Origin of the sequence: Leucobacter chromiisoli (genome assembly GCF_016522505.1) — a bacterium.
GTDB classification, from domain to species: Bacteria; Actinomycetota; Actinomycetes; order Actinomycetales; family Microbacteriaceae; genus Leucobacter; species Leucobacter chromiisoli.
In genome coordinates this window covers 55,992-108,071 of the sequence record NZ_JAEHOH010000019.1, presented here as the reverse complement: position 1 = coordinate 108,071, position 52,080 = coordinate 55,992, and the positions used below count along the sequence as shown (strand labels likewise).

Below are 52,080 nucleotides of genomic sequence, written 5' to 3'. Positions count from 1 at the left end.
GACAGTGATGCAGCCAGGGCCGAGACGTACGAGGCCTGGCTGCATCACTACAATCATCACCGACCCCATACCGGGATCGGAGGGCTGACCCCGTCAGATCGCGTTCACAACCTCACTGGGAACTACAGCTAGAGCAGGCGGCGCGAGAGCGCCCAGGCGGTGAGCTCGTGGCGATTGGAGAGCTGGAGCTTGCGCAGCACGTTCGACACGTGGGTCTCCACCGTCTTCACCGAGAGGAAGAGCTCCGCGGCGACCTCCTTGTAGGCATACCCCCGCGCGATCATGCGCATCACCTCCTGCTCGCGGGCCGAGAGGCGGTCGAGCTCGTCGTCGGCGGCGGCGGTCTCGCCGACGCCCGCCCCGAATGCGTCGAGCACGAACCCGGCGAGCCTGGGAGAGAACACCGCGTCGCCGCCGTGCACGCGCACGACCGCGGCGGTCACCTCGGCGCCGGAACTGGTCTTCGTGAGGTACCCGCGGGCGCCCGCACGGATCACGCTGACCACGTCGTCGGCCGCGTCGGACACGCTGAGCGCGAGGAAGCGCGTCGGCCCGGCAGCGCCCCCGATCCGACGCAGCACCTCGGCGCCGCCTCCCCCGCTGCCGCCGGGCAGGTGCACGTCGAGCAGCACCACGTCCGGACGGCAGCTCGGGATCACGGTCACCGCCTCGTCCACGGTCGCCGCCTCGGCCACCACCTCCAGTTCGGGGCCGAGCTCGGCGCGCAGCCCCGAGCGGAAGATCTGGTGGTCGTCCACGATCACCACCCGCACGGGATCTCCGCTCACCCTGTCTCCGCTCACACCGTCCTCCTCCGTGCTTCCGCTCATCCGCGCGCTCCCGCCTCTCCGCCGGCCGTCTCGGCACCGCTCCCGGTGCCGCCGGGCGCGTCCGGAGGCGCGTCGAGCGGCATGGAGAGGCGCACCGAGGTGCCGGAACCGCCGGGGCCGGCGACGATCCTGGCCGTGCCGCCGGCGCGCGCCATGCGGCCGAGGATCGACTCGCGGACGCCCATCCGCCCATCGGGCAGCGCGGCGGCGTCGAGCCCGGGCCCCCGGTCGGTGACGTCGACGGAGACCTTCCCCGGCGCCAGCTCGATGTAGACGGTCACGCTGCCTCCCGCGTGCCGCGCTGCGTTGAGCATCGCCTCGCGGGCGGCGGCGACGATCGCCTCGGGGACCGCCTGTCCCGCGCCGCGCCCCGATCCAGCCCCGCCGACGACGACGACCTCGAAGCGCACGGCGTGGTGCTCCTCGAGCGCCGCGGCGTGAGCGCGGAGCTCGACATCGATCGCCTCTCTCGCCTCCGGGGCGGCTCCGTCCGCCGTGCGGAACAGCCACTCCCGCAGCTCGCGCTCCTGGCCGCGCGCGAGCCTCGAGACGTCGCTGCCCGGCTCGGAGCGCTGCTGGATCAGGGCGAGCGTCTGCAGCACCGAGTCGTGGAGATGCGCGGCGATCTCCGCTCGCTCCGTCTCGCGGGCGCGCCCCGCCCGCTCGGCCATCAGCTCGCGGTTGATCCGCAGCAGCCAGGGAGCGATCGCGAACGCGACCCCCGCCAGCACCGCGAGCGCGGCGGCGATCACCGTCCAGGCGTTCGGCTGCCTGGCGGTGACGAAGAACATGAGCACGCCCACGGCGACGAGCGCGAGCGCGGCGAGCACTCGCGGGATCTGGTTGCGATCCGGCCTGTCGCGGTCGGCGATCTGCCACCAGGTGAGGCCCACGCCGACGAGCACCGCCATCGCGGGCAGGATCACCTCGAGGCGCAGCTGCACCCCGAGCTGGAAGAGCACGAGGGCGGCGCCCGCGATCAGCAGGCAGCCCCCGAGGAGCATCTCGGCGACGGGCCAGCTCGGCCTCGTTGCGACGCCGGCCCCGGAATCCCGACGTTCCGCCGGGCCGCCGGCCGCCCCTCCCGGATCGCCGGAGTCGGGATCCGTCCCGGAGGCGGGGCCGGGACCCGCGCCTCCCGGCTCGCCGGAGCCGAGGCCCCCGGCGCGCCTCTCCGTCACCGCCGACGCGGGCCTCGTCAGCGCGCGGCGCATCGGCAGAATCCCCTCGGACTCCCCCTCGAGCGGCACGGTCGCCCACAGCCAGAGGTAGAAGATCACCCCCGCGCCGCCGAACAGCGCGAAGACCAGCATCGCGATGCGCGCCGCGACGGGCTGGACGCCCAGGTGCTCGGCGAGCCCGGCGCACACCCCGGCGATCACGCGCTCGTCGCGCACTCGGCGGAGGGGTCCCGGTTCCATACCTCCATCCAAGCACCCGCTTCCGGCATCCGCGCGCTCAGGGGCGAGATTCAGGGGTCGGTCAGGGAGAACCCCCATGGCGGGCCCGCGGCCGACCGAGCAGACTCGAAGCATGAACGAGACGACCCCTCCTCAGGACCCGGCCGGTTCGCAGCCCTCGAGGCCCCCCGGCAGCGGATTCTTCGCCTGGCTGCGCGGCCTCGGCATCGTGCGCGGCGACGATCGCTGGTTCGCCGGCGTCGCCGGTGGCATCGCGAAGAGAGCCCGCATCGACCCGCTGATCGTGCGGGGCCTCTTCGTGGTGCTCGCGCTGCTCGGAGGTCCCGGGCTCCTGCTGTACCTCACCGGCTGGCTGCTGCTCCCCGACGGAACCGGCCGCATCCATGTGGAGGAGATCGTCCGGGGGCGAGCCCGGCCGGGAGTGACGGTGGCGGCGATCGTGATCGCCGCGGTCGTCCTCATCCCGGCGATCCTCGGAATCATCCTGCCCACGCTCTCACCCGCCCCGATGTTCGGGATCTGGGGCTGGGACCTGTGGGAGGCCGTCGGCATGCCGTCCTGGCTCAGCGCGACCCTCGCCTGGATGTGCTGGATCGCGATCCTGGTCCTCGGCTTCGTGTACGTGCGCCGGGTGATCCTGAAGCGCGGCCGCGACCAGGGGGGGCGCGCGGAGCGGGAGGCCCCCGCATCGGGCGGCGCCGAGCCGCCGCCCGTGAGCTTCACCGAGGAGACCCGCGCCTTCGCGGATCGCACCGAGGAGTTCGCCACCCGCGCGGGTGAGCGGGCGAGCGCCTGGGGCGAGCAGTTCGGCGAGCGCGCCGCCAAGTGGGGCGAGGACGTCGGCAGGCAGGCCGACGAGTGGAGCGCGCGGTACGCCGAGCATCACGACGCGCACCGGCTCGGCGCCGGCCAGACCATCCTCACCCTGGCGCTCGCGCTGCTCGCCGCCGGTCTCACCGCGATCTGGGCGCTGAACGGCGACTGGCTGCCGTCCGCGCTCCGGTGGGACGACGGGCACGCGGTGCTCGTGGCCGCGCTCGTCGCCGGTCTCGCGGTCTGCGCCGTCTCCCTCATCGTCGCCGGTGTGCGGGGGCGCCACACCGGGTGGATCGGCTTCGTCTCCGCCTGCGCGGTGGTGGCGCTGATCTTCACGGCGGTGCTCCCGTGGGGATCCCGGTTCCACCCCTTCGGGACGATGCACGTCGGCGGGAACCACGAGCCGGGCGCCGTGATGCTCGCGGGGAACGCCCACGTCGATCTGGGCTACCTCGACGATTCCGGGGCCTCCGTTGGCCGGGACGAGGATCTGGCCGTGTGGCTGCTCGCGGGCAACGCGAGCGTGCACCTCCCGGAGGAGGCCCCGGCCCTCGTCGACGTGCGGGTGCTCGCGGGCAACATCGGCGAGCAGGGCACCGGGTCGGACGGGTTCAGGATCTCGGGACCCTTCCTCAGCCGGACCATCGGCGCGAACCTCGAGGACACGGGCGACGCACGCGCCGACGCCTCCGTCGCGCGGGCGACCGTCTACGTGCTCGGAGGCAACGTGCGGGTGTACGGTGCGGAGGGCGCGGCGATCTCCTCATCGGAGGACGAGGAGTCGGGCACGGGCGATCGCCGGCAGATCGAGCAGGATCGCCGCGACCTCGAGGAACGGCTCGAGCGCGTGGAGTGGGAGCTCTCCGAGCCCGGCATCGACGGCCGGGATCGCAGGGACCTGAACGACGAGAAGCAGCAGATCACCGACGAGCTGGAGCAGCTGGAAGCGGAGATGGCGAGATGAGCACCGAACCGAACCGACCCGGCGAGGGCGCCCCCGAGGGCCCCGAGCCGCGAGACACGCCCGAGACCGCCCCGACGGTCCCGCTCACGCCTCCGGAGCGCGAGGCCCCGGGCTCCGAGCCCGAGAGGGATCCGGCCCGGGAGGGGGACGCTGCGAGTCGACCCGACGGCTGCGGGATCCCCGCGAGACGCCCCGAGAGGCCCGGACCCCGCACGGGGCCCATCGTCTGGGGCGCGCTGATCCTCGCGTTCTGCTGCTACGTGGCGCAGCGGGCGCTCGCTCCCGGGACGGTCAGCGCGGCGACCTGGATCACCGTGACGGTCATCGGACTCGGGGCGCTGCTGCTGCTCGTCGGCACCGCCGTCGTGCTGCGCAATGCCCGGAGCAGGAGAGCGTCCGAACGCTAGGGGGGCTCGCCGACCACGTCGGCCCCGCCCTCGGCGCCGGCTACTCGCCGACCCGCGGGATGGGACGGGTGTGGGCCGCGATCCAGTGCAGCGGGATCTCGATCACGACGCGCGTGCCGCCGCCCTCGTGCGCGGCCCAGGCGATACTGCCACCCAGCTCGCCCTCGATGAGGGTGCGGACGATCTGGGTGCCGAGGCCGTCGCCCACGGCGCCGCCGGGGAGCCCGGTGCCGTTGTCGATCACCTCGACCGCCAGGCGCTCCTCGGAGCGGTCGGCGCGGATGATGACCTCGCCCTCGCGCCCCGCGAGCCCGTGCTCGACGGCGTTCGTCACGACCTCGGTCAGCGCGAGCGCGAGCGGCGTCGCGTACTCCGAGGGCAGCTCGCCGAACACCCCCTCCTTGCGAGGGTGCACGATCGTGTTGTGCAGGCTCGCGACCTCGGCGGCGAGACCCAGCACCCGGTCGAAGACGACGTCGAAGTCGACGATCTGGGAGAGGCCGGTCGAGAGCGTGTCGTGCACGACCGCGATCGCGGCCACCCGGCGCATGGCCTGGCCGAGCACCTGCTTGGCCTCCTCGCTCCGGGCCCGGCGCGCCTGCACGCGGAGCAGCGAGGCGACCGTCTGCAGGTTGTTCTTGACCCGGTGGTGGATCTCGCGGATCGTCGCGTCCTTGGTGATGAGCTCCTGCTCCTGCTGACGCAGGTCGGTGACGTCGCGGGTGAGGATGATGCCGCCGGCGCGCTCGTCCTCGCGGATGACGGGGATCGAGCGCAGCGTCACGATGCGCCCGCGCTCCTCGATGTCGGCGCGCTTGGCGATCCTGCCCTGCGTGATGAGCGGCAGCGACTCGTTCGTGTCGAAGTGCCCCTTCACGACCTCGGCGACGACCTCGCTGAAGTTCTCGCCCTCGAGCTCGTCGCGGTAGCCGAGCAGCGAGAACGTGGTCTGCGTGTTGGGGCTGGCGAAGGTGACGACACCCTCGGGGTCCACCCTCACGAGCCCGTCCGCCGCGCGCGGCGCGCCCCGCTCGCGCCCGCGCGTAGTGCCGGGCGAGGGGAAGAGGCCCTGCTGGATCATCTCGAAGAGGTCGTCCGCGCACTCGCGGAAGGCCGCGCCGATGCGGGAGGCGCTGTGGTTGTCGGCCGCGCTCGTGTGCAGCGTGATCACGGCGAAGGGGCCGTGCACGGCGCCCGCCTCGTCCCGCCGGCTCACGGGGTAGGCCGAGAGCCGCATCGGGTTCTCCTCGTACCAGGCGGGCGCCGTCGACACGACGGACCGGCTGGTCTCCATCGCCTCGTCGACGATGCCGCGCCAGTCGGAGCGCAGGAAGTCCCCGAGCACGTCGCGGTAGAAGAGCGTCACCGACCCCGCCGGGCGGCTGTGCGAGATCGCCAGGTAGTTGCCGTCCTCGGTCGGGGCCCACAGCACGACGTCGCCGAGCGCGAGATCGGCGAGCAGCGGCCAGTCGAGCCTGAGCAGCTCGAGCCACTCGATCTCCTCGTCGCTCAGGGAGGAGTACTGGGTAGCGAGGTTGCGGAGCGTAGACACAGCATCAGCCTAGAGGAGGAAACCTCCGAGGCCCCGCAGTCACCGGCTCGAAGAACCCGCCCCCTGGGCTCCGTCGCCTCGGCTGCGCAGCCCCTGATCCTGCGCGCATCGGCGGCGGACGCGCGTTGACGCTGATTGACACCTGTTTCTTATGGTGGGGTTCCAGACACGCACCGTGCATCGATGGCGAGGGAGGGGGCGCCGCGAAGCGGCGACGTCGTGCCGGAATCCGCCGAGAGGAGCCCCCCGATGCCCACCGCAGCAGCCCCGAGCCCGAGACGTCGGGAGGAGATCGCCGCGCAGCCGCTCCGAGCGGCCGGGAGGGCGGGCGTCGGCCTCCCCGCCCAGCGGCCTCTGGCGGGCGCCGCCCGTCCCGCCCCGGCGACGCACGGCGCGATCACCTTACGCGGACCGGCCGCGGGCATCCCCGATCCGCACCCGGCGCTCGTCACCCGTCTGGCGGTGCAGGCGCTCGAGGTCGTGGACGGCACCCGGAGCATCGCCGGCCTGAGCGGCTGGATCTCCCAGGAGGTCGCCGAGCACCTCATCAGGATGCGGACGCTCCACGCGGAGCGCCGCACGGTCTACGGGGACGGCAGGCGCACCGCCCCGACCCCCGGACGGGTCGCCATGGGGCGCCCCCGCGTCACCGCCGTCGAGGCGGCCGTCGTGATGCACACCTCGGCCCGGTCGTTCGCCGTGGCGATCCGGATGGAGTACGTCCGGCGACGGTGGCGGGCGACGTGCATCGCCGTGCTCTAGGTGCGCGCCCGCGAGCGCTTCGCCACCGGGGCCGGCTACTCCGTGAGCGCGCGCCGCTTCGAGACCTCGTAGAGGGTCACGCTCGCCGCGATGCCCGCGTTCAGCGACTCGGTGGCCGCGCTGATCGGCACCGAGACGATCGCGTCGCAGGTCTCGGTGACGAGTCGCGACAGGCCCTTGCCCTCGCTGCCGACCACCAGCACGAGCGGCCGGTCGGAGAGCTCGAAATCGGGGAGCTGCACATCGCCGTCGCCGTCGAGGCCGACCACGAAGACGCCGCGCTTCTTGAACTCCTTGAGCGTCTGCGTCAGGTTCGAGGCCATCGCCACCGGGATGCGGGCGGCCGCGCCCGCGGAGGTCTTCCAGGCCGCGGAGTTGAGCCCGGCCGAGCGACGCTGCGGCACGACGACCGCCTGGCCGCCGAAGGCGGCGACCGATCGGATGATCGCGCCGAGGTTGCGGGGGTCGGTCACTCCGTCGAGCGCGACGAACAGCGGCGTCTCGCCGCGGTCCAGCACGTCGTCGAGCACCTCCTGCGGGTGCGCGTACTCCATCGGGGGCACCTTCAGCACCACACCCTGGTGCACGGTGTCGCGGCTCGTCATGCGGTCCAGCTCCGCGCGCATCACCTCGAGCACGGGAATGCCCCGGCCGACGGCGAGGCGCAGGATCTCCCGCATGCGGTCGTCCATCTCCACCTTCGCGGCGATGTGCAGCGAGGTCGCGGGCACCTTCGTCCTCAGCGCCTCGAGCACGGCGTTGCGGCCGGTCACGAGTTCGACGTCCTCCGACTTGCGCTGCCCTCTGGCCGGCCGCTCGGCCTGCCTGCCGACGCCGTGCCGCTCGCGCGCCGCCTGCAGGCGCTCGCGGGCGGCCTTCGCCTTGCCCGCGGGGTGGTAGGGCCGATCCTCGGCCTTCGGCGTCGGGCCGCGGCCCTCGAGCGCCTGCCGCCCCTGCCCGCCGGAGCCGACGGCCTTTCCGCGGCTCTTCTTGCGGACGGCGCCTGGGCGCCCCTTCTTGTTGCTCATGCGAGACTCCAGCGGGTTCCGTTCGGACTGTCTTCAATGGTGATCCCGACCGCCTGCAGGCGGTCCCGGATCGCGTCGCTCGTGGCGAAGTCTTTGGCCCTGCGCGCGTCGGCGCGCTGCTCGAGGAGCGCTTCGACCAGCTCTCCGAGCGCCGCAGCCGCCTCGTCCCCGCTTCCCCCGCTCGTCAGCCACGCGGGATCGCGGGGGTTCAGGCCCAGAACGTCCAGCATACCCGCGATCTGCTGCGCGAGCTCTCGGATCTCGGCGCGATCCCCGCCCGTCGGATCGTCCAGCTGCGTGTTCGCCGCACGCACGGCGCCGTGCAGCACGGCGAGCGCCTGCGGCACGGCGAAGTCGTCGAGCATCGCCTCGACGAACGCCCGAGGAAGGTTCCGCGGATCCGCGCCGGCCGCTCCCGCGGGCGGAAGCTCCAGGCCCGCCTCCTCGACGCGGTCGAGCAGGTTCTCGATGCGCCCGAAGGCCGCCGCGGCCTCCGCGAGCGACGACTCCGAGAACTCGAGCACGGAGCGGTAGTGGGCCGAGCCCAGGAAGTAGCGCAGCACGATGGGCCGGGCCGCCGCCAGCAGGTCCGCGGCGAAGAGCGAGTTGCCGAGCGACTTCGACATCTTCTGCCCGCCCGTGTTCACGAGGCCGTTGTGGATCCAGTGCCGCGCGAACGGGTGACCGGCCGCCGTCGACTGCGCCAGCTCGTTCTCGTGGTGCGGGAAGCGCAGGTCGAGGCCGCCTCCGTGGATGTCGAACTCCTCGCCGAGGTAGCGCGTGGCCATCGCCGAGCACTCGATGTGCCAGCCGGGCCGGCCGGCCCCCCAGGGCGAGGGCCAGGCGGCGGTCTCGGGCTCGGAGTCGCGGTGCGCCTTCCAGAGTGCGAAGTCGCGCGGATCCCGCTTGCCGGCCGCCGAGCTCGGGTCCCCGTCCGCCGCGTCCTCCATCTGATCCCGCTGCTGCCGCGTGAGCGCGCCGTAGGCCGGCCAGCTCGCCGTATCGAAGTAGACGCTCGCGGTGCCGTCCTCCGCGGGGTAGGCGTGCCCGCGCTCGATGAGCCGCTCGATCAGCGCGATCATCTCCCGGATGTTGGCCGTCGCCCGCGGCTCGTACGTCGGCGGCTGCACCCCGATCGCGTCGTAGGCCGCCGTGAACTCGCGCTCGACCCGGTAGGCCAGCGCCCACCACTCCTCGGACCCGCCGGCCTCCTGCGCGAGACGCGCGTTGTCGAGGATCTTGTCGTCGATGTCGGTGACGTTGCGGATCAGGGTGACGCGCTGCCCGCTCGCGGTGAGCCAGCGCCGGATGAGGTCGTAGGCGAGCGCGCTGCGCAGGTGCCCGATGTGCGGAGCCGACTGCACGGTCGGCCCGCAGACGTACATCCCGACCTCCCCGGGAACGCGCGGGTCGAGGTCGACCAGCTCCTGTCGCTGGGAGTCGTAGATCCGTTGTTTCACGTGTCCCAGCTTAGGGGCCGAGCGGATAGGTGCGCCGTTGTGCCGAGCGTACCGTCGTCAGCTCGTCAGCAGAGGTCCCGTTTTCGCGATTTTCGAGCGTCTACTGACGAGCCGCGAAGGACAGGCCCACGGGAACCGCCTAGCCCTAGTCCAGCTGGCCGCTGAGGAAGAACTGCACGTACTTCGCGATGTTCACCGCGTGGTCGCCGAAGCGCTCGTGGTAGCGGCTCGCGAGGGTCGCATCGACGACGGCGGTGGGGTTGTCGGCGAGGCGGTCGCCAAGCACCTTCTCGAAGACCTTCGCGTGCAGCTCGTCCAGGTCGTCGTCGAGGTTCCGGATCTCCGAGATCGTCGACGGGTCCATCGTGCGCAGCAGCGTGACCAGCTTCTCCGCCATCTGCACGTCGAGCCGGCCCATCCGCGCGAAGGTCTTCTTCAGCCCCTCGGGGATCGCGCTCTCCGGGTAGCGGTACCGGGCGAGCTGCGCGATGTGCTGGGCGAGGTCGCCCATCCGCTCGAGCGAGGCGCTCATCCGGAGCGCTCCCACCATGAGCCGCAGGTCGGACGCGACCGGCTGCTGGCGGGCGAGGATGTCGATCGTGAGCTCGTCGAGCGCCGAGGCGAGCGCCTCGATCTCCTCGCCACCGTCGATCACCTGCTCGGCGAGCGCGACGTCGGAGCTGCCGAACGCCGACGTGGCGCTCTGGATCGACGACTCGACGAGTTCGGCGATCTGCACCAGGCGATCCTGCACCTCGCGCAGCGACTGCTGGAAGACTTCCCGCATAACCGATGGTTCCCTTCTCGTTCTCGCGCTTCTCGCTGTCCAGTCAACCTATCGCGTCGACGGGGGCGCCTCCGGCCGGGCGAGCGCGCTTCCTCGAACGAGTCTCCCCCGCGGCGGTGAACAGCGCCGAGCCCGGAGGTGAACAGCAGTTGAACTCCGCGTCGCCGGCAGACGGCGACCCATACGATGAAGAGCATGACCCCGTCTGTGCTCGTGCTCGCCTCCGTGGGGCTCGGCGTCGTGATCGGCGCAGCGATCACCGCGGCGATCCTCGTGGCCCGCCGGGCCGGTCGCCGGCGCGCGGCCGAGCTCCGCCCCGAGCTGCCGGAGATCGCCGTCGAGATCCTCAACGAGATCGACACCTTCGCGGTGATCCTCGACGCTTCGCTCACGCCCGTGTACGTGAACCGGGCCGCCCGCGACGATCAGCGGATCAGCGGCGAGGAGCTGCGCGATCCCGAGTTCCTGAGGCGGGCCAGGGGCGTGATGTCGAGCGGTGTGCCCGACACCCGGGAGCCGGACCCCTCGGACCCGAGGCACACCGTCCGCGTGCACCTCGTGCGGCTGCAGCGCCGCTTCCTCGTGGTGCTCGCCGACGACCTCGGCGAGGAACAGCGGGTGAACGCGATGCGTCGCGACTTCATCGCGAACGTCAGTCACGAGCTGAAGACGCCGATCGCCGCGATCGGCCTGCTCTCGGAGGCCGTCCACGAGGCCGCCGCGGAGCCCGGCACGGTCCGCACCTTCGCGAAGAGCCTGATGAAGGAGTCGAAGCGCCTCAGCGAGCTCTCGCGCGACATCATCCAGTTGTCCGAGGCGCAGTCCACCCTGCGCCCCGAGGACCGGGAGCCGGTGTCGGTGCGCGACCTCGTCCGCACCGAGGTGGAGGCCCACCGCACATTCGCCGCCCAGCACGGCGTCGAGATGGTCGTCACCGACGCGCAGGACGCCGAGCGCTCCTCGTACGTGCTCGGCCGGCCGGCTGCGCTGGGGGTCGCCGTCGCCAACCTGCTCAGCAACGCCATCACCCACTCGCCGCCCGGCGGCCGGGTGGGCGTCGGCCTGGAGTTCGAGCAGCGCAGCGTCGTCGTGACGATCACCGACCAGGGAGAGGGCATCGCCCCCGAGCACCTGCCCCGCATCTTCGAGCGCTTCTACCGGGTGGACGACTCGCGCAGCCGCGACGGCGGCGGCACCGGCCTCGGCCTGAGCATCGCGCGCCACACGATGCGGGCGCACGGCGGCGACATCGACGTATGGTCGCAGCCCGGCGTCGGATCCAGCTTCTCGCTCACATTCCCCCTCGCCGAGGAGGCGCCGGCGGGTGCCGCGAAGAAGAAGAAAAAGAAGAAGCCGAAGAAGAAGCCGATCGAGAAAGGACCCCAGCAGTGAGCCAGCGCATCCTGCTCGTCGAGGACGAGGAGTCGATCTCCCAGCCACTCTCCTTCCTCCTCGAACGCGAGGGCTACCGCGTGCGGGTGGTCGACGACGGCGCGGAGGCGATCCGCGTCTTCCCCGAGGAGGCCTTCGACCTCGTGCTGCTCGACCTCATGCTGCCGAGCCTCCCGGGCACCGAGGTGTGCCGCTCGATCCGAGCCCGCTCCCAGGTGCCCGTCATCATGCTGACCGCGAAGGACAGCGAGATCGACATCGTCGTCGGGCTCGAGCTCGGCGCCGACGACTACATCACCAAGCCCTACTCGACCCGCGAGCTGCTCGCCCGGGTGCGCGCGGCGCTGCGCAGATCGGGCACGGGCGACGAGCTGGAACCCGAGCCCGAGGAGGGGGTGCTCGAGGAGAAGGGGATCCGGCTCGACTCCGAGCGGCACGCCGTCACCGTGCGCGGCGAGGAGGTCGCGATGCCCCTGCGGGAGTTCGAGCTGCTCGAACTGCTGATGCGGCACTCCGGCCGCGTGCTCACCCGGGGCCAGCTCATCGACCGCGTGTGGGGCAGCAACTACTACGGGGACACCAAGACCCTCGACGTGCACGTCAAGCGGATCCGCTCGCGCATCGAGGAGCAGCCCTCCGACCCGAAGCTCGTGACGACCGTCCGAGGCGTCGGCTACCGCTTCGGGTAGGCGCCGCCCGCGAGCGCGAGCGCGGACGCGGCGCGAGCGCGGACTCGGGCCGCTCCCGACCCCGGAGACGACGGAGGGGCGGCCGGGGCCGCCCCTCTCGCGCTCTCGGCGAGCGCCGTCGTCGTCTCCTCCGCGCTCGCCGTCGGCTACTCCGCGCTCTCGGAGCCCGCGCTCTCGGAGTCGGCGCCCTGCTCGGCGTCGCCGCCCGCCTCGGTGGATCCCTCGCCGTCGGCGTCCTCGCCCTGATCCGCCTCGACGTACTCGGGAAGCACGAAGCGCTCGTACTCGGCCAGCTCGCCGTCGAGCACGGGGATCTCGTACTCGACCTCGGCCGAACCGGGGGTGCTGAGGTAGGCGGTGACCGTGGCCCCGGGCTTCAGGTTCGGGATCGACACCAGCACCGGCGGGTTGTCGCCGTCGTCGGGGTCGCCGAACTGGCTGAGACCCGGTTCCACCCTGAACTCGGCGGCGGCCTGCTGCGAGCCCTCGCCGACGAAGCTGATCATCAGATCCTCCGCGCTCTCGCCCGCGTTCAGCCCGGTGAACACCACGTTGAAGTTCTCGCCCGTCTCATCCGCGATGAGCAGGATGTTGCGCACCTCGAGACCGTCCACGTCGATGTCGCGCCCGTCGCTCGGCGCGTACGGGTCCAGGGTCGCGATGGGAGCGATCAGGCTGCACCCCGAAGCGCCGAGAGCGAGGGCCGCCGCGAGAGCGATGGACGAGGCGATCCGAATCTTCAAGGTGGTCCTCCGAGCGTGGTAGAGACGTTCATCGCATAGCGCGCTGACAGTTTGACATCATCCTATCGCTCGCGCGGGAGTCGGCGCAGCTTAGGCTCGCCTAAGCAGACGACAGAAGTGTGGTATTCTATAGGTTGGACTGAAAAGGAGCCACTCGATGCAATTTGAGGTCGGAGAGACCGTCGTCTACCCCCACCACGGCGCTGCCAAGATCATTGAGACCAAGACGCGCAAGCTGGGAGGGGAGGAGAAACTCTTCCTCAAGCTGCAGGTGAACCAGGGCGACCTGACCATCGAGGTGCCCGCCGAGAACTGCGATCTCGTGGGCGTGCGCGACGTCATCGACAAGGAGGGCCTCGAGCAGGTCTTCGAGGTGCTGCGCGCTCCCTTCACCGAGGAGCCCACCAACTGGTCGCGCCGGTACAAGGCGAACCTCGAGAAGCTCGCCTCGGGCGACGTCATCAAGGTCTCCGAGGTCGTGCGCGACCTGTGGCGCCGCGACCAGGAGGTGCGGTCGCTCTCCGCGGGCGAGAAGCGGATGCTCGCGAAGGCCCGCCAGATCCTCGTCTCCGAGCTCGCGCTCGCCGAGAAGACCGACGAGGACAAGGCATCGGAGATGCTGGATCAGGTGCTCGCCTCCTGATCGGGGCTCTCCCCCGGTGCTCTGAGAAAGGGCCCGCTCGCCACGCCGCGAGCGGGCCCTGCTCCGTTCCCGCTCCCGGCGTCCCCTCCCTTCTCGGAGCCCGCCGTCCCTGCTCCTCGGAGCCCGGGCGGGTACGCTGATGCCATGAGCGGAACACGGACCTCGGACGCCGACCAGGAGCAGATCCAGACCCCGCACCCCCTCCCCTCGCTGGGAGTCGTGCTCGTCGCAGCCGGCAACGGCGAACGCCTCGGGGCCGGTGTGCCGAAGGCCTTCGTGGAGCTCGACGGCCGAAGTCTGCTCGAGCACGGGATCCGCACCATCCTCGCGCTCGAGCACCCCGGTCAGCTCGTGGTCGTGGTGCCCCGGGCCCGCGCCGCGGAGGCGCTGGCCGTCTCGCACGGCCTCGGTGCCGGGCAGACCCGGTGGCGGGTCTCGGTGGTCTCTGGCGGGCGGGAGCGGCACGAGTCGGTGCGGTTCGGGCTGGGCGCCCTGCACGACTCCGTCGACACGGTGCTCGTCCACGACGCCGCCCGACCTCTCGCGCCCGCCGAGCTCTTCGAGCGCGTCATCGCGGAGGTGCACCGCACGGGCGATTCCGTGATCCCGGCGCTCCCCGTCTCGGACACGCTGAAGCAGGTCGACGACGCGGGCGTCGTCCACGAGACCGTGGACCGCAGCTCGCTCGTGGCGGTCCAGACGCCGCAGGGGTTCCCCCGGGAGACGCTCGTCGCGGCGCACGAGACGGCCCAGCTGCAGGAGGACGAGCCGGGGGCGCAGGCGCCGCCCACCGATGACGGAGAGGTCGTGCAGCGCGCCGGCGGCACCGTGCGGACGGTTTCCGGCGAGATGCGCGCGCACAAGCTCACCGCCCCGCACGACCTGCTGCTGCTCGAGGCGCTGCTCGCCGCCGAGGCGGCCCGCGACGAGGACCGGCGGGGCGATGCCCGTCGCGGCTCCCCCGAGCGGGAGCCGGCGCCGGGGCGGAGAGCCGGCCGGCGCGGGCGACACGGCTCCGGCCCGTCGCACCGCGCCTCGGGCGGGGGCCAGCGGTGATCCGGGTCGGTACCGGCTTCGACGTCCACGCCTACGACCCGGCCGCTCCCCTGCGGCTCGCCGGCCTCGACTGGCCGGGCGAACCCGGGCTGGCCGGGCACAGCGACGGGGACGCCGTGTGCCACGCGGTGGTCGACGCCCTGCTCGCCGCCGCCGGCCTCGGAGACATCGGCGGCCTCGTGGGCGTCGACCGCGAGGACACGGCGGGGGCGCCCAGCACCGGCTTCGTGCGCGCCGCGCTCCGGAAGCTCGCCGCCGACGGCTGGGCGCCCGTCAACGTCTCGGTGCAGATCGTGGGCGAACGTCCGAAGTTCTCCCCCCGCAGGGCCGAGGCCCAGGCGGTCATGAGCGAACTCGTCGGCGCACCCGTCAGCCTCGCGGCCACCACGAGCGACGGGTTGGGCTTCACGGGGCGCGGCGAGGGGATCGCCGCCATCGCGACCGCGCTCATCGAGCGCCCCTGATCCCGAGCTGCATCGTCCGACTCGGAGCGGCATCGCCCGACTCGGCGCGGCGGCTCAGCCGATGCCGAACAGACCGAGCAGGCCTCGCCCCAGCACGATCAGGTTGTAGGCGACGAAGACCAGCTGCAGCGATGCGACGAAGCGCTGCGGGTGCCACCGGATGCTCTCGGCGTAGGCCACGAGCGGCGGGCCCGAGAGACCGCTCGTGACGTTGAGGAACCCGGCGAACCCGCCGGCGACGAGGCCGCCGGCCCGCCCGCGCAGCATCCTCGAGAGGCCCCGCGCCCCGGCCGTCACCAGCGCGAACACCGCCGCGAGCCCGACCAGGATCATCAGCACGGCCGGCGGCGAGACGTAGGCGGCGTACGCCGCGAGCGGGGCGGTGAGCATCGCGGGCCAGATCAGGCTCCAGGATCGCGCCCAGTCGATGAGCGAGACCATCGTCGCGCCCATGAGCGCGCAGGCCACGATGCCGAGCACCATCACGAGGCGCACGCCCTCCGTCGGGCCGAAGCCGAGCACCAGGGCGGGGGTCGCGGTCAGCGCGAACCCCAGCCCCGTGATCCGCTGCACCGCCCCCGCGAGCAGCACCACCGCGCAGGAGACCGCGAGCAGCGTCACCGACACCGTCGCACCCCCTTACCGCACGGCGGCCCGCACTGCGCGGGCCGAAGCGCGGGCGGGCAGCCCGCGCTCAGCGTCCCCTCGTCGACCGGTTCAGCGCCCCTGAGCCGCCACCGCGGCCGCGCCCGCGGCCGCGGCCTCGGGATCGAGGTACCGGCCCGGCCCGAGCGGCATGCCGTTGTCGCCGATCTCGTAGACGAGCGGCATGCCCGTCGGGATGTTCAGGCCCGCGATGTCCTCGTCGGAGATCCCCTCGAGGTGCTTCACGAGCGCTCGCAGGGAATTGCCGTGAGCCGTCACCAGCACGATCCTGCCCGCGTCGAGATCGGGGCGGATGTCGCTCTCCCAGTACGGGATCATCCGCTCGATGACGTCCTTCAGGCACTCGGTGCGGGGGCGCTCCCCGTCGATGTCGGCGTAGCGCGGGTCGTCCGCCTGCGACCACTCGCTCGAGTCGTCCAGCTCCGGCGGCGGCGTGTCGAACGAGCGGCGCCACAGCATGAACTGCTCCTCGCCGTACTCCGCCAGCGTCTCCGCCTTGTCCAGGCCCTGCAGCGCACCGTAGTGGCGCTCGTTGAGACGCCATGAGCGGCGCACCGGGATCCACATGCGGTCGGCCGCCTCCAGCGCGACGTTCGCCGTCTGGATCGCACGGCTCAGCACCGAGGTGTGCAGCACGTCGGGCAGCAGGCCCGACTCCGCCAGCAGTTCGCCGGCGCGCGCCGCCTCGCCGCGCCCCTTCTCGGTCAAGCGGACGTCCACCCATCCGGTGAAGAGGTTCTTCTCGTTCCACTCGCTCTGGCCGTGGCGCAGCAGGATCAGCGTCTTCGTCATGAGGTCAGTCTATTCGTACCGCGCGGCGGATGGAGCCTCGGCCGGCCGCCAAGGCAGGGGATCTCGGCGCTGGCGCCGGAGACGCTACAGGCGCTTGAGGCGGGGGATGTCACGCGCCGAGCCCGCGTCCGAGGGCACGACGACCTCCTGCGCGCAGGCGACGATCTCGCCCGCGGTGGAGGACGCGTCGGCCCCGGCTTCACCGGCGCGAGCCTCGAGCGCGGCGTCCTCCGGAACGGCCCGCTTCACGAGCGCGAGGGCGATCCCGCCCCACTCGTGGTGCAGCGCGACGCGAGCGATCCTTCCGACCGGTCTCGCATCCGGATCCGCGGCCTGCCCCGCCCGGTAGAGCAGCGCGCCGGGCACGGGCAGCTCTCCCCCCGAGCCGTCGAGGTGGAGCATGACGAGACGGCGGGGCGGGTGCCCCAGGTTGTGCACCTTCGCGACGGTCTCCTGGCCCCGGTAGCAGCCCTTCGTGAGGTGCACCGCGGTGCGCAGCCAGTCGAACTCGTGCGGGATCGACCGCTCGTCGACATCCCCGTGCCGGCTCGGCCGCCAGGCGCGCACCTCCAGGGCGTCGAGCGCGGTGAGACCGGCGGCGAACGGGGCGCCGTCCGAGGCGGCGAGGTCGGCGATCGCGGGCAGCGCGGCCCGCGGGAAGACCAGCTGGTGCGCCGACCAGCCCGCGGCGGGGTGCTCCCCCCTGGCGTACTGGACGCCGCCCGGGACGACATCGGCCCAGGGATCCCGCCACTCGGCGACGGCCAGGCCGAGCCCTTGCAGCGCCGGCAGCGCGGAGCCGCCGGCGAACGCGAGCACCGTCGCGTACTCGGCGCTCGCGTCCTCGACCTCCACGCGCAGCGCGAAGCGCATCCGGTGCAGGAAGGCGAAGAGCGGCTCGGCCGACCCCTCGTCGACCAGGAGCCACGCGCGCGTCCCGTCGTCGACCAGCCGGATCGCCTGCTCGATCCTGCCGTTCGCGTCGAGCAGCAGCGTCTCGGCGCCCTCGCCCGGCCGCAGCCCGGTGAGCTGCTGGCTGGTCATCGAGTTCAGCCAGGTCAGCCGATCCTCGCCCGAGACCGTGACGACTCCGCGGTGGCTCAGATCCACCACCGCGTCGCCCGACTCGAGCGCGCGCTGCTCGACGAGCGGGGAGCCGTAGTGGGCCGCGACCCCGAGGGATCCCGACTCGACCGCTCCGGGCAGCGCGAGGAACGACGGCGTCATACGGTGTCGCGTTTCGCGGGCGGCCCTAGCGCTGGCCCTTGAAGAGCTTGTAGATCACAGTGCCCGACACCCAGGCGATCGCCAGCGTCGCCAGGCCGAGCAGGCCGAGGAAGAAGAGTTCGAGTGCGAGCATGCGCCTATCCTATCAACAGGCTCACGACGTCGATCACGGCGATCACCACGACCGAGCCGGCGACGCTGAACGAGGTGCGGGTGATGAAGCCCTCGCGCTGGGCGGTGCCGAGCTGCAGGGCGAAGGTGACGAGCGTCGCCACCCCGACGGCGAGCGCCAGCCACGGGAAGCGGCCCTCCGGGGGCACCAGCACGGTCACGAGCACGCCGATGACCGCGGCGAGCGCCCACGCGATGATCAGCCTCGGCAGATGCCAGTAGTGCGCATCCGAGATGCCACGGGGGTCGGGTTCGACGGTTTCGCTCACGGCCCCATTGTCGCACGCGCGGCGTCCGCCGAACCGGCAGCGTTCCGCGGACGCCCTAATATGGAAACGGCCCGCGCGCCAGCGCGGCGGGAGGGATTCAGAACCGTGCTGCTGCTCTGCCTCACCGATCAGGATCCGGCCGACGCGCTCCCCGGCCTCGATCTGCTGCCCCACGAGATCCGCACCTCTCCGCTGTCCGTCCGGCTCACCGACACCATGGCGTCCCGCTTCGACGCGATACTCATCGACGCGACGCTCGATCCGCGCCGGGCCCGGAACGCCTGCCTGGAGCTGCGCGAGGGCTTCGAGACCCCTCGCCTCGCCGTCGTTCCCGAGACGATGCTGGCCGCCGTGACCGTCGACTGGGGCATCGCGGATCTGGTGCTGCCCACGGCGAGCCCCGCGGAGGTCGATCTCAGGCTGCGACTGCTCGACGGCCCGCCGCCCGAGCGATCCGGCCCCACGGCCGTGCGGGCCGCCGGCGTGGTGATCGACGAGGCGAACTTCACCGCCAAGGTGCACGAGCGCACGCTCGACCTCACCTACAAGGAGTTCGAGCTGCTGCACTTCCTCGCCGGCAACCCCGGGCGGGTGTTCACGCGCGAGCAGTTGCTGAGCGAGGTGTGGGGCACCGACTACTTCGGCGGCACGCGCACGGTGGACGTGCACGTGAGGCGGCTGCGCGCCAAGCTGGGCGAGTACGAGGCACTGATCAGCACGGTGCGAGGCGTGGGCTACGGCTTCGCGCGCTCGCGCGACGAGAGCGGCGAGGAGGGGTGATGACCGGGATCCGGATCACACACGCGAGCGGGGCGCCATCGGGCACGGAGAGCGGGGAGCCGGCCGACGCGGGAGCGCTCACCGGGGCTCGGGCCCTGATCGCCGAGGCCGAACGGGTCGACGGCACCCCGCCGGTCTCGGACCAGGCCGTCATCGCGGCGGAGCGCGGCGAGCGCGCGCTGCTCGCGTTCGCCGTCGACCCTGAGGAGGACCTTCCGTCGCCGGCGGCGGTCGGCATCCTCGGCGGAGGCGAGGTCGACCTCGTGGTCCACCCCGCGGCCCGGGGCCGGGGCGTCGGAACCGCTGCGCTGACGGAGCTCCTGCGCGGCTCGGACGGCGAGCTGCGAGCGTGGTCGCACGGGGAGAACCCCGCGGCCGACGCGCTCCTCGCCTCGGCCGGATTCTCGCCCGTGCGCGAGCTCCTGCGCATGGCGCTCGATCCCGCCCGCCTCTCGTCCGGCCGGGATCCGCTCGCCCTCCCGACCCCGCACGGCATGGAGCTGCGCGCCTTCGACCCGAGCCGCGAGGCGGACGCCGAGGCCTGGGTGCGCGTCAACGCCGCCTCCTTCGCCGCGCATCCCGAGCAGGGGCGGATCACCCTGGAGGACTTCGCGCTCATGCGCCGCGAGCCCTGGTTCGACCCCTCGGACCTGATCCTGCTCGCGGATACCTCGGGAACCGCCGCGGCGGGCGACGACCGGCTCGCGGGCTCGACCTGGATCAAGACCGTGCGCGGGGACCGCGTGGAGTGCGAGCTCTACGCCGTGGGCGTCCGCCCGGAGTACGCGGGCCGCGGCCTCGGGCGCCTGCTGCTGGACGTCACGCTGGCCCGCATGGCGCAGCACGCCCCCGACCGGGTGACGCTCTACGTGGACGGGGACAACGAGCCGGCCGTGCACCTGTACGAGGCGGCCGGGTTCGCCGTCGAGTCGCGCAGCCGGCAGTGGCGCCGGGGCGCTTCGGGAAGCGCGTGATTCACCCGCTGTTCGATTCCCTTTTCCCGGGCACGACTCGCGAACCTCCCGACGGTGCCAGAATGGTGTCATGAGCGAAGACACTCGCGTTCCCCGGTCGGCCCCCGAGGTCCCCGGCCCCGACACCGCGGCCATCCCCGTGGCGGCCACCTCGGAGCTGCAGCTGCCGCTCGGCGACGGCGGGGGGCTCCCGGCCGACCGCTACATCGATCGCGAGCTCAGCTGGCTCGCCTTCAACCAGCGTGTGCTCGAGCTGGCCGAGGATCCGACGGTGCCGCTGCTCGAACGCGCCAACTTCCTGGCGATCTTCGCGTCGAACCTCGACGAGTTCTTCATGGTGCGCGTCGCCGGTCTGAAGCGGCGCATCGTGACGGGGCTCGCCGTGCCCACCAACATCGGCCGTTCGCCCACCGACGTGCTCGCCGACATCAACCGCACCGCCTACGAACTGCAGCAGCGGCACGCGCGCTGCTTCGCCGAGCACGTGCAGCCCGGCCTCGCCGAGGCGGGCGTGCGCATCGTCGAGTGGGAGCAGCTCGACGATGCGGACCGGGAGATCCTCACCGACTACTACGAGCAGCACATCTACCCCGTGCTGATGCCCCTCGCGGTGGATCCGGCGCACCCCTTCCCCTACATCTCCGGTCGGGCGCTCAACCTCTCGATCCGCGTGTTCAACCCGCGCACCGACAAGGTCGAGTTCGCGAGGCTCAAGGTGCCGCAGATGATCCAGCGCTACGTGCGCGTGGATCGCCGCGAGTCGGTCGACGACGTGCGGTTCATCGCACTCGAGGAGCTGATCGCGAACCAGCTGGACGGGCTCTTCCCCGGTATGGAGGTCGTCGACCACCACGTGTTCCGCGTCACCCGCAACGAGGACGTGGAGATCGAGGAGGACGAGACCGAGAACCTCATCCAGGCCCTCGAGAAGGAGCTGCTCCGACGCCGCTTCGGCCCGCCGATCCGGCTCGAGATCTCGGACGACATGGACGAGACGACGCTCGACCTGCTCGTGCGCGAGTTCGACATCGACGAAGAGCAGGTGTACACGCTGCCGGCCCCGCTCGACCTGGGCGGCCTGTTCGCGCTCACCCGCATCGCGCGGCCCGACCTGAAGTTCAAGCCGCACATCCCGGTCACCCACCCCCAGTTCCGCCCGAACACCCCGAGCGACAAGCCCGACCTGTTCCGCACGATCGCGCGGCGCGAGGTGCTCGTGCACCACCCCTACGAGTCGTTCTCGACGAGCGTGCAGGCCTTCGTCGAGCAGGCCGCCGCCGATCCCGACGTGCTCGCGATCAAGCAGACCCTGTACCGCACCTCGGGAGACAGCCCGATCGTGGCGGCGCTCATCAAGGCCGCCGAGGCCGGCAAGCAGGTGCTCGCCCTCGTGGAGATCAAGGCGCGCTTCGACGAGGAGGCGAACATCACCTGGGCCCGCAAGCTCGAGCAGGCCGGGGTGCACGTGGTCTACGGCCTCGTGGGGCTGAAGACCCACTGCAAGCTGGTCCAGGTGATCCGCGAGGAGGGCGGCAAGCTCAAGCACTACTGCCACATCGGCACCGGCAACTACAACCCGAAGACGAGCCGCATCTACGAGGACTTCGGCCTGTTCACCTCCTCGCCCGAGGTCGGCCGCGACGTCACCAAGCTCTTCAACGTGCTCTCGGGCTACGCGATCGAGACCCAGTACGACCGTCTGCTCGTGGCGCCGCTGCAGCTGCGCGCGGGCCTGCTCGAGCGCATCGAGCGGGAGGCCGAGAACGCCCGGGCCGGGCGCCCCAGCGGCATCAAGCTCAAGGCCAACTCGATGGTCGACGAGGCCATCATCGACGCGCTCTACCGCGCGAGCCAGGCCGGCGTGCCCGTCGACGTCTGGGTGCGCGGCATCTGCTCGATCCGCGCCGGCGTGCCCGGCCTGTCGGACAACATCCGCGTGCGCTCGGTCCTCGGCCGCTACCTCGAGCACTCGCGCATCTACGCGTTCGAGAACGACGGCGACCGGGAGGTGTTCATCGGCAGCGCGGATCTCATGCACCGCAACCTCGACCGTCGCATCGAGGTGCTCGTCACCCTCGTCGATCGCGAGCACCTCGCCCGCATCGACCGGTTCTTCGCCTTCGCGTTCAGCGACGACGTGTCGTCGTGGCGCCTGCTCCCCGACGACAGCTGGGAGCGGCGCGTCGTGAACGACGAGGGCGAGGTGCTGCCGTCGCTGCAGGATCTGGTGATGGCCGACCGCACCGAGGCCCGGGCCAGAGGCTCGCGTTGAGCAGGGAGATCTTCGCCGCCGGCACGATCTGCTGGCGGAAGGTGCCGACCGAGCACGGCGAGCAGACGATGGTGCTGCTCATCCACCGCACGCGGCAGCGCGACGTCTCCTTCCCGAAGGGGAAGCTGGATCCGGGCGAGAGCATGCCGCAGGCCGCCGTCCGCGAGACCCGGGAGGAGACGGGGCTGTCGGTCGCGCTGGGGCTGCACCTCGGCACCATCCACTACGAGCTCGGCGGCGGCGGCCGGAAGACCGTGCAGTACTGGGCGGCGGAGGTGACGCCCGAGATGGCGCTCGCCTCGACCTTCACGCCCAACGGCGAGATACAGGCGCTCGAGTGGGTGCCCCTCGGCGACGTCAGGAAGCGGCTGAGCTACCGGGCCGACCGGGAGCTCTTCGACGTGTTCCTGCACCTCGCCGAGCACGAGCTGCTGGAGACCTTCTCCCTCACGCTGCTGCGCCACGCCAAGGCCGAGCCCCGCGGCAGCGGCCCGCCGGCCGATCACCTCCGCGAGCTCACCCGCGGCGGCGAGGAGCAGGCGGAGACGATCGTGCCGATGCTCGCCGCCTTCGGCCCGAGGCGCATCTACTCCTCGACCGCCCGGCGCTGCCTCGGCACCGTCGCGCCGCTGTCGGCCTTCCTCGGGAAGAAGGTGCGCGAGAAGGCGTGCCTGAGCCAGGACGACTGGGACGCCGGCGATCTCACGGAGCTGCGCCGCTTCATCGGCAAGCTCGTCACCAAGGGGCGCAGCGCCGTGCTGTGCAGCCACCGCCCCGTGCTGCCCGACCTCGGCCGGGAACTCGTGCTTGCCACCGGCAGCGTGCCGGGCGACTACCTGCAGGAGGCGACCGTGCTGCCCACCGCCGGCTTCTCGGTGTTCCATTTCTCTCGCAGGCGGCCGGGAGCCGGCATCCTCGGCGTCGAGGTGTACCCCGTCAAGCACTGAGAGGCCGCCGTCGCTACTCCTGGGTGATCAGCCACTCCCTGGCCCCGGCCTGCGCCGCGCCCATCGAGTCGACGGTGGCCCGGGTTCGCTCGCGCACGTCGGCGTCGAACTCCGGCGTCTGGCAGACCCCCTGCGGGGCGTCCGACGCCACGGAGCACCACTTGTAGCCGCCGTTCTGCTGGTTCGTCGCGGCCGTCCACGCGAGGTCGTTCGTGGTCCACGACCCGTCGGGCTGCTCGGCGAACTGGATGCGCGAGAGCAGGAACTCGTTGTTCACCCGCTGCGCGGGCGGGGCGGACTCGCTGATGAAGTTGCCCGTGCCGTAGAGGATCCACCTGCCGTCGTAGTGCTCGAAGGGCTGGATCGAGTGCGCATGGTGCTGGTAGACGAAGTCGAACTGCCCGCTGTCGTGCAGCTGGTGCGCGAGCTCGATCTGGCCCCCGGTCGGCTCGCTCCAGTACTCCTCGCCGATGTGCTGCACGCCGATCACCAGATCGGCGCCCATCTCGCGGGCCTTCGTCGCCTTGGCGATGGCCCGCTCCGGATCCACGCGGGGCTCCTCGTCCCGGTAGTCGACCTGCCAGTCGAACTCGTTGTAGTTGCCGTTGACCGAGAACGTGGAGGTGATGATGGCGACCTTCGCGCCGTTCGCCTCGACGATGAGCGGCACGTCGCGCTCGCCCTCCGCACGGTAGGTGCCGGTGTGGGCGATGCCCACCTCGTCGAGCGTGTCGAGCGTGCGCACGAGGCCCTCGTGCCCCATGTCGACGCTGTGGTTCGAAGCCGTGGTGCAGACGTCGAAGCCGATCGCCTTCGCAGCGTCGGCGACCTCGGGCGGAGTGCTGAAGTTCGGGTAGCCGAGATAGGGACCGCCGGGAGCCGCGAGCGGCGTCTCCATCTGGCAGATCGCGAGATCGCTCCGGTCGAGGTAGGGCTTCGCGCCCTCGAACAGGGGAGCGAAGTCGAAGTTCTTGCCGGCCTCGCTCGTCGGGATCGCGAACGGCGACCACAGCCCCTCGTGGAACAGCAGATCGCCGCCGAACGCCACGCTCACGCAGTGGTCGGTCGGGCAGGCGGGGCCGGCTCCGGGACTCGGTTCGGGATCCGGCTCCGGAGTGGGGGGCGGGGTGGTCTCCTCGACGGCGGGCTCGGGTTCGGGCACCGGCTCGGGCGCGCACCCGACGAGCGCCCCCACGACCACCGCGCACGCGATTCCTGCAATTCCCCCGGCACCAAGCCTCATCGCTCTCACAATCCCCCATGCTAGGCCACCGGCTCGCCCTCCGCGTTCGCGACGCCAGCCTCGGGTGCGCCGAATGGCGAAGCGCGGGTGAACACGGCGCCCCCATCAGTTCACCTCGCGTTCACCCTGCCGCCTGACACTGGTCACATCGGCTGCTTAGCGTGGTGACCGGAGCGCTTCCCAGCGGCACGAGCCGAGGGCGGGGCGCGACGCACATCGCAACCAGAACGGATAGGAACCTCACGTGAAGTTCTCACCAGTGATCAAGACCGCCGCGATCGGCGGCATCGCCGTACTCGCGCTCACCTCCTGCGCGGCGAACGAGCAGGGCGCCGGCGGCGACGGCGGCGCGGACTCGTCGCTCTCCGGCGAGCTGATCGGCGCGGGCGCATCGTCACAGGGCTCGGCCCAGGAGGCGTGGGTCGCGGGCTTCCAGACGAACCACGCCGACGTCACCGTGAACTACGACCCCACGGGCTCCGGCGCGGGCCGCGAGACCTTCCAGCAGGGCGCGAGCGCGTTCGCCGGCTCCGACCGCGCGTTCAAGGCCGAGGAGATCGAGGCCGGCCCGTTCGACGCCTGCGCGGCCGACAGCGGGATCGTCGAGTTCCCCGCCTACATCTCGCCGATCGCCCTCGTCTTCAACGTCGAGGGCGTCGACTCGCTGAAGCTCGACGCCTCGACCGTCGCGAAGATCTTCTCGGGCGAGATCACCAAGTGGAACGACCCCGCCATCGCCGGTCAGAACGAGGGCGCCTCGCTGCCGGATCAGAACATCGTCGCCGTGCACCGCTCCGACAAGTCGGGCACCACCGAGAACTTCACCGACTACCTCGCCGCGGCGGCCGCGGAGGACTGGACCGTCGGCGCCATCGAGGAGTGGCCGACCGAGTTCGGCGGCGAGGCGGCCCAGGGCACCTCGGGCGTCGTCGAGGCGGTCGCGAACGGCGTGGGCACCATCGGCTACGCCGACGCCTCGCGCGCGGGCGACCTCTCCACCGTCGAGATCAAGGTCGGCGAGGAGTACGTCGCGTACTCCCCCGAGGCGGCCGCCGCCATCGTCGACGCCTCGCCCCTCGAGGAGGGCCGCGGAGACCACGACCTGGCCGTGACCATCGATCGCACCACGAGTGCCGAGGGCGTCTACCCCATCGTGCTGGTGAGCTACCTCGTCGGCTGCGAGCAGTACGAGGACGCGGCGAACGCCGAGCTCGTCAAGGAGTACTTCAGCTACATCGTGAGCGAGGAGGGGCAGAGCACCGCCTCCGAGGCCGCCGGCAGCGCCCCGATCTCCGAGGATCTGCGCACCCGCGTGCAGACCGCGATCGACGCGATCCAGTAGCGCTCCCCCGGGCCGCCGAGGCGCTCCCTCGGCGGCCCGGGAAGCATCACCAGCCGGACCCGCGCCGGGGACACGACCAGAAGACCAGAAGGAGCCGCACGCCGTGACCGCCTCCGCCACGACGACCCCCAAGCCGATCCTGAGCCTGGGCGACCGCGTGTTCTCCCGCTCCGCCCTCTTCGCGGGCAGCATGATCCTCGTGACCCTCGCGGCCGTCGCGATCTTCCTCATCGCGCAGAGCGTGCCCGCGTTCTTCGCCACCGGGGAAACGGCGTCGCTGCTCACCACGGACTTCTGGTCGTACGTGGGCCCCCTCGTCTTCGGCACGGTCTGGGCGGCGATCCTGGCGCTCCTCATCGCGCTTCCGCTCGCCATCGGGATCGCCCTGTTCATCTCGCACTACGCCCCCCGGCAGCTCGCCCAGGTGCTCGGCTACGTCGTCGACCTGCTCGCCGCGGTGCCCAGCGTGGTCTTCGGCCTGTGGGGCATCGGAGTGCTCGCCCCCGCGGTGCAGCCCGTCTACGTCTGGCTGAACGACCACCTCGGCTGGATCCCGCTCTTCGGGGGCGTCGTCACCGGCACCGGGCGCACGATCCTGACCGCCGCGATCGTGCTCGCCGTGATGATCCTGCCCATCATGACGGCCATCTGCCGCGAGGTGTTCCTGCAGGCCCCCGTGCTGCACGAGGAGGCCGCGCTCGCCCTCGGCGCGACCCGCTGGGAGATGATCCGGCTCGCGGTGCTCCCCTTCGGGAGGGCCGGGATCGTCTCGGCCGCGATGCTCGGCCTCGGGCGGGCCCTCGGCGAGACGATGGCCGTCGCCATGGTGCTCTCGGCCACGGGCGTCGTCAGCCTGCGGCTGCTCACCTCGGAGAACCCCTCGACGATCGCCGCCAACATCGCGCTCACCTTCCCCGAGGCGTACGGGGAGAACGTCAACGTGCTCATCGCGACCGGCCTCATCCTCTTCATCGTCACCTTCCTCGTCAACGCCGTCGCGAGGTGGATCGTGAGCCGCCGGGCCGAGTTCTCGGGGGCGAACTGAGATGACCGATCTCCGCACCCGCGACGAGGGCCGCTCCTCCGATCCCCGCACCGAACCCCGCACAGATCGCCGCATCGAACAGAAGGGCACGCCCGTGACCATCGCCGTCCGCCCGGTCGCCCAGGGCTCCACGCTCGCCGGCAACCGACTGCCCCGCAGAACCGCCTGGGTCGTGCTCGCAGCGAGCCTCGCCGCCTCCTTCGCGCTCTTCGGGCTGCTCGCCGCCGCCGAGGGATCGGGGTTCTCGCTGGTCGGCGCGGCCGTCGTCGGGGCCCTGCTCTACCTCGCCGTCTCGACCGGCCTCTCCGCGGCGGTGGAGGGCCGGCGCCAGGCGGTCGACCGCTTCGTGACGGGGCTCGTCACGTGCGCGTTCCTGCTCGCGATGGTGCCGCTCGTGTCGCTCGCGATCACCGTGATCGGCAACGGCGTCGCCCGCTTCGACGCCGAGTTCTTCAACTCGTCGATGCGCAACATCACCGGCGAGGGCGGCGGAGCGCTGCACGCGATGATGGGCACCCTGCTCATCACCCTCGCGGCGGCCATCATCTCGGTGCCGCTGGGGCTCATGACCTCGATCTACCTCGTCGAGTACGGCCGAGGCCGCCTCGCGAAGATCATCACCTTCCTCGTCGACGTGATGACGGGCATCCCCTCGATCGTCGCGGGCCTCTTCGCCTACGCCCTGTTCGCGCTCTTCCTCGGCCCGGGGGTGCGCATGGGCATCATCGGCGCGGTGGCGCTGTCGGTGCTCATGATCCCCGTGGTGGTGCGGTCGAGCGAGGAGATGCTGCGACTCGTGCCGAACGAGCTGCGGGAGGCCTCCTACGCGCTCGGCGTCTCGAAGTGGCGCACGATCCTCAAGGTCGTGCTGCCCACGTCGATCGCCGGCATCACCACCGGCGTCATGCTCGCCATCGCCCGGGTCATCGGCGAGACCGCGCCCCTGCTCATCACGGCGGGCTTCACCGCCAACATGAACTACGACCTCTTCAGCGACCGCATGCAGTCGCTCCCGGTGTACGTCTACACGCAGTTCGCGAACCAGGGCAACCCGGCCTTCGCGTTCCTCGAGCGGGCCTGGGCCGCTGCGCTCGTGCTCATCCTGATCGTCATGCTGCTGAATCTCATCGCCCGCCTGGTCGCGAAGTTCTTCGCGCCGAAGACGGGACGCTAGCCCCGCTCCCCCGAGCTGTTCGCCGCTCCCGAGTCATCCCGGCCCCGGCCGATCCCGAACCCCGAAGGAAACCACCGCAATGTCGAAGCGCATCGAGGTCTCCGACCTCAACGTCTACTACTCGAAGTTCCTCGCGGTCGAGGGCGTCTCGATGAACATCGAGCCCCGCAGCGTGACGGCCTTCATCGGCCCCTCCGGCTGCGGCAAGTCGACGTTCCTGCGCACGCTCAACCGCATGCACGAGGTGATCCCGGGGGCCCGGGTCGAGGGGTCCGTGCTGCTCGACGGCGAGGACCTCTACGGGCCCGGCGTGGATCCGGTGCTGGTGCGCCGTCAGGTCGGCATGGTGTTCCAGCGCCCGAACCCGTTCCCGACCATGTCGATCCGCGAGAACGTGCTGGCGGGGGTGCGCCTCAACAGCCGGTCCATCTCCAAGGAGGACGCCGACGCCCTGGTCGAGCGCTCCCTGCAGGGCGCGAACCTGTGGAACGAGGTCAAGGATCGCCTCGACAAGCCGGGCTCGGGCCTCTCGGGCGGGCAGCAGCAGCGCCTCTGCATCGCCCGGGCGATCGCGGTCTCCCCCGAGGTGCTGCTCATGGACGAGCCGTGCTCGGCCCTCGATCCCATCTCGACGCTCGCCATCGAGGATCTGATCGACGAGCTGAAGAAGGAGTACACGATCGTCATCGTGACCCACAACATGCAGCAGGCGTCGCGGGTGTCGGATCGCACGGCGTTCTTCAACATCGCCGGAACCGGCAAGCCGGGCAGGCTCATCGAGTTCGACGACACCAAGAAGATCTTCTCGACGCCCTCCGTGCAGGCGACCGAGGACTACGTGTCGGGTCGCTTCGGGTAGACGCGGCGGGTGCGGTGCCGGCGCAGCGGGTGCGGTGCCGCCGCAGCGGGTGCGGGCACCGGTGCCGCCTTCGGGCATGAAAAAACCGGACCGCAGAACGCCTCTCGGCGGAAGGCCGCTCGAAGCGGCGAAAATTGGAGCCCGGGGTTACTGCGGCCCGGCGGTTCAAGTGTAACGCAGGCCCCTCCACCTGCGCTTTGCGCTCTGCGCTCTGCGCTCGACAGTAGATGTCCTGAAACGCCGAGTTTTGAGCATCTGCTGTCGAGCTGGGGCGGGTTCAATCCTGGGGCGGGGTTCAGTCCAGGGGCCGGGTTCAATCCACCGGCCGGGTTCAGTCCTGGGGACGGGTTCAATCCTGGGGCGGGGTTCAGGCCAGGGGCCGGGTTCAGTCCAGCGAGCCCTCCCGCCAGCGCCGCGCCCCGGCGTGCAGCTCGTTCGCGAACGCCGAATAGCGCAGCGCGCGGGTCGTGAGCTCGGCGGCGTGGGCGTCGTCGTGCTCGTCGCGGCTGTCCGCGAGCGAGGCTGCGCCGAGCGCCATCAGCCGGCAGTAGCTCGCGGCGCGGTCGAGCGCCGAGGCGAGATCCCCCGCGTACACGCCCCTCAGGATCGTGTCGCACAGCGCCACGATCGAATCGGGGGTGACCGGCTCCGCGGCGCCCGCGACGACCGGATCGATCGTCACCGCCGCTTCGGCGCCCCGTCGGAACATGTCGGCGGTGCCCTCGGCGTCCACCGCCGCGACGCGACGCAGGAGGTAGAGGCGCCACAGCATGCCGGCGAGGGAGTGCGGACCGGCCGTCGCCCACAGCTCGGCGATATCGTCGATGCCGTCGTTCGCGGCGAGCCCGACCACCCGCTCGACGACCGCCGGATCCGCGACGCTGCGCACGCGGTCGAGCAGCGCCCAGGAGGTCTCCTGAGCGATGCGGTGGGCGGCTCCCGGCTCGTCCGAGCCGATGATCCAATCGAAGTCCGCGGTCGGCAGCAGCACCGGTCGCTGGTGGTCGCGTGGCATCGGCGGCTCCTCTCTGTTCGGGATCCCGGCGAGTCTCCGGCACCGTCGCGGCTCCCCGCGCTTCGCCCCGCCGCTTCGTCCACCGGAACCCGGCGAGTCTACGTCTCATCGCCGCCGGGCACGTGCATCGGCCGCCAAGAAAAACACGCTAGATTAGTTGCGGGCCTGTAGCTCAGCTGGCAGAGCATCGGACTTTTAATCCGCGGGTCGCGGGTTCGAGCCCCGCCGGGCCCACTCTCTTCGTTCGTGGGACCGGGATCGGAGCCCGCACGAACCGAGGGAGGACGCCGACGCGTTCTCCTCCTGTGCGCCGCGCGCATCTGTTCCCCGTCTAGGAGTGTGTTTGTCCCCCGCCGTACGCCGGCCCCGCCGGCGCTCTTCCCCCGAGTTCCGAGCGCTCTGGAGGGTGCGGTATCTGGCCCTCGTGTTCGCGATCCTGCAGCTCTCGACGATCGCCGCCGAACTCTTCACCTCGTTCTCGTTCAAGCCCGAGTACGACTGGATCACCAACACCATCAGCGAGCTCGGCGTCGGTCACTGCACCACCGAGTTCGATCCCCGGAAAGGCGTCGAGGCCTGCTCGCGGCTCGCCGGGACGATGAACGGGGCGATGATCTTCTCGGGCGCGTGCCTGATCGCACTCACCGTCATCCTCCGGCGATCCAGAGGCTTCTCGAGACTGCCGGGAGTCCTCTGGGTCCTCGCCGGCGCGGGAAGCATCGCCACCGGCTTCATCACCCTCGACTCGTCTCCCGTGCTGCACCAGCTCGTGTCCATGCCGCTGTTCTTCGGCGGGCCGCTCGCGATCGCGCTCGGCTCCTTCCAGTTCGACGGACGAGTTCGCCTCCTCGGCGCGATGCTCGGTTTCTCCACCCTGGTCCTCGGCGTGATCTTCAGCACCACGGACTTGGCCTACGGCTACGGCGGTGCGGTGGAGCGCCTCGTCGTCTGGCCCTCGCTCGGCTGGGTCGTGTTCGTCGCCGCCCGAGCGAGGAAGGAGGCCCGGCGTGAGATGTCGCGACGCGTTCCCGAACCGCAGGAGGCTGCGCGGGACGAGGTCGCCGCCGGTCGCGAGTGACCCGGCGGCCTCCTCAGGAGAACACGCTGATGCCGTAGAGGACGAACACGAACAGGTGCGCCGCCCCGTGGAGGGCGGTGACCCGCTGGGCGCTGAACGTGGTGAGGCTCAGCAGCAGACTCACCCCGAGCAGCAGCAGGTTCACGGGGCTCTCGGCGAGCACCACCGTCTGCCCCGTGAGCAACCCGATGGCGAGTACCGCGGGCAGCGTGAGCCCGACGCAGGAGACGAGCGCTCCGTGGGCGAGGTTCGTCACGCGCTGCGTCTCGCCCATCCACGCGGCCCGGATCGTGGTGATGGCCTCGGGCAGGAACACGATCATGGCGATGAGGATCCCCGACAGGGCGATCGGCGCCCCGAGCCGGCCGAGCCCGTCGTCCAGGAAGACCGCCATGTCGTGTGAGAGGAGCACGATCGGCGTGACGGTGATGAGGAGGAGGGCGACCCGGGCGACGACCTCCCTCCGGTGGGCACGCAGGACGGCTCCGATTCCGGCCCGCGGAGCCTCGGAGCCGTCTCGCAGTACGGTGCCGCCGACCTCCTGGAAGTCCGCGCTCTGCGCGCCGGTCTGCCGGAAGAGGAAGAACCCGTAGAGCAGCACGGTGAGGATCAGGATCGGGATGGCCTGCCGGGGCGTGTACGCCCCTTCGACGCCGATCACTGCGGGGAATGCGAAGGCGACGGCGACGAGCACGACCAGGAGCGAGAGGTAGCTGGATATCCCGGTGCGGTTGACCCGCAGGTTCGTGTGGCGCAGCCCCCCGGCCAGCAGCGCCGCACCGATGACCAGGGTGAGCACGATCATCGTGGCGGCCATGACGGAATCGCGGGCGATGGTGGCGTGGTCCCCCGGCCCGAGCATGACCGCGGAGATGAGAATGACCTCGATGAGCACGATCGACAGCGTCAGGACGAGGGTGCCGTAGGGGTCACCGAGCCGGTGGGCGAGGTGCTCGGCCTCGGTGACGACGCCGAAGGCGCACACGATGATCACCGCGACGATCACCGCGAGCACGGCGAACAGCGCCAGGGTTGGCAGACGCCCGGCCAGGAGCGGCTCGGCGAGGAGGAGGGCGATGAACGCGCCCCAGCCGAGGACGATGCGGAAGGCCGCCGTCGGGGTGAGGATAGCGCGGAGTGAGGAGGTTCTCTGCACGGGTACAACCTGTTCTGCGGGGCCGTCCCAGCTCGTCACTGCTCTGCACGGGTCGTCCCGGCAGCCTCTTCGACCCGGCAATTCTATCCGATGCCCGCTCGGCCGCGGGGTGCGCCGGCGGCGCCCGGCCGGGCTGCACGCGATGGGCGGACGGGAGCGGCACCCCGCCCGCCCCCTCGCTGGGCGGCAGCACCGGCGACGATGACGATCGCGATACCGACCACCTGCATGGGCGTCGGGGTCTGGGCCAGCACGAGGAGGCCGATGAGGATGCCGAACGCGGGCTCGATCGACAGCAGCGTGCCGAACGCCGTGTGCGTCATGCGGCGCAGAGCGAGCATCTCCAGCCCGAATGCGATCACCGGCGTGATCAGGGCGATGCCCGCGGCTGCGGGGAGCACCCACCAGGTGAACTCTCCGCCGACGACCTGCGGCAGCCCGACGGGCAGGGTCGCCAGAGCGGCGACGGGAATGGTGAGCGAAAGCCCGCTGATGCCGGCGAATCGGTCGCCAACGTGCTGTGTGAGCAGGTTGTACAGGCCCCAGCAGGTTCCCGCGGCCAGGGCGAACCCGACTCCTGCGAGGTCGACGCTCCCGTGCCAGGGCTCGGTCAGCAGCACCACGCCGATGAACGCGAGGAGCGGCCAGACGAGGGCCTTGCGGTGCCTGCTCATCAGCCCGGCCACCGTGAGCGGGCCGAGGAACTCGATCGCGACTGCGGTCCCCAGAGGAATGCGTTCGACGGCCGCGAGGAAGAACGTCGTCATGAATCCGGTCACCACGCCGAGCGCGAGCAGCCCGGGAACGTCCGCGCGTCGCAGGGACCGGATGGCCGGCCGGGCGATCATCCACAGGAACGCCGTGCCGAAGCACATGCGCAGCCACGCCGTGCCGGCGGGGCCGATGTGCTCGATCACCGGCACCGACAGGGCGCTCGAGAGCTGCACGGCGAGCATGGCCGCGACCGCCATCGACCATGGCGGCACCCCCGTCGCGGTGCGGCGCGGCATCACGAAGCTCCGATCCGCGGCCGCGCCGTGCGGACCTCCGGGCCGACCACGCAGAGCGCCTCGTTCGAGGTCGCCGCATCAGGCATTCGGGGCCTCCGCTCTGTGCGCGGTGCCGACCCCGGGCTCGAAGACCGCGAGCGAGAACCGGGCGGGCTCATCGTTCGGGTTGGCGTACGAGTGAGCGCTGTCACCGTGGAACGTGAGAGCGTCGCCCGTGCGGAGCTCGTAGCGGTCGCCCGCGACCACCACGGTGACGGCGCCCGATCGGACGTGCAGCAGCTCGCGAGTGCCCTCGGCGTGCGCCTCGCTCCCGTGGCGTTCGCCCGGGGCGAGAGTCCAGTCCCACAGTTCGACGACGTCGGGCGGCTCGGTTCCCGCGACCAGCACGCCCGCACCGCCGTGTTCGCCGCTCCATAGCTCGGCGCCCTCACCGCAGCGCGTGAGCTTCGCGATACGCGGCGCGGGCGGCTCGACCAGCGCGGGCAGCCCGACGCCGAGCGCGTCGGAGAGCCGCAGCAGCGTGCCGACGCTCGGGTTCACCCCGCCCTGCTCGACGTTCACGAGCATCCGACGGCTCACGCCGGCGAGTCCGGCGAGCTGGTCGAGCGTCCACCCCCGCACCTTGCGCTCCTGCTTCACGCGCGCTCCGATCGCGCGCGCCAGCGTCTCCGTCTCCGCATTGCTCCCCATGCAGTGCATCATAGTGCACCGATTTGGCATCGTGCAGGAATCGATCGGGGGCGGCCTCGACACGATGGTCTTCCCCGCTTCATCCGGCACTGCTCGGAGCTCGGCCTGCACCGGACGCACGACCTCATCGCGCTGCTCGGTCCCCTGCCGCCCGCCCGATGTTCTCAGCCGTCAAGCACGCAGAACTCCGCTGGGGTGCTCTGGAGGAACTCGGCACCCTCGGCGCCGACGATAAGCGTGTTGATCCCCATCGTGAGCCCGGCGTGCTTGGGCAGATAGAAGTTCGCCTCGTAGTTGAGCACCTCGTTCTCGAGGAAGACCGCGTCTTCGGGAGAGGTCTCGTCGTAGACGAATTCGCCCACCCAGTCAGGCGGAAACGCGATGCCGAGCTCGTAGCCGCCGACCCACCAGCGGTTCTCCCACAGCCCCTGACTCTCGTAGTAGTCCTGCAGGCGGGCGATCAGATCCTTCACCGGCGCACCAGGAGCGACGCTTTCGCGGACGATGTCGAGTGCCCCGAAGCTGCGCTCGATGTAGTCCCGAACCTCGGGATGAGGCTCTCCTGCGGAGAAGGTGCGCGCCATGTTGGCGTGGTACCGATGATAGACACCGCTCACGTCCACGTTGACGATGTCGCCCGGCATGATCTTGCGACGGGACGCGAGGCCGTGCACACAGGCGCTCTTCACGCCCGACGCGACAGGCATGGTGATGCCTGGATTCTCGCCGCCCGCCCTCGCCATCGCGTAGACGATCTCGGCGTACACGTCGAGTTCACTGACGCCGGGCGCAATGGCGTCGCGGGCCGCGGCCATGCCGATGTCGGCGATCCGCTGGGCGGTTCTGACGTGCGCGAGCTCTTGGGGACTCTTCACACGGCGTGCGGCACGGACGGGGGTGGTCGCGTCGACGACTCGCGCGTCGCAGGATTCGAACGCGGCCTGCATGTGCTCGCTCTGCAGGCGGTTGGGGCGGTAACTGGCGAGCTCGAATCCGACGACGACGCCGGGCCGGAGCCATCCGGCGACGCGCAGTTCGCGGATCACGGTGTCGAGGAGATCCTGCCCATCCCCACCGAGATGGATGATCTCGGATGCGGAGGTGATGCGGGCGAGAACGGCCTCGTCCTCGGTCTCGAAGTGCAGCCAGTAGTCGTAGTCGGCATGGATCGCGACGCCGGAGTATGCGGGCCAGCGCGTGGAAGCCTGCCCGTGATACCACTCGGCCTGATAGCCGGTCGCCCAGCAGATCGCCTCGGGCGACGTCAGGTAGAGCAGGTCGATACCACTCGCGACCATTGCGCTGCGCAGCTCGCGATGCCGGCGGAGATACTCGCCCCGGGAGAATCCGAGCTCCTGCTCGGGAAACGCGGCGGCCAGGAAGGCTTCGGCGTGGGAACCGTGCTCAGCGGACATTGTCGAACCTCCAGAATCGGGAGAGATAGGTGTGGACGAGTCCGATCGCGGCGTCCGCCTGATCGGGATGATCGGGCAGGTATCCGATCGGATCTTCGAGTTCGGGATCGCGGCCGAGGAGCCCCTCGCACGTAGCGTGCACACAGTACGGGGCGTAGGAGAGGTGGTAGCCGCCTTCTTGAACTGCGACGAAGCGCCCCTGCGTCAGACGCTCGGCGCTTTCGAGGAAAAGGCGGGAAAGGGCGTGGAAGCCGGCCATGCTGAGGTTCTGCCGGCCGTTCGGGTCGAACGCGCTCGCGTCCTGCCCCGATGAGAGGATGAGGAGATCCGGCTCGTACTGCTCGAGCACGGGCGCGACGATCCGATGCCAGGCGCGCTGGTAGGCGGCGTCGCCCGAACCGAGCGGGAGCTCTACATTGACGTTGTACCCGGCGCCGGGGCCGACACCGATCTCGGCGGGAGAACCCGTCTGCGGATGGGTGGCGCTCCAGGTTCCGTGTCGCATGTGCATGGAGACGTAGAGCACGTCCGAGCGTTCGTAGAAGAACTCCTGCGTTCCGTTGCCGTGGTGCACGTCCCAGTCCACGATCGCGACGCGTTCGGCTCCCGCGGTTCGCGCCCGTTCGGCCATGATCGCCGCGTGATTGAATACGCCGTATCCCTCGGCCTGCGCCGGCTGAGCGTGGTGGCCGGGCGGCCGCACCAGTGCGTAGGCACGGGTCGCGTCGCCCGCCATGACCGCGTCGACGGCTTCGAGAGAGGTGCCGACGGCCGCCCTGAGCGCCACCCAGGCTTCGGCGGAGAGCACGGTGTTCTCTTCGATGTAGCCGCCCCCTGCCTCGATGAAGCGCTGCACTTCCTCGACATAGCCGCGGGGATGCACGGCCGCGATCTCTTCACTGGCGGCGAGTCTCCCGGGTCGCCAGTCCAGGTGCTCCGCGATCGGTCCGCGCTCGAGGACCGACACCATGTCCCGCACCCGGTCCGAATTCTCCACATGGTGCTGCTGGACGTCGATCAGCGGAGACGGAGGGACCTCTCCGAACGCGTGCCCGGTGTCGTTGAGCAGCACCCGCTCGTCCCAGTAGATGGCGAGACGTCTGTCGTTCACCTGCACTCCCTTCCTGAATTAGATTTAATACACTGGATGAACGTCGTTCCTGCTTCGGAGACGACATCGAAGAAGCTCGGATTCAGTCGATCTCAGCTCCGGGGGCGTCTCCCCTGGAGGGAAGGAGCCCCATGAGGAAGCGCACTCCCCGCGACGAGCGGCACCGCCTGCTCCTGGAGGCCGGGGAACGCACCCTGGTCGAGCGCGGGTTGCACTCGCTCAAGCTCAAGGACGTCGCTTCGTCCGCTTCGATCACTCCCTCCGCTGTGCTGTATCACTACCCCGACCTGACGGATCTGATCCGGGATATCTACGAGGAGGCGAGCGAGCGCTGGTATCACGGCCGGAAAGCGCGGATCGCCGGGGTCGATTCCCCCGCCGACCGCATTCGGGCCCTCGTCGACAGCGGCCTCCCGACCTCTCCCGCGGACGCGTCGGTGCGTTTGCTCTGCGAGCTCGAAGGCATGTCGGTCAGGAACTCCGACTACGCTCGGCTCATGCAGGAGCTGTTCGATCAGCAGGTCGAGCTGTACCGAGAGGTCCTGGAGCGAGGGGCTGAGACCGGCATCTTCACACTGCGGATGACGGCGCTCGAGATCGCGCGAGCGCTGGTCGCACTCGAGGATTCTCTCTCGTACTACATCCTGAACGATCACCCGAGCCTGAGCTTCGACCACTGCCGCGATCTGATCCTGACCACCGCGGGCAACCTCACCGGAACTCAACTCATCACCGCCTGAGTCAAGGTTGACGTCGACGCAGCCCTAGCCCGGAATCGCGCCGCTGCTCTGCGCGGCGGCCCGTGCCTCGTCCACCCGTTCGCGCTGGTAAGGGTTCAGACGCTGATCGTCGAGGTCGTCGAGATACTCGAAGTCGCCGAACGGCACCGGAGGCTCGATCCCGAGGAGCTCAGTGAGCAGGAAGAGCCCCGAGAAAGGAACGGCGAAGCGAGAGTAGCCGCCCTCCTGAGCGAACACGAGTCGACCGTCGGTCCACCGATCGGCGAGATCCTGGGCGAGCCGCGTGAGGGTGCGGAAACCCTCCGGGGTGATGAGCATCCTGCCCATCGGATCGAGACCCGACGCGTCGAATCCCGAGGCGATGATGATCAGCTCCGGCTGGAACGCGTCGATCGACGGGGCCACCACGCGTTCGAACGCGTATTCGTAGGCGCCGATCCCCGCTCCCGCGGGAAGCGGGATATTCACGTTGCTCCCTCGAGCACCGTCGCCGCCCACCTCTGATATCCGTCCCGACTCGAACGGGAACAGCTGATGCTGGTGGATGGAGATCGAGAGCACATCCGCATCGTCCCAGAAGATGCTCTGGGTGCCGTTGCCGTGGTGCACATCCCAGTCGATCACCGCGATCCGTCGAACGCCGAGCTCAGCGCGAGCCTTCTGAATCGCGATCGGGATGTTCCCCAGGAGACAGTAGCCGCGCCCCCGGTCGGCCTCGGCGTGGTGACCGGGCGGTCGGACCAGCGCGTAGGCGCTCCGCGCTCCACCCGTCACCACCGCCTCCACGGCCGCGTAGACGCCGCCGGCCGCGAGAACGCAGATCTCGTATGATCCGTGCCCGAAGTTCGCGTAGTCGCCCATCGAGCCGCCGTCTGCGTCGGAGAGCTCCTTGAACCGGTCGAGGTAGTCGGTCGGATGCACTCGGAGGAGGTCCTCCCTGCTGAGCTCTGCCGGCTCGAGATGGTGCAGCAGCTTATCGACCCGGGTCGCTCCGAGCAGGTGCAGGAAGCGACGGCGCGCCTCGGGCGTCTCCATCTCGGCGCCCTGCTCCACCCACGGCCCGCCCGCGTCGCGCGCATCATGCCAGAAGAACCGCTCGTCGGTGACGAAACCGACCCGATCACCTCTCGTCATCTTCATCATCCCTTCTGTCCGACCTTCTGTCTGAAGTTCGTGACCCACGGTCATGCCGTCGGGTCAGCAGCCGCCGGCGTCCCCGTCACGGCTTCCTGCTTGGTCGAGATGCGAGCGATCACGATCATGGGGACCACCAGCAGCACGCTCACGCCGGCGATCATCCAGCCGAAGCCCTGGTAGCCGCTCACCTCGACCGCCCACGTCGCGAACAGCGGAGCGAAACTCGATCCGATCAGGTAGACGCCGAGAATCGGGCCCGACCAGCGTCCTCGAGCGTCCAAACCGGCTGCGGTCGCGATGAAGTAGGTGTAGGCCACGCCGTAGATGAAGTTCCAGGCCACCAACAGCGCGGCATACGCTACCGCGTCCGTCGCGACGGTCGAGGCGAATTTCAACGAGCCGCCGACCACCAGCATGAGGGCGAGCGGGAGGGCGCGCCCGAAGCGCGGGCCGAGGAGCACGACCACGAACGCGCCCGCGAGACCACCGATCGTCGACAGGCTCAACACGAGGCCGAGCAGCGCGTCGTCGAGACCCGCCTGATCCGCGCCCATGGTTCCGGCGATCGCCCAGAGGGAGTCCTCGCTGAGCGCCCAGATCGCGAACAGTCCCAGCAGTGCGAAGCCGCTGAGGACCACGCGCGTGTTCTGCACGGGGACGGCGCCCGGCACGGGCGCGACTTCAACACTCTCCGAAGGCGTCTCGGGGAGGAACCCGGTGACGGCGAGCGCGACGAGGGCGACCGCTGCCGCCGCACCGAACACGCTGACCATACTGAGCCCGACCGCCGGGACGAGCGCAAGCAGCACAGCATTGGAACCGCGATTGAAGAGCATGTTGAACCCGGCGGCCCGATTCGAGCCCTGGAAAGCCGCCAGTGCAGCGCCGCCGGCCGCCGCTGCGGCGCCCGCTCCGAGCCCCGCGAACACGAGAGCCGCCGGCAGCAGTATCCCGTCCGCCGGCGCCAGTGCCGCGGCGCCGAACCCGATCACGGCCGCGAGGAGCCCGAATCGGGCGGTGACGCGACGCTTCCGACCGGCCACCAGGGGAGCCGCGAGCAGTGACGCCACGGCGGTGGCCAGGAGGTTCCCCGTCATCATCAGACCGGCCTCCGAAGCCGGCACTCCGATGTTCTCCAGGGCGAGCAGCATGAGCGGGATGAGATTCGCCGTGAGATATCCCACGAGAGCAACCGTGAACGTCACTGTCCCCGCGCCCCACGTCAGCGGTGAGCGTGACTCGATCTGTGTGGCCGACACGGTTCCTCCTTGAACTCTTCGTCGTAGCTGTCAAATTAAATTCAATATAACAACGACGTCCGGGAGACACAATGGTGAGTCCGGAGGCGCCGCACTCCGCGGCGGATACCCCCGCCGCTCGGCCACGTCAAGCCCCTGCCCGCGCTCTCAGGGGCGCACCTACGGTAGTCGGACAGGTGGGAGGGCCACGGACGAACGACGCAGGCGCGAGACGACCGACGAAGCACCGGCGCGTGAACGGCGTCGGCAGGAGGTGACCGATGATGGCGAAGAAGTACGACACGCAGAGGCCCCCGTCGCGCGACGAGGAGCGTCGCGGCAAGGACCCGAGCCAGCCGACCGCCGAGGCTCCCGACTCCGTCGAGGAGTCGGTGCCCGAAGCGGTCGAGGACGCGGGGAAGGTCGGGCCCGACGCGGCTGATCCGCCTCGCGCAGGATCGGATCGCGACGACCGGAAGAACTGATTCCGCCGCTGGAGTCAGCACCGCCCCTTCATCCGCCTTCGCGTCCCGTCCGGGGCGCACCTCGCCCTTCGGAGCGGTGCACCGCGAGCACCCTGAAGCGGGGCGCGGAAGGCGTCGACCAGCCCGAGGGCAGCCGGGCCGCGAGTTCTTCGCGCGTGTAGCTGCGGCGGATGCTGCGCAGGCCGTCGGTGCGGAGGAAGGACCCGGGGGCGAGGGGCGTGATCCCGACCGCGAAGGCCGCGTAGGCGACGGCGCTCCGCTCGATGTCGGAGTGCACGCACAGCCGGGCGGCGAGCGCTTCGGAGTCGGCGAGCAGACCGTCCAGCTCGGAGGAACCGAGGTGGTGCAGCAGGTGGTTCGAGACCACGACGTCGAACCGCTCTCCCGCGGCGACGAGTTCGTGCGCATACGCCTTACGGTACGTCACTCCGCCCGCTGCACTCGCCTCCTCCGCCACGGCGAGCGCACGCGGGTCGGGATCGATGCCGACCCCCTCGACCGCAAAACCGTCGCGGCGGGCGAGCCGCACGAGGCGCCGCAGAACGTCCCCGGCTCCGCAACCGATGTCGAGGAGCCTGACCCGCCCCTCGACGGAAGCGAGGGCCGGGCGCAGCGTCGACCGGTACACGCCGTCCCACCCCGAGACCAGGCGGTTGACGGCTCCGAAGCGCTGCAGCGTCCGCCGCAACCGCACGGGATCGCACTCGGGATCGTCCATCAGCTCGGCCAGGTGCTCGTCGCGCGACGAGAGGGTCATGCCGCGCCCTCCCTGCGGGTGAAGAGCGCGGTCTCGACCGTGAGCCCCGGGCCGAAGCAGAGGCCGGCCACCCTCGCACGGTCGCCGAGCGCGTCGTCGGCGAGGATGCGCTGCAGGATGAACAGCACCGTGGCGCTCGACATGTTCCCGTAGTCCCGCAGGACCGCACGGGAGTGGGCCATCGCGGCGTCGGAGAGGCGGAGGCCCGCCTGCACGCGGTCCAGCACGCTGCGGCCCCCGGGGTGCACCGCCCACGCGTCCGCCGCTCCCCCGCTCAGCATCGGCCCCGCAACCGCTTCGATCTCCCGCCCGATGATGCGCGGCACCTCGGCCGTCAGCCGCATCTCGAACCCCTCGTCGCCGATGCTCCAGTCCATGTCGTCCTCGCCCTCGGAGGTGATCGACGTCGAGAACGCCCCGACCTCGAGGGACGCGCCGGCGCGCGGCCGGTCGTCCGACGCGAGGACCGCTGCGGCGGCCCCGTCCGAGAAGACGGCGGAGGCGACGATCTGCTCGGGGTCCGGGGAGGAGCGGATGTGCAGCGAGCAGAGCTCGGCGCACACGACGAGCGCGACCGCGCCCGGCTGGGCCTCGCAGAACCGGGCGGCGGCCCGCAGCGCCGGGAAGGCGGCGGCGCACCCCATGAAGCCGATGTGGTAGCGCTCGGCGCCCGCGGGGATGCCGAGATCCCTGACCAGGAGGAAATCGGGGCCGGGGGCGAAGAACCCGGTGCAGGACGCGGTGACGACGTGCGTCACCTCCGAGGCGGAGCGCCCCGCGCGGGCGAGCGCGTCCTCCGCCGCCGCCGCGAAGAGCGCCGGCACCTCGGCCCGGTAGACGGCGTTGCGCTCGCCCGTCGTCGGCGCGTGCAGCCGTCCGTCGCCGTCGACGAACACCCCCTCCTCGCCGTCGAGCAGCGGGATCGCGGTGTGCCGGTGTGCGATGGCGGACTGATCGAACGCCGCCCCGATGAGCCTGGCGGTGCGGCGGTCCACGCCGGGCTGCGATGCGAAGAAGTCGCGCACGTCCGACTGCGGGAGCCGGCTGTTCGGAACCGCGGTGCCGACGGACAGGAGCTGGGTGGCCATGCCTCAATGTACCCCGGAGGCCTCCCTCGGGGCCGGGGCTTGACAGCGCCGCGGCGCGGTCGAAGCGCGTGTCCCGGTCCGTCTCGCGGAGGGGATCGCAGCGCCTCCCGACACCCCGCTGCGCGAATTTCACCCGCGTTTTTCACCCGTTCCGCCTCTCGCTCGGCCTGCATTTCGATCGGCCCGATCGATCCGGCATCATGTGAGTCAGCGAGAGAAGTGGGGGCCGAGTTGGCGGGCATGAGGAACGTGCGAGCTTCCCGGCACTCGGACCGACTCCGCCGACCGAGGCTCCTCAAGCGGATGGATGCGGCGGCGAGGGTGGTCGTGCTGCGCGCGGAGGGCGGGGCCGGCAAGACGGTGCTCGCCGCCCACTGGGCGCGGGAGACCGACGACTTCGAGGTCGTCTGGGTCGGCGTCGACGAGGGGACGCGCGAACCCCGGAGCTTCTGGCTGCGCACGTTCTCGGCGGTGGGAGCGGTGCTGGGCGGCCGTCATCAGGATCTCGCCGCTGAGTATCTGAGCGGCCTCATCCCCACCGACGAGGCCCCCGCCCTGCTGGCATCGGTGCTGATCCGGGATCCGCGGCCCATCGCGCTGGTGTTCGACGACCTGCACCTCGCGAGCGAGGAGACCCAGGACCGGCTCGTCTCGCTGGTGGGCCGGGTCCCGGAGCTCAGGGTCGTGGTGACCACGCGGCAGCGGACGGGCTTCGAGACCCCGACGGCGAGGACGGCGCTCGACGTCGAGGTCATCGGCTCGCGCGAGCTCGCGTTCACCGCGGCCGAACTCGCCGGGCTCGCCCAGAGACTGCCCTATCGGCTCGCCCCCTCCGAGCTGTCGCTCCTGAGGCGCGCCACGCGCGGACACCCGCTCGCGACGCAGCTCGCGCTGTCGGTCGTGCGCACGCTCTCGCGGAACGGCTCCCGCCGGCCGGGAAGGGAGGAGATCGCCCGCGGCGTGGAGGCGGCCGTCACCGATTTCCTGCCCGCGTTCGACGCCGCGGCCGAGGAGCAGCTGGCCACGGCCGTCGCCCTGTGCCCCGAGGTCGACGAGCCGCTCGCAGCGGCGCTCGGCGGCGAGCGCGCCTGGACTGCGATCGCGAGCATGGAGGAGCGCGGCCTGGGGCGATTCGCGGCCCGCGCGGGGCGGCAGGTGTTCCTCATGCACACGCTCGTGGCCTCGGCCCTCCGCCATCGGGCCGCGCAGACGCTCGGACCCGACGAGCTCACCAGGGTGCGGCGGATCGCATACGAGCATCTCCGCGAGCTGGCCGACCCCATCGACCTGCTCGTCCTGCTCGTCGAGGGCGGCCTCGACACGATGGTCTTCCCCCACTTCATCCGGCACTTCTCGGAGCTCAGCCTGCACCGGACGCACGACCTCATCGCGCTGCTCGGCCCCCTGCCGCCCGCCCGCCTGGAGCGCGAGGGCACCCTGCCCATCGTCCTGGCGACGGCCCTGAGCGAGCACTCCGTGGTGCCCGCGCCGAGAGCGAAGAAGCTCGTGCGCACGGGCCTGGCGGCCCTCCCGGAGCGGGCGGTCGGAGAGTCTCCGCTCGACGACGCCTACCTCCTGCTCGCCAGGCTCGCCGCGCTCCGGGTGCTGCGCCGGTACGACGCGGCCGCCGATGTCGGGGAGCGGCTGCTCGAGCGGCTCGAGACGCTCGACGCATCCGGTGTGGGCGGCGGATGGTTCCCCGCGAAGGTGCAGATCGCGTTCACGCACCTGCTCGCTCTGCGCACGGATCGGGTCCGCGAGCTCGGCGCCGCGCTCGACGAGGATCCGCATCCGACCCGCCCCCTGCACTTCCGCTCGCTGCTCGCCTTCGCCGACGCCTTCGCCGGTGATCTCCCGGCCGCAGAGCGGAGCCTCACGTTCGTGGAGGACGGCATGCCGGCCACCTGGCCCGACTCGCACTACGCGACCGGCTGGCGCCTGGCCTCGGCGCTCCGGGCCGCGGCGGACGGCGGCTTCGACGACGCGCTCGCGCTGCTGGAGCCGCTGGAGAGCCGCCTCGCGGTGCTCGACCTGTGGCCGGCGGTCCTCTGGACGCGCGGTGCGGTGCGGTTCGCGCAGGGTGCGCTCGCGCGCGGCCTGCGCGAGCTCGAGGCGGGGCTCGCCGAGACGCGGACGTACCCGATCGGCCGGGGGTGGAGCGAGCAGCTGCACGCCCTGCTCGCCGAGTACGCGATGGCCTCCGGCGACCTCGCACGCGCGACGAGCGTCCTGCAGGCATCGGGCGCGGATCCCGCGGTGCAGCTCTCCCGCGCCCGCCTCGCGCTCCGGTTCTCGCGGCCGCAGGAGGCGCTCGCCGTGCTGAACGGCACGGCGTCGGCGGACTACCTCCCCGCGCAGGAGGCGCAGCGCGCCCTCCTGCGCGCCGTCGCCCAGGATCGGCTGGGCAACTCCGAGCTCGCGAGCGCCCGCGCCGATGAGGGCTGCTACGCCCTCGGCAAGCTGCAGAATCCGCTGCCGCTCGCGTTCCTCCCGGCCCAGGCCCTCGACGACCTGCGGCGGTTGACGAGCCGCGCCCTCTGGAGGGAGCCGGCGGGCCCGCCGGTCGCGCACGACGGACCGATGCTGGAGCCGCTCACCGCACGGGAGCAGCTGGTGCTGCGCGCGCTCGAGGAAGGTCGGCCGCTCGCCGCGATCGCCGCCGAACTGCACGTCTCGCTCAACACGATCAAGAGTCAGACCCGCAGCATCTACCGGAAGCTCCACGTATCGGGGCGGAGGGAGGCCGTCACGAAGGCGGCGCAGCTGGATCTCCTCTAGTCGCGGTCGGCAGCGGCGAGCCGGCTCGCCGCTGCCATCCCGGCCCGGTGCGGCGTAGGCTGGCGGCATGGCGAAGAAGACCGAGCACTCCACGAAGGGCGCCTACGTCACGACCGGCGCCGAGTTCACCCGCGACACGAACTACATCGAGGATCGGATCGTGGCGGATCCCGCGGCCGTGCGCGCCCTTCCCGCGCCTCCGCCCTCGAAGATCGGATCGCTCGGCTTCGGACTCTCCGAGGGAGCCGAGGCCTGGCCCGTCGAGCCGGGGCGCTACCGCCTGGTGGCCGCGGCCGCATGCCCGTGGGCCAACCGCACGATCATCGTGCGCCGGCTGCTCGGCCTCGAGGACGCGATCTCGCTCGGACGCCCGGGCCCGACGCACGACTCCCGCTCCTGGACCTTCGACCTCGACCCCGGCGGCGTCGACCCCGTGCTCGGCACGGAGCGGCTGCAGCAGAACTACTTCGCGCGGTTCCCCGGATACTCGCGCGGGATCACCGTGCCCGCCATCGTCGACATCCCGACCGGCGGCGTCGTGACGAACGACTACCCGCAGATCACGCTCGACTTCTCGACCGAGTGGCGCGAGTTCCACCGCGAGGGCGCCCCCGACCTGCTGCCGGAGGGCGGGTTCGAGGAGATGCGGCCCGTGATCGAGCGGGTCTTCACCGAGGTCAACAACGGCGTGTACCGCTGCGGCTTCGCGGGATCCCAGGAGGCCTACGACGCGGCGTACGCGCGGCTCTGGGAGGCGATGGACTGGCTCGAGGAGCGCCTCTCGTCGCGGCGGTACCTCATGGGCGGCACGATCACGGAGGCCGACGTGCGCCTCTTCACGACGCTCGCGCGCTTCGACCCCGTGTACCACGGGCACTTCAAGGCGAACCGCAACAAGCTCGACGAGATGGAGCATCTCTGGGGTTACGCGCGCGATCTGTTCCAGACCCCGGGCTTCGGCGACACGATCGACTTCGTGCAGATCAAGCGGCACTACTACATCACGCACGAGGACATCAATCCGACCGGGATCGTGCCCGCGGGCCCCGATCTCGCGGGCTGGCTCGACCCCCACGACCGCGCTCGCCTGGGCGGGGAGCCCTTCGGCGACGGCACCCCGCCGGAGCCGGTGCGCGAGGAGGAGCGGGTCGCGGCGGGGCACAACCCGCTCTACCCGGCGTAGACGACCCGACCCCGGCTAGCGGATCCGGGGGTCGCGCAGCCCGAGCGGTTCGAGGCTCGCGGCGCCCCGCGCGACCTCGGCGAGGCAGGCGAACAGCGAGACCGTCGGGAAGCCGTGCGCCCGATTGTCGCGCACGATCGCGCGATCGTCGGCGGGCGAGAGCTCGGCGCTGCGCTCCAGCACCTCGGCCCAGCGCCGCCGCCACTCCGGGGCGGGCAGCCCGGCGAGCGCGCGGAACTCCGGCAGCCAGGCGGTGATGCGCGCCGTGCGCGGGTCGTCGACCTCGTGGTGGGCGATCATGTGCACGCCGGGAGCCAGACGCCGCCTCCGCACGGCGCTCCCGTCCCACGCCGTCACGAACGCGCCCTCCGGTCGCACCTCCACGAGGTTGAAGCTCGCCGTCGGCGGGTCGTCGACGGCGTACGGGGAGTCGCTCGCGACGGAGTCGAGCACGATCCCGCCGCGGGAGGCGAGCGGCCCGCGGCCCTGCGCCACGGGCTCCGGCCGGTTCAGGATCACGGCGAGCCGCCCCTGCCGCTCCGAGACCGCGAGCCAGGCGCCGCCGGCGCGGCGATCCCGAACCCCCTGCACCCCGGGGTGCGCCTCCGGCCACCACTCGCCGGGCGGATCCCACTCGCGCTCGGGATCCTCGTCGCGCACCGCCAGCAGGCGCGTCGCGGCTCCCTCGGCACTCGCCGCGCCGGGCACCTCGATCACCACCGTGCACATGCCCGCCCCTCCATCCCGCTCTGCGTCCGATCGTAGCGGCGGGACCGCTCCGCGGCCGCGGCGCTCCGGCGTGGTGCGCACCCGGCGCGCGGATGCGAAGATGGAGTCGTGTTCATCGTGCTCGGCGTCACCGGCGGCATCGCCGCCTACAAGTCCATCGTGCTCGCGCGCCTGCTCGTCGAGGGGGGTCACGAGGTCCACGTGGTGCCGACGGAGGACGCCCTGCGCTTCGTCGGGAAGCCGACCTGGGAGGCGATCAGCCGCCGCCCCGTCACCACCTCGGTGCACGAGGACGTGCCAGAGGTGCGGCACGTGGCCCTCGGCCAGCGCGCCGATCTCGTGATCGTCGCCCCCGCGACCGCGAACACGCTCGCGAAGATGACCGCCGGCCTCGCCGACGACCTGCTCGGCACCACGCTGCTCGCGACCCGCGCGCCGGTGCTCGTCGCGCCGGCGATGCACACCGAGATGTGGCAGCACCCCGCCACGCAGCAGAACCTGGCGACGCTGCGGGATCGCGGGGTGGTCGTCGTGGGCCCGGAGAGCGGCAGGCTCACGGGCGACGACAGCGGCCCGGGGCGCATGAGCGAGCCCGAGCAGATCGCCGCGGCGGCGCTGCGGCTCGCGGCCGGCGGCGCGGAGAGCGCCGGGGCGGGCACGCCTGGGACGCGCGACGACTGGCACGGTCTCGCCGTGCTCGTGACGGCCGGAGGCACGCGCGAGCCGATCGATCCCGTGCGCTACCTCGGCAACCGCTCGAGCGGTCGCCAGGGCGTCGCGGTCGCCGTCGCGGCGGCGGAGCGCGGAGCGCGGGTGCGGCTCCTCGCCGCGAACGTCGAGGACGCCGTGCTCGCCGAGGCGGGCGCGCACCCGACGATCCGGATCGAGCGCGTCGGCACGGCCGCCGAACTCGAAGCGGCGGCGAGCGCTGCGGCCGCGGGCGTCGACGTCGTGGTGATGGCCGCCGCGGTCGCCGACTACCGCGTGGACAGCGTCGCGGAGGGGAAGCTCCGGAAAGAGGACACTGCCGGCGCTCCCCCGGTGCTGCGCCTGGTGGAGAATCCCGACATCCTGGCGGGTATCGTCGCGGCGCGGCCGGCGGGCCAGACGCTCGTCGGCTTCGCCGCCGAGACGGCGGAGTCCGAGGAGGAGCTCCTCGAGCGCGGCCGCCGCAAGCGGCGGCGCAAGGGCGTCGACCTGCTCGCGGTGAACGCGGTCGGCTGGGCCGAAGGCTTCGAGACGGGGCGGAACACGCTGCACCTCATCGACGCGGCCGATGAGCTCATCGCGACCGTCGGAGGCAGCAAGCGCGAGGCGGCCGAGGGGCTGCTCGACGCCGTGCTCGCGCTCCGCGGGAGGGACGAGACGCCGCTCGGCTAGACGCCGGTCGCCTCGGAGTCGCTCCCCTCGGCCCCGGCCGTCGCCCGCTGCAGCTGCCCGATGAACTCGTCCGCGGCGCCCAGCTGCTTCGCGAGCTTGGCGCGGCGCTCCTCGGCGTCCGCGCGGAAGTCCTCGAGCGCGCGCTGCGCGTTCGCCCCGGCCGATCCCGCGCTGCCGGCGTTGTCGATGGCTCGCAGCAGATCCCCCATCTGCTCGAGCGAGTAGCCCAGCGGTTTCATGCGGCGGATCAGCATGAGCCGCTCGAGATCGTCCTCCGTGTAGAGGCGGAACCCTCCCTCCGAGCGGCCCGAGGGTGTCAGCAGCCCGATCTCGTCGTAGTGCCGGATCGTGCGCAGCGACAACTCGGTGCGCTCCGCCAGCTCGCCGATGTGCATCATCCCGCTCTCGGGCATGCGCCCCTCCTCGCTCGGTCGACTCGACTCAACCCTCACATTACGTTAGGGTTTCTTGCTGTGCCCGCCTTCGCCGGGCCGCGACCCGCGCGGATCGGCCCGCCGGGCGACCGCGAAGGCGCGCCCGCAGGCTTCACCCATGCTTTCACGTCGAGAGCGCGCACACGAACACTGGAGGAACCGCATGGCCACCGCGACGACGGACGGCAAGAACCGGTATCGGCCGCAGCCGTCCGTCATTCAGGCGCTGAAGAGCCCCCGGCTCCTCACCCGCGAGGCTCTGGCCGGGCTGGTCGTCGGCCTCGCGCTGATCCCCGAGGCCATCTCCTTCTCGATCATCGCGGGCGTCGACCCGAAGGTCGGCCTCTTCTCGTCATTCATCATGGCGGTGGCGATCGCGTTCCTCGGCGGCAGGCCCGCCATGATCACGGCAGCCACCGGCGCCGTGGCGCTCGTGGTCGCGCCCGTCGCCCCGACCTACGGCCTCGACTACCTCATCGCGACCATCATCCTCGCCGGCGTCTTCCAGATCGTCCTCGCCGTGCTCGGCGTGGCCAAGCTCATGCGCTTCCTCCCCCGGAGCGTCATGGTCGGCTTCGTGAACGCCCTGGCGATCCTCGTCTTCATGGCCCAGCTGCCGCACCTCATCGGCGTGCCCTGGCTCGTCTACCCGCTGGTCGCCGCCGGGATCCTCGTCATCATCGTCATGCCCCGGATCACCAAGGCGATCCCCGCCCCGCTCGTCTCGGTGATCGTCATCACCGCCGCGGCGGTGCTCTTCGCGTTCAACGTGCCGACGGTGGGCGACCAGGGCGAGCTGCCGCGCAGCCTGCCCGAGCTCTTCGTCCCCGACGTCCCGCTCACCTGGGAGACCTTCACGATCATCGCCCCGTACGCGCTCGCCGTGGCGGTCGTCGGTCTCATGGAGTCGCTGATGACGGCGAAGCTCGTCGACGAGGTGACCGACACCCACTCGAACAAGACGCGGGAATCCTGGGCGCAGGGCTCGGCCAACATCCTCTCGGGCTTCTTCGGCGGAATGGGCGGATGCGCGGTGATCGGCCAGACCATGATGAACGTGAAGGTGTCGGGGGCGCGCACCCGCGTCTCCACCTTCCTCGCGGGCGTGTTCCTCCTGATCCTCGTCGTCGCGCTCGGCGACCTCGTCAGCATCATCCCCATGGCGGCGCTCGTCGCCGTGATGATCATGGTGTCGGTCGCGGCGTTCGACTGGCACAGCATCACGCCGTCCACGCTCAAGCGCATGCCGAAGAGCGAGACCTTCGTCATGGTGACGACGGTCGTGGTCGTGGTGGCGACGCACAACCTCGCCATCGGCGTGATCGTGGGCGTGTTCGTGGCCTCGGTACTGTTCGTGCGGCGCGTCGCGCACTTCGTGTCGGTGGATCGCGAGGTGACCGAGGCGTTCGGCGTGAGCACCGCGCACTACTTCGTGACCGGGGAGCTGTTCTTCGCGTCGAGCAACGACCTCACCACGCTGTTCGAGTACGCCGAGGATCCCGAGCGCGTCGTGATCGACATGTCGCAGTCGCACATCTGGGACGCTTCCACGGTCGCGGCGCTCGACGCCATCGTCACGAAGTACGAGCAGCACGGCAAGACGGTCGAACTGGTCGGCATGAACGAGCAGACGACCGACTTCCACGCGCGACTCACGGGCGGGCTCGGGGGCTGACCCGGTCTGAGGGGCGTTCGGCCCCGCTCTGGCGACGCATCTCTCCGAGAGATCCGGCATACGTCCGTCGTCCATAGGATTGTGACATGAGCTCGACGTCCCCGCACAGTGACGCCGCGGCCGAGTCGCAGCCCCGCTCGCAGCTCATCATCCTGGCGGTGCTCGCGCTCGGGCTGGGAGCGTTCCTGATCATCCGCCCGACACTCTCTCTGGACGTCCTCGCGCTGCTCGTCGGAGCGGGCTTCCTCGTCCACGGCGTCGTGATCATCGTCCACGATCGAGAGAGCGAGCTCCACGGGCCCTCCTGGTGGCGGCGAGCCCTGGTGTTCGAGGCCGTGCTCTGGGTCGCAGCGGGCGTGTTCGTGCTGCTGCACATGGGCCTCACCGTGCGCGTGCTCGCCGCCGTGATCGCCGCGGGGCTGCTCGTGGGCGGCGTGCGCACCGCCTCCGGTGCGTTCCGGCGCAGCATCGGCGTCGATGACCGGGTCGCAGCGGGCGCGCTCGGCGCCGCATCGGCGATCCTCGGTCTGCTCGCCCTGCTGTGGCCCGACATCACGCTCCTCGTCGCCGCCGTCGCCTTCGGCGCGCGCCTCGTCATCGACGGGTGCACGGCGGGATGGAGGGCGCTCCGAGGAGCGACCGGGCCGTCGCGCGGGCGCGCCCCTGGAAGGATGCGCCGCTTCGCGCGCACGACCGCGGCCATCGCGTCGCTGGCCCTGGCCGTCGCAGCGGGAGCGGTGAGTGTCGGGTTGCACGAGGGATCGCCGGTCGTCGACGAGTTCTACGCCCCTTCCCGCGATGTGCCGGATGCACCGGGCCAGCTGATCCGCGCAGAGCCCTTCACGCGGGGAGTGCCCGAGGGTGCGATCGGGTGGCGCATCCTCTACACGAGCAGTCGAGCAGACGGCACCCCAGCCGTGGCAAGCGGTCTGGTGGTCGTGCCCGAGAACGGGCCCGGCCACTGGCCCGTCGCCGACTGGCCTCATGGGACCACCGGGTTCGGGCAGCAGTGCGCCCCGTCGCTGCTCGAGGATCCGTTCGGCTCCGGCGCGCTGTTCGTGCTGCCCGAGATCATCGACCGGGGCTGGGCGCTCGTCGCCACCGATTACATCGGGCTCGGCACCGAGGGGCCGCACCCCTACCTGATCGGCGAGGACTCGGCCCGCGCCTCCCTCGACGCGGTTCGCGCCGCTGGGCAGCTCGGGCCGGCCGACCTCAGCACGGACGTGGTCGCGTGGGGGCACTCCCAGGGCGGCGGAGCGGCACTGTGGAGCGGCGCATCGGCCGCCGATTATTCCCCGGAGCTCACGCTCCACGGCGTCGCCGCGCTCGCACCGGCGGCCAACCTGCCCGCCCTCGTCCGGAATCTTCCGAACGTCACGGGCGGCAGCGTCTTCGCCTCCTTCGTCGTCGCCGCGTACACCGAAAACTACCCCGATGTGACCTGGCGCGAGTACATCCGTCCCGGTGCCGAGCAGACAGTGCGATCGATGTCGACGCGGTGCCTGTCAGAGCCGGGCATGCTCGTCTCGGTCCTGGACGTCCTCGCACTGAGCGCAGATCCGGCGATCTTCCGGGACGACCCGACCGCGGGCCCGCTCGGAGCGCGCTTGGCTCAGAACGTGCCCCGTGCCACGATCCCGGCGCCCGTCCTGATCGGGCAGGGCGAGGCCGATACCCTCGTCATCCCCGCGGCCCAGCAGGAGTACGTCGACGAAGTCCGCGCCGCAGGCGGACAGATCGACTACCGCACCTACCCCGGCGTCGACCACGTCCCGCTCGTCGAGGCCGACTCCCCGCTCATCCCCGAGCTGCTCGCCTGGACGGACGGCCGATTCGGCGATTCCTGACTCGGGCGCCGTGCGGACGATGTCCCACCGTGTCGACCTCGCTTCGGGCGCGTCTCTCTGGGCGCATGGTGACAGCACCGCTCCGGCAGGAGTCGTCCGCGGCGAGTCTTCGGTCATGCTCCGCGTCGGTTCCCCGTGGTTTCAGCACCAGATCGGTGACACTGGACTCCTGGTCATCCACCTCACCGACGACGCTGCCGCCGACACGCTCCTCACCGAGAACCCGCTCGCGCTCCTGATCGGGATGCTGCTGGACCAGCGGGTGCGCTCACCAGAGGGCAATATGACGCGGGAGTGGCTCGCACCCTGACGAGGCGCAAGAAGTTACGGCAGCAGCGCGCAATCCGGAACGGATG

At 71.2% G+C, this 52,080-nt stretch carries 48 protein-coding genes, 1 tRNA gene and 2 pseudogenes (1 of these 51 cut by a window edge); 26 read left to right on the top strand and 25 right to left on the bottom strand.

The window, feature by feature from the left end; all coding sequences use genetic code 11:
• The coding region (locus JD276_RS13125; protein WP_200116102.1) for an integrase core domain-containing protein at positions 1-132 on the top strand (132 nt) is incomplete at its 5' end.
• Here the strand turns inward: JD276_RS13125 and JD276_RS13120 are convergent.
• Positions 129-803, bottom strand: coding sequence for a LuxR C-terminal-related transcriptional regulator (locus tag JD276_RS13120; RefSeq protein ID WP_307866575.1), 675 nt, complete (start codon positions 801-803; stop codon positions 129-131). The two genes, JD276_RS13125 and JD276_RS13120, sit on opposite strands and share 4 nt — an antisense overlap.
• A 23-nt stretch (positions 804-826) precedes the next feature.
• Positions 827-2,251: an ATP-binding protein gene (locus JD276_RS13115; protein WP_200116100.1), complete on the bottom strand. Its 1,425-nt coding sequence runs from the start codon at positions 2,249-2,251 to the stop codon at positions 827-829.
• 112 nt (positions 2,252-2,363) lie between these two features.
• Here JD276_RS13115 and JD276_RS13110 point away from each other — a divergent pair, with 112 nt between their 5' ends.
• A complete protein-coding gene (locus JD276_RS13110; protein WP_200116099.1) occupies positions 2,364-4,031 on the top strand; it encodes a PspC domain-containing protein in 1,668 nt (555 codons plus the stop codon).
• Positions 4,028-4,438 carry a hypothetical protein gene (locus JD276_RS13105; protein ID WP_200116098.1) on the top strand — a complete coding sequence of 137 codons (411 nt, stop codon included), beginning with the start codon at positions 4,028-4,030 and terminating at the stop codon, positions 4,436-4,438. Before JD276_RS13110 ends, JD276_RS13105 begins: the two co-directional genes overlap by 4 nt.
• 40 nt (positions 4,439-4,478) lie before the next feature.
• Here the strand turns inward: JD276_RS13105 and JD276_RS13100 are convergent, their stop codons facing one another.
• Positions 4,479-5,990: a sensor histidine kinase gene (locus JD276_RS13100; protein WP_200116097.1), complete on the bottom strand. Its 1,512-nt coding sequence runs from the start codon at positions 5,988-5,990 to the stop codon at positions 4,479-4,481.
• A 249-nt stretch (positions 5,991-6,239) separates the two neighbouring features.
• Between JD276_RS13100 and JD276_RS13095 the strand changes: the two genes are divergently transcribed.
• Positions 6,240-6,752 carry an Rv3235 family protein gene (locus JD276_RS13095; RefSeq protein WP_200116096.1) on the top strand — a complete coding sequence of 171 codons (513 nt, stop codon included), beginning with the start codon at positions 6,240-6,242 and terminating at the stop codon, positions 6,750-6,752.
• Between the two features lie 35 nt (positions 6,753-6,787).
• Here JD276_RS13095 and rlmB read toward each other — a convergent pair whose 3' ends face one another.
• The 3 genes from rlmB to phoU all read right to left on the bottom strand — a co-directional run bounded on the left by rlmB (position 6,788) and on the right by phoU (position 10,027).
• Entirely contained in the window at positions 6,788-7,780 is a 993-nt protein-coding gene (rlmB, locus tag JD276_RS13090; RefSeq protein WP_200116095.1) for a 23S rRNA (guanosine(2251)-2'-O)-methyltransferase RlmB, read from the bottom strand.
• Positions 7,777-9,240 carry a cysteine--tRNA ligase gene (gene cysS, locus JD276_RS13085; protein WP_200116094.1) on the bottom strand — a complete coding sequence of 488 codons (1,464 nt, stop codon included), beginning with the start codon at positions 9,238-9,240 and terminating at the stop codon, positions 7,777-7,779. The genes rlmB and cysS overlap by 4 nt, the downstream gene beginning before the upstream one ends.
• Positions 9,241-9,385: 145 nt before the next feature.
• A complete protein-coding gene (gene phoU / locus JD276_RS13080) occupies positions 9,386-10,027 on the bottom strand; it encodes a phosphate signaling complex protein PhoU (RefSeq protein WP_200116093.1) in 642 nt (213 codons plus the stop codon).
• A 195-nt stretch (positions 10,028-10,222) separates the two neighbouring features.
• Here phoU and JD276_RS13075 point away from each other — a divergent pair, with 195 nt between their 5' ends.
• Both JD276_RS13075 and JD276_RS13070 read left to right on the top strand, forming a co-directional pair.
• Positions 10,223-11,419 (top strand): sensor histidine kinase, encoded by a 1,197-nt coding sequence (locus tag JD276_RS13075; RefSeq protein ID WP_200116092.1) that lies wholly within the window; start codon positions 10,223-10,225, stop codon positions 11,417-11,419.
• Complete coding sequence (locus tag JD276_RS13070; protein ID WP_200116115.1) at positions 11,416-12,108, top strand: response regulator; 693 nt, start codon at positions 11,416-11,418, stop codon at positions 12,106-12,108. Before JD276_RS13075 ends, JD276_RS13070 begins: the two co-directional genes overlap by 4 nt.
• Before the next feature lie 146 nt (positions 12,109-12,254).
• Here JD276_RS13070 and JD276_RS13065 read toward each other — a convergent pair whose 3' ends face one another.
• A complete protein-coding gene (locus JD276_RS13065; RefSeq protein WP_200116091.1) occupies positions 12,255-12,851 on the bottom strand; it encodes a DNA modification methylase in 597 nt (198 codons plus the stop codon).
• A gap of 157 nt (positions 12,852-13,008) precedes the next feature.
• On the opposite strand from JD276_RS13065, the gene JD276_RS13060 reads away from it, so the two are divergent.
• Together JD276_RS13060 and ispD are read left to right on the top strand one after the other, a co-directional pair.
• Complete coding sequence (locus JD276_RS13060) at positions 13,009-13,494, top strand: CarD family transcriptional regulator (RefSeq protein ID WP_200116090.1); 486 nt, start codon at positions 13,009-13,011, stop codon at positions 13,492-13,494.
• Between the two features lie 144 nt (positions 13,495-13,638).
• Positions 13,639-15,014 (top strand): annotated as a pseudogene (gene ispD, locus JD276_RS13055) (2-C-methyl-D-erythritol 4-phosphate cytidylyltransferase).
• Positions 15,015-15,068: 54 nt separating this feature from the next.
• On the opposite strand, the gene JD276_RS13045 reads toward ispD, so the two are convergent.
• The 4 genes from JD276_RS13045 to JD276_RS13030 all read right to left on the bottom strand — a co-directional run bounded on the left by JD276_RS13045 (position 15,069) and on the right by JD276_RS13030 (position 18,139).
• Positions 15,069-15,641: a TSUP family transporter gene (locus JD276_RS13045; protein WP_200116087.1), complete on the bottom strand. Its 573-nt coding sequence runs from the start codon at positions 15,639-15,641 to the stop codon at positions 15,069-15,071.
• A 90-nt stretch (positions 15,642-15,731) separates the two neighbouring features.
• Positions 15,732-16,472 (bottom strand): phosphoglyceromutase, encoded by a 741-nt coding sequence (locus tag JD276_RS13040; RefSeq protein WP_200116086.1) that lies wholly within the window; start codon positions 16,470-16,472, stop codon positions 15,732-15,734.
• 84 nt (positions 16,473-16,556) lie between these two features.
• Positions 16,557-17,699, bottom strand: coding sequence for a CAF17-like 4Fe-4S cluster assembly/insertion protein YgfZ (ygfZ, locus tag JD276_RS13035; protein WP_200116085.1), 1,143 nt, complete (start codon positions 17,697-17,699; stop codon positions 16,557-16,559).
• A 137-nt stretch (positions 17,700-17,836) separates the two neighbouring features.
• Complete coding sequence (locus tag JD276_RS13030) at positions 17,837-18,139, bottom strand: hypothetical protein (RefSeq protein ID WP_307866573.1); 303 nt, start codon at positions 18,137-18,139, stop codon at positions 17,837-17,839.
• A gap of 105 nt (positions 18,140-18,244) precedes the next feature.
• On the opposite strand from JD276_RS13030, the gene JD276_RS13025 reads away from it, so the two are divergent.
• The 4 genes from JD276_RS13025 to JD276_RS13010 all read left to right on the top strand — a co-directional run bounded on the left by JD276_RS13025 (position 18,245) and on the right by JD276_RS13010 (position 23,112).
• The gene (locus tag JD276_RS13025) at positions 18,245-18,919 is read left to right on the top strand and encodes a response regulator transcription factor (RefSeq protein ID WP_307866572.1); all 675 of its coding nucleotides are present in this window, start codon (positions 18,245-18,247) and stop codon (positions 18,917-18,919) included.
• On the top strand, positions 18,919-19,893 hold the full coding sequence (gene mshD, locus JD276_RS13020) for a mycothiol synthase (protein WP_200116083.1): 975 nt from the start codon (positions 18,919-18,921) through the stop codon (positions 19,891-19,893). Before JD276_RS13025 ends, mshD begins: the two co-directional genes overlap by 1 nt.
• Positions 19,894-19,963: 70 nt before the next feature.
• Positions 19,964-22,165 carry an RNA degradosome polyphosphate kinase gene (locus JD276_RS13015; RefSeq protein ID WP_233615691.1) on the top strand — a complete coding sequence of 734 codons (2,202 nt, stop codon included), beginning with the start codon at positions 19,964-19,966 and terminating at the stop codon, positions 22,163-22,165.
• The gene (locus JD276_RS13010; protein ID WP_200116082.1) at positions 22,162-23,112 is read left to right on the top strand and encodes an NUDIX hydrolase; all 951 of its coding nucleotides are present in this window, start codon (positions 22,162-22,164) and stop codon (positions 23,110-23,112) included. Before JD276_RS13015 ends, JD276_RS13010 begins: the two co-directional genes overlap by 4 nt.
• A gap of 13 nt (positions 23,113-23,125) precedes the next feature.
• Here the strand turns inward: JD276_RS13010 and JD276_RS13005 are convergent, their stop codons facing one another.
• Positions 23,126-24,313, bottom strand: coding sequence for a CapA family protein (locus JD276_RS13005; RefSeq protein ID WP_307866571.1), 1,188 nt, complete (start codon positions 24,311-24,313; stop codon positions 23,126-23,128).
• Positions 24,314-24,599: 286 nt separating this feature from the next.
• Here JD276_RS13005 and JD276_RS13000 point away from each other — a divergent pair, with 286 nt between their 5' ends.
• The 4 genes from JD276_RS13000 to pstB all read left to right on the top strand — a co-directional run bounded on the left by JD276_RS13000 (position 24,600) and on the right by pstB (position 28,775).
• Positions 24,600-25,697 (top strand): phosphate ABC transporter substrate-binding protein PstS, encoded by a 1,098-nt coding sequence (locus tag JD276_RS13000; RefSeq protein WP_200116080.1) that lies wholly within the window; start codon positions 24,600-24,602, stop codon positions 25,695-25,697.
• 103 nt (positions 25,698-25,800) lie between these two features.
• Positions 25,801-26,742, top strand: a complete 942-nt coding sequence (pstC, locus tag JD276_RS12995; RefSeq protein WP_200116079.1) for a phosphate ABC transporter permease subunit PstC — start codon at positions 25,801-25,803, stop codon at positions 26,740-26,742.
• A 1-nt stretch (position 26,743) separates the two neighbouring features.
• Entirely contained in the window at positions 26,744-27,916 is a 1,173-nt protein-coding gene (pstA, locus tag JD276_RS12990; RefSeq protein WP_233615690.1) for a phosphate ABC transporter permease PstA, read from the top strand.
• Positions 27,917-27,995: 79 nt separating this feature from the next.
• Positions 27,996-28,775: a phosphate ABC transporter ATP-binding protein PstB gene (gene pstB / locus JD276_RS12985; protein ID WP_200116078.1), complete on the top strand. Its 780-nt coding sequence runs from the start codon at positions 27,996-27,998 to the stop codon at positions 28,773-28,775.
• Positions 28,776-29,160: 385 nt separating this feature from the next.
• Here pstB and JD276_RS12980 read toward each other — a convergent pair whose 3' ends face one another.
• A complete protein-coding gene (locus JD276_RS12980; RefSeq protein WP_200116077.1) occupies positions 29,161-29,790 on the bottom strand; it encodes a hypothetical protein in 630 nt (209 codons plus the stop codon).
• Between the two features lie 161 nt (positions 29,791-29,951).
• On the opposite strand from JD276_RS12980, the gene JD276_RS12975 reads away from it, so the two are divergent.
• Both JD276_RS12975 and JD276_RS12970 read left to right on the top strand, forming a co-directional pair.
• Positions 29,952-30,024: transfer RNA gene (locus tag JD276_RS12975), tRNA-Lys, on the top strand.
• A 109-nt stretch (positions 30,025-30,133) separates the two neighbouring features.
• Entirely contained in the window at positions 30,134-30,868 is a 735-nt protein-coding gene (locus JD276_RS12970; protein ID WP_200116076.1) for a DUF998 domain-containing protein, read from the top strand.
• 13 nt (positions 30,869-30,881) lie between these two features.
• Here JD276_RS12970 and JD276_RS12965 read toward each other — a convergent pair whose 3' ends face one another.
• The 5 genes from JD276_RS12965 to JD276_RS12945 all read right to left on the bottom strand — a co-directional run bounded on the left by JD276_RS12965 (position 30,882) and on the right by JD276_RS12945 (position 36,250).
• Complete coding sequence (locus tag JD276_RS12965; protein ID WP_200116075.1) at positions 30,882-32,024, bottom strand: calcium:cation antiporter; 1,143 nt, start codon at positions 32,022-32,024, stop codon at positions 30,882-30,884.
• A gap of 83 nt (positions 32,025-32,107) precedes the next feature.
• Positions 32,108-33,034 carry an EamA family transporter gene (locus tag JD276_RS12960; RefSeq protein ID WP_233615689.1) on the bottom strand — a complete coding sequence of 309 codons (927 nt, stop codon included), beginning with the start codon at positions 33,032-33,034 and terminating at the stop codon, positions 32,108-32,110.
• Positions 33,035-33,112: 78 nt separating this feature from the next.
• Positions 33,113-33,724: a helix-turn-helix domain-containing protein gene (locus JD276_RS12955; protein ID WP_200116074.1), complete on the bottom strand. Its 612-nt coding sequence runs from the start codon at positions 33,722-33,724 to the stop codon at positions 33,113-33,115.
• A 164-nt stretch (positions 33,725-33,888) separates the two neighbouring features.
• Complete coding sequence (locus JD276_RS12950; RefSeq protein WP_200116073.1) at positions 33,889-35,139, bottom strand: M24 family metallopeptidase; 1,251 nt, start codon at positions 35,137-35,139, stop codon at positions 33,889-33,891.
• Positions 35,129-36,250 carry an arginase family protein gene (locus tag JD276_RS12945; RefSeq protein WP_200116072.1) on the bottom strand — a complete coding sequence of 374 codons (1,122 nt, stop codon included), beginning with the start codon at positions 36,248-36,250 and terminating at the stop codon, positions 35,129-35,131. Before JD276_RS12945 ends, JD276_RS12950 begins: the two co-directional genes overlap by 11 nt.
• Positions 36,251-36,381: 131 nt before the next feature.
• Between JD276_RS12945 and JD276_RS12940 the strand changes: the two genes are divergently transcribed.
• Positions 36,382-36,990, top strand: a complete 609-nt coding sequence (locus JD276_RS12940; RefSeq protein ID WP_200116071.1) for a TetR/AcrR family transcriptional regulator — start codon at positions 36,382-36,384, stop codon at positions 36,988-36,990.
• Positions 36,991-37,014: 24 nt separating this feature from the next.
• Here JD276_RS12940 and JD276_RS12935 read toward each other — a convergent pair whose 3' ends face one another.
• Both JD276_RS12935 and JD276_RS12930 read right to left on the bottom strand, forming a co-directional pair.
• Entirely contained in the window at positions 37,015-38,124 is a 1,110-nt protein-coding gene (locus tag JD276_RS12935; protein WP_200116070.1) for a histone deacetylase-like amidohydrolase, read from the bottom strand.
• 50 nt (positions 38,125-38,174) lie between these two features.
• Entirely contained in the window at positions 38,175-39,386 is a 1,212-nt protein-coding gene (locus tag JD276_RS12930; protein WP_200116069.1) for an MFS transporter, read from the bottom strand.
• Between the two features lie 260 nt (positions 39,387-39,646).
• Here JD276_RS12930 and JD276_RS12925 point away from each other — a divergent pair, with 260 nt between their 5' ends.
• On the top strand, positions 39,647-39,850 hold the full coding sequence (locus JD276_RS12925; RefSeq protein ID WP_200116068.1) for a hypothetical protein: 204 nt from the start codon (positions 39,647-39,649) through the stop codon (positions 39,848-39,850).
• Positions 39,851-39,878: 28 nt separating this feature from the next.
• On the opposite strand, the gene JD276_RS12920 is transcribed toward JD276_RS12925, so the two are convergent.
• Together JD276_RS12920 and JD276_RS12915 are read right to left on the bottom strand one after the other, a co-directional pair.
• Positions 39,879-40,607 carry a methyltransferase domain-containing protein gene (locus JD276_RS12920; RefSeq protein WP_200116067.1) on the bottom strand — a complete coding sequence of 243 codons (729 nt, stop codon included), beginning with the start codon at positions 40,605-40,607 and terminating at the stop codon, positions 39,879-39,881.
• Positions 40,604-41,695 carry a type III polyketide synthase gene (locus JD276_RS12915; protein WP_200116066.1) on the bottom strand — a complete coding sequence of 364 codons (1,092 nt, stop codon included), beginning with the start codon at positions 41,693-41,695 and terminating at the stop codon, positions 40,604-40,606. Before JD276_RS12915 ends, JD276_RS12920 begins: the two co-directional genes overlap by 4 nt.
• A 303-nt stretch (positions 41,696-41,998) precedes the next feature.
• Here JD276_RS12915 and JD276_RS12910 point away from each other — a divergent pair, with 303 nt between their 5' ends.
• Together JD276_RS12910 and JD276_RS12905 are read left to right on the top strand one after the other, a co-directional pair.
• Complete coding sequence (locus JD276_RS12910) at positions 41,999-44,473, top strand: helix-turn-helix transcriptional regulator (RefSeq protein ID WP_200116065.1); 2,475 nt, start codon at positions 41,999-42,001, stop codon at positions 44,471-44,473.
• 67 nt (positions 44,474-44,540) lie between these two features.
• Positions 44,541-45,656, top strand: a complete 1,116-nt coding sequence (locus tag JD276_RS12905) for a glutathione S-transferase family protein (RefSeq protein ID WP_200116064.1) — start codon at positions 44,541-44,543, stop codon at positions 45,654-45,656.
• A gap of 15 nt (positions 45,657-45,671) precedes the next feature.
• Here JD276_RS12905 and JD276_RS12900 read toward each other — a convergent pair whose 3' ends face one another.
• Positions 45,672-46,385, bottom strand: coding sequence for an NRDE family protein (locus JD276_RS12900; RefSeq protein ID WP_200116063.1), 714 nt, complete (start codon positions 46,383-46,385; stop codon positions 45,672-45,674).
• Between the two features lie 108 nt (positions 46,386-46,493).
• On the opposite strand from JD276_RS12900, the gene coaBC reads away from it, so the two are divergent.
• Entirely contained in the window at positions 46,494-47,765 is a 1,272-nt protein-coding gene (gene coaBC / locus JD276_RS12895; RefSeq protein ID WP_200116062.1) for a bifunctional phosphopantothenoylcysteine decarboxylase/phosphopantothenate--cysteine ligase CoaBC, read from the top strand.
• Here coaBC and JD276_RS12890 read toward each other — a convergent pair.
• Positions 47,762-48,178, bottom strand: a complete 417-nt coding sequence (locus JD276_RS12890; protein ID WP_200116061.1) for a MerR family transcriptional regulator — start codon at positions 48,176-48,178, stop codon at positions 47,762-47,764. The two genes, coaBC and JD276_RS12890, sit on opposite strands and share 4 nt — an antisense overlap.
• Before the next feature lie 184 nt (positions 48,179-48,362).
• Between JD276_RS12890 and JD276_RS12885 the strand changes: the two genes are divergently transcribed.
• The 3 genes and pseudogenes from JD276_RS12885 to JD276_RS12875 all read left to right on the top strand — a co-directional run.
• On the top strand, positions 48,363-49,874 hold the full coding sequence (locus JD276_RS12885; RefSeq protein ID WP_200116060.1) for a SulP family inorganic anion transporter: 1,512 nt from the start codon (positions 48,363-48,365) through the stop codon (positions 49,872-49,874).
• A gap of 86 nt (positions 49,875-49,960) precedes the next feature.
• Positions 49,961-51,724: a lipase family protein gene (locus JD276_RS12880; protein ID WP_200116059.1), complete on the top strand. Its 1,764-nt coding sequence runs from the start codon at positions 49,961-49,963 to the stop codon at positions 51,722-51,724.
• 169 nt (positions 51,725-51,893) lie between these two features.
• Positions 51,894-51,989 (top strand): annotated as a pseudogene (locus JD276_RS12875) (HhH-GPD-type base excision DNA repair protein); the annotation flags it as partial.
• A 59-nt stretch (positions 51,990-52,048) separates the two neighbouring features.
• On the opposite strand, the gene JD276_RS12870 reads toward JD276_RS12875, so the two are convergent.
• Positions 52,049-52,080: the end of a type II toxin-antitoxin system VapC family toxin gene (locus JD276_RS12870; protein WP_200116058.1), read on the bottom strand. The gene runs 352 nt beyond the window's last position; only the last 32 of its 384 coding nucleotides appear in the window; the start codon falls outside the window, past its right edge — the gene reads right to left on this strand; its stop codon occupies positions 52,049-52,051.

Coding starts and splice junctions, on each gene's coding strand:
- JD276_RS12880 (WP_200116059.1), top strand. CDS start 49,961: ATGAGCTCGACGTCCCCGCACAGTGACGCCGCGGCCGAGTCGCAGCCC.
- JD276_RS12915 (WP_200116066.1), bottom strand. CDS start 41,695: ATGGCCACCCAGCTCCTGTCCGTCGGCACCGCGGTTCCGAACAGCCGG.
- JD276_RS13105 (WP_200116098.1), top strand. CDS start 4,028: ATGAGCACCGAACCGAACCGACCCGGCGAGGGCGCCCCCGAGGGCCCC.
- mshD (WP_200116083.1), top strand. CDS start 18,919: ATGACCGGGATCCGGATCACACACGCGAGCGGGGCGCCATCGGGCACG.
- JD276_RS13115 (WP_200116100.1), bottom strand. CDS start 2,251: ATGGAACCGGGACCCCTCCGCCGAGTGCGCGACGAGCGCGTGATCGCC.
- JD276_RS13060 (WP_200116090.1), top strand. CDS start 13,009: ATGCAATTTGAGGTCGGAGAGACCGTCGTCTACCCCCACCACGGCGCT.
- phoU (WP_200116093.1), bottom strand. CDS start 10,027: ATGCGGGAAGTCTTCCAGCAGTCGCTGCGCGAGGTGCAGGATCGCCTG.
- JD276_RS12940 (WP_200116071.1), top strand. CDS start 36,382: ATGAGGAAGCGCACTCCCCGCGACGAGCGGCACCGCCTGCTCCTGGAG.
- pstB (WP_200116078.1), top strand. CDS start 27,996: ATGTCGAAGCGCATCGAGGTCTCCGACCTCAACGTCTACTACTCGAAG.
- rlmB (WP_200116095.1), bottom strand. CDS start 7,780: ATGAGCAACAAGAAGGGGCGCCCAGGCGCCGTCCGCAAGAAGAGCCGC.
- JD276_RS12890 (WP_200116061.1), bottom strand. CDS start 48,178: ATGCCCGAGAGCGGGATGATGCACATCGGCGAGCTGGCGGAGCGCACC.
- JD276_RS12925 (WP_200116068.1), top strand. CDS start 39,647: ATGATGGCGAAGAAGTACGACACGCAGAGGCCCCCGTCGCGCGACGAG.
- JD276_RS12980 (WP_200116077.1), bottom strand. CDS start 29,790: ATGCCACGCGACCACCAGCGACCGGTGCTGCTGCCGACCGCGGACTTC.
- JD276_RS12905 (WP_200116064.1), top strand. CDS start 44,541: ATGGCGAAGAAGACCGAGCACTCCACGAAGGGCGCCTACGTCACGACC.
- JD276_RS13110 (WP_200116099.1), top strand. CDS start 2,364: ATGAACGAGACGACCCCTCCTCAGGACCCGGCCGGTTCGCAGCCCTCG.
- JD276_RS12920 (WP_200116067.1), bottom strand. CDS start 40,607: ATGACCCTCTCGTCGCGCGACGAGCACCTGGCCGAGCTGATGGACGAT.
- JD276_RS12935 (WP_200116070.1), bottom strand. CDS start 38,124: ATGACGAGAGGTGATCGGGTCGGTTTCGTCACCGACGAGCGGTTCTTC.
- JD276_RS13075 (WP_200116092.1), top strand. CDS start 10,223: ATGACCCCGTCTGTGCTCGTGCTCGCCTCCGTGGGGCTCGGCGTCGTG.
- JD276_RS12955 (WP_200116074.1), bottom strand. CDS start 33,724: ATGGGGAGCAATGCGGAGACGGAGACGCTGGCGCGCGCGATCGGAGCG.
- JD276_RS13015 (WP_233615691.1), top strand. CDS start 19,964: ATGAGCGAAGACACTCGCGTTCCCCGGTCGGCCCCCGAGGTCCCCGGC.
- JD276_RS12900 (WP_200116063.1), bottom strand. CDS start 46,385: ATGTGCACGGTGGTGATCGAGGTGCCCGGCGCGGCGAGTGCCGAGGGA.
- JD276_RS12885 (WP_200116060.1), top strand. CDS start 48,363: ATGGCCACCGCGACGACGGACGGCAAGAACCGGTATCGGCCGCAGCCG.
- pstA (WP_233615690.1), top strand. CDS start 26,744: ATGACCGATCTCCGCACCCGCGACGAGGGCCGCTCCTCCGATCCCCGC.
- JD276_RS13095 (WP_200116096.1), top strand. CDS start 6,240: ATGCCCACCGCAGCAGCCCCGAGCCCGAGACGTCGGGAGGAGATCGCC.
- ygfZ (WP_200116085.1), bottom strand. CDS start 17,699: ATGACGCCGTCGTTCCTCGCGCTGCCCGGAGCGGTCGAGTCGGGATCC.
- JD276_RS12960 (WP_233615689.1), bottom strand. CDS start 33,034: ATGCCGCGCCGCACCGCGACGGGGGTGCCGCCATGGTCGATGGCGGTC.
- JD276_RS12910 (WP_200116065.1), top strand. CDS start 41,999: ATGGATGCGGCGGCGAGGGTGGTCGTGCTGCGCGCGGAGGGCGGGGCC.
- JD276_RS12950 (WP_200116073.1), bottom strand. CDS start 35,139: ATGTCCGCTGAGCACGGTTCCCACGCCGAAGCCTTCCTGGCCGCCGCG.
- JD276_RS13040 (WP_200116086.1), bottom strand. CDS start 16,472: ATGACGAAGACGCTGATCCTGCTGCGCCACGGCCAGAGCGAGTGGAAC.